General features: G+C 43.3%; 37 protein-coding genes, 2 tRNA genes and 19 pseudogenes (2 of these 58 cut by a window edge). 34 read left to right on the forward strand and 24 right to left on the reverse strand.

The window, feature by feature from the left end; all coding sequences use genetic code 11:
• Positions 1-418: pseudogene (locus JCM14505_RS01160) on the forward strand (Mur ligase family protein) (it extends 918 nt beyond the left edge of the window).
• Positions 418-1,122, forward strand: a complete 705-nt coding sequence (locus JCM14505_RS01165) for a type 1 glutamine amidotransferase (RefSeq protein ID WP_054652287.1) — start codon at positions 418-420, stop codon at positions 1,120-1,122. Before JCM14505_RS01160 ends, JCM14505_RS01165 begins: the two are co-directional and overlap by 1 nt.
• A 35-nt stretch (positions 1,123-1,157) precedes the next feature.
• Here the strand turns inward: JCM14505_RS01165 and JCM14505_RS01170 are convergent.
• The 4 genes and pseudogenes from JCM14505_RS01170 to JCM14505_RS01185 form a co-directional block, all read right to left on the reverse strand.
• Positions 1,158-2,467: pseudogene (locus JCM14505_RS01170) on the reverse strand (NCS2 family permease).
• Positions 2,468-2,613: 146 nt separating this feature from the next.
• A complete protein-coding gene (locus JCM14505_RS01175; RefSeq protein WP_054652289.1) occupies positions 2,614-2,940 on the reverse strand; it encodes a DUF7671 family protein in 327 nt (108 codons plus the stop codon).
• Positions 2,941-2,999: 59 nt separating this feature from the next.
• Complete coding sequence (efp, locus tag JCM14505_RS01180; protein ID WP_054652291.1) at positions 3,000-3,557, reverse strand: elongation factor P; 558 nt, start codon at positions 3,555-3,557, stop codon at positions 3,000-3,002.
• 81 nt (positions 3,558-3,638) lie between these two features.
• Positions 3,639-4,259, reverse strand: a complete 621-nt coding sequence (locus tag JCM14505_RS01185; RefSeq protein WP_054652293.1) for an LVIS_2131 family protein — start codon at positions 4,257-4,259, stop codon at positions 3,639-3,641.
• A 133-nt stretch (positions 4,260-4,392) separates the two neighbouring features.
• Between JCM14505_RS01185 and JCM14505_RS01190 the strand changes: the two genes are divergently transcribed.
• Entirely contained in the window at positions 4,393-4,587 is a 195-nt protein-coding gene (locus JCM14505_RS01190; RefSeq protein WP_054652295.1) for an LBP_cg2779 family protein, read from the forward strand.
• 43 nt (positions 4,588-4,630) lie between these two features.
• Here JCM14505_RS01190 and JCM14505_RS01195 read toward each other — a convergent pair whose 3' ends face one another.
• The 6 genes and pseudogenes from JCM14505_RS01195 to JCM14505_RS01220 form a co-directional block, all read right to left on the reverse strand.
• Complete coding sequence (locus JCM14505_RS01195; protein WP_054652297.1) at positions 4,631-5,560, reverse strand: LacI family DNA-binding transcriptional regulator; 930 nt, start codon at positions 5,558-5,560, stop codon at positions 4,631-4,633.
• Between the two features lie 102 nt (positions 5,561-5,662).
• Positions 5,663-7,119: pseudogene (gtfA, locus tag JCM14505_RS01200) on the reverse strand (sucrose phosphorylase).
• A 23-nt stretch (positions 7,120-7,142) separates the two neighbouring features.
• Positions 7,143-8,347: pseudogene (locus tag JCM14505_RS01205) on the reverse strand (MFS transporter).
• A gap of 37 nt (positions 8,348-8,384) precedes the next feature.
• Positions 8,385-9,395: a zinc-dependent alcohol dehydrogenase family protein gene (locus tag JCM14505_RS01210; protein ID WP_054652299.1), complete on the reverse strand. Its 1,011-nt coding sequence runs from the start codon at positions 9,393-9,395 to the stop codon at positions 8,385-8,387.
• 139 nt (positions 9,396-9,534) lie between these two features.
• Positions 9,535-9,993, reverse strand: coding sequence for an arginine repressor (locus JCM14505_RS01215; RefSeq protein WP_054652301.1), 459 nt, complete (start codon positions 9,991-9,993; stop codon positions 9,535-9,537).
• A 15-nt stretch (positions 9,994-10,008) separates the two neighbouring features.
• Positions 10,009-11,986, reverse strand: a pseudogene (locus JCM14505_RS01220) (ABC transporter ATP-binding protein/permease).
• A gap of 227 nt (positions 11,987-12,213) precedes the next feature.
• Between JCM14505_RS01220 and JCM14505_RS01225 the strand changes: the two are divergent.
• From JCM14505_RS01225 to JCM14505_RS01245, 6 genes and pseudogenes are all read left to right on the forward strand, one after another.
• Positions 12,214-13,776 carry an Nramp family divalent metal transporter gene (locus JCM14505_RS01225; RefSeq protein WP_054652305.1) on the forward strand — a complete coding sequence of 521 codons (1,563 nt, stop codon included), beginning with the start codon at positions 12,214-12,216 and terminating at the stop codon, positions 13,774-13,776.
• Between the two features lie 143 nt (positions 13,777-13,919).
• The gene (locus JCM14505_RS08870; RefSeq protein WP_156249805.1) at positions 13,920-14,057 is read left to right on the forward strand and encodes a hypothetical protein; all 138 of its coding nucleotides are present in this window, start codon (positions 13,920-13,922) and stop codon (positions 14,055-14,057) included.
• Between the two features lie 94 nt (positions 14,058-14,151).
• On the forward strand, positions 14,152-14,604 hold the full coding sequence (locus JCM14505_RS01230) for a hypothetical protein (protein WP_054652307.1): 453 nt from the start codon (positions 14,152-14,154) through the stop codon (positions 14,602-14,604).
• Between the two features lie 337 nt (positions 14,605-14,941).
• A complete protein-coding gene (gene thrS / locus JCM14505_RS01235; protein ID WP_054652309.1) occupies positions 14,942-16,747 on the forward strand; it encodes a threonine--tRNA ligase in 1,806 nt (601 codons plus the stop codon).
• Positions 16,748-16,842: 95 nt separating this feature from the next.
• Complete coding sequence (locus JCM14505_RS01240) at positions 16,843-17,124, forward strand: ACT domain-containing protein (RefSeq protein WP_054652311.1); 282 nt, start codon at positions 16,843-16,845, stop codon at positions 17,122-17,124.
• A pseudogene (locus JCM14505_RS01245) lies at positions 17,124-18,468 on the forward strand (PFL family protein). Before JCM14505_RS01240 ends, JCM14505_RS01245 begins: the two are co-directional and overlap by 1 nt.
• A gap of 243 nt (positions 18,469-18,711) precedes the next feature.
• Here JCM14505_RS01245 and JCM14505_RS01250 read toward each other — a convergent pair.
• From JCM14505_RS01250 to rpmH, 12 genes and pseudogenes are all read right to left on the reverse strand, one after another.
• Complete coding sequence (locus JCM14505_RS01250; protein WP_054652313.1) at positions 18,712-19,371, reverse strand: hypothetical protein; 660 nt, start codon at positions 19,369-19,371, stop codon at positions 18,712-18,714.
• 1 nt (position 19,372) lies between these two features.
• A complete protein-coding gene (locus JCM14505_RS01255) occupies positions 19,373-20,236 on the reverse strand; it encodes an ATP-binding cassette domain-containing protein (protein ID WP_153010946.1) in 864 nt (287 codons plus the stop codon).
• Positions 20,223-20,600, reverse strand: a complete 378-nt coding sequence (locus JCM14505_RS01260) for a GntR family transcriptional regulator (protein ID WP_054652317.1) — start codon at positions 20,598-20,600, stop codon at positions 20,223-20,225. Before JCM14505_RS01260 ends, JCM14505_RS01255 begins: the two co-directional genes overlap by 14 nt.
• Before the next feature lie 139 nt (positions 20,601-20,739).
• Positions 20,740-21,338, reverse strand: a pseudogene (lepB, locus tag JCM14505_RS01265) (signal peptidase I).
• Between the two features lie 281 nt (positions 21,339-21,619).
• On the reverse strand, positions 21,620-23,146 hold the full coding sequence (locus tag JCM14505_RS01270; protein WP_054652319.1) for a Mur ligase family protein: 1,527 nt from the start codon (positions 23,144-23,146) through the stop codon (positions 21,620-21,622).
• 6 nt (positions 23,147-23,152) lie between these two features.
• Positions 23,153-25,063: an asparagine synthase (glutamine-hydrolyzing) gene (asnB, locus tag JCM14505_RS01275; RefSeq protein WP_054652321.1), complete on the reverse strand. Its 1,911-nt coding sequence runs from the start codon at positions 25,061-25,063 to the stop codon at positions 23,153-23,155.
• A 17-nt stretch (positions 25,064-25,080) separates the two neighbouring features.
• A pseudogene (locus tag JCM14505_RS01280) lies at positions 25,081-26,248 on the reverse strand (carboxylate--amine ligase).
• Positions 26,249-26,387: 139 nt separating this feature from the next.
• Positions 26,388-28,291: pseudogene (gene mnmG, locus JCM14505_RS01285) on the reverse strand (tRNA uridine-5-carboxymethylaminomethyl(34) synthesis enzyme MnmG).
• Between the two features lie 9 nt (positions 28,292-28,300).
• Positions 28,301-29,689: a tRNA uridine-5-carboxymethylaminomethyl(34) synthesis GTPase MnmE gene (gene mnmE, locus JCM14505_RS01290; RefSeq protein ID WP_054652322.1), complete on the reverse strand. Its 1,389-nt coding sequence runs from the start codon at positions 29,687-29,689 to the stop codon at positions 28,301-28,303.
• Positions 29,690-29,831: 142 nt separating this feature from the next.
• Positions 29,832-30,611 carry a membrane protein insertase YidC gene (gene yidC / locus JCM14505_RS01295; protein WP_054652324.1) on the reverse strand — a complete coding sequence of 260 codons (780 nt, stop codon included), beginning with the start codon at positions 30,609-30,611 and terminating at the stop codon, positions 29,832-29,834.
• Positions 30,612-30,667: 56 nt separating this feature from the next.
• Positions 30,668-31,024 (reverse strand): ribonuclease P protein component, encoded by a 357-nt coding sequence (gene rnpA, locus JCM14505_RS01300; protein WP_054652325.1) that lies wholly within the window; start codon positions 31,022-31,024, stop codon positions 30,668-30,670.
• A 115-nt stretch (positions 31,025-31,139) separates the two neighbouring features.
• Positions 31,140-31,274 (reverse strand): 50S ribosomal protein L34, encoded by a 135-nt coding sequence (gene rpmH, locus JCM14505_RS08545; protein ID WP_006917488.1) that lies wholly within the window; start codon positions 31,272-31,274, stop codon positions 31,140-31,142.
• A 495-nt stretch (positions 31,275-31,769) separates the two neighbouring features.
• Between rpmH and dnaA the strand changes: the two are divergent.
• The 12 genes and pseudogenes from dnaA to dnaB all read left to right on the forward strand — a co-directional run bounded on the left by dnaA (position 31,770) and on the right by dnaB (position 45,805).
• Positions 31,770-33,106: pseudogene (gene dnaA, locus JCM14505_RS01305) on the forward strand (chromosomal replication initiator protein DnaA).
• A 169-nt stretch (positions 33,107-33,275) separates the two neighbouring features.
• A complete protein-coding gene (gene dnaN / locus JCM14505_RS01310) occupies positions 33,276-34,415 on the forward strand; it encodes a DNA polymerase III subunit beta (RefSeq protein ID WP_054652327.1) in 1,140 nt (379 codons plus the stop codon).
• 212 nt (positions 34,416-34,627) lie between these two features.
• Positions 34,628-34,848, forward strand: a pseudogene (gene yaaA / locus JCM14505_RS01315) (S4 domain-containing protein YaaA).
• Between the two features lie 6 nt (positions 34,849-34,854).
• Positions 34,855-35,970 carry a DNA replication/repair protein RecF gene (gene recF, locus JCM14505_RS01320; protein WP_054652329.1) on the forward strand — a complete coding sequence of 372 codons (1,116 nt, stop codon included), beginning with the start codon at positions 34,855-34,857 and terminating at the stop codon, positions 35,968-35,970.
• 6 nt (positions 35,971-35,976) lie between these two features.
• A pseudogene (gene gyrB, locus JCM14505_RS01325) lies at positions 35,977-37,924 on the forward strand (DNA topoisomerase (ATP-hydrolyzing) subunit B).
• A gap of 83 nt (positions 37,925-38,007) precedes the next feature.
• Positions 38,008-40,440: pseudogene (gyrA, locus tag JCM14505_RS01330) on the forward strand (DNA gyrase subunit A).
• 189 nt (positions 40,441-40,629) lie between these two features.
• A complete protein-coding gene (rpsF, locus tag JCM14505_RS01335) occupies positions 40,630-40,920 on the forward strand; it encodes a 30S ribosomal protein S6 (RefSeq protein WP_054652331.1) in 291 nt (96 codons plus the stop codon).
• 40 nt (positions 40,921-40,960) lie between these two features.
• On the forward strand, positions 40,961-41,599 hold the full coding sequence (gene ssb / locus JCM14505_RS01340) for a single-stranded DNA-binding protein (RefSeq protein ID WP_054652333.1): 639 nt from the start codon (positions 40,961-40,963) through the stop codon (positions 41,597-41,599).
• Between the two features lie 24 nt (positions 41,600-41,623).
• Positions 41,624-41,863: a 30S ribosomal protein S18 gene (gene rpsR / locus JCM14505_RS01345; RefSeq protein ID WP_054652335.1), complete on the forward strand. Its 240-nt coding sequence runs from the start codon at positions 41,624-41,626 to the stop codon at positions 41,861-41,863.
• A 122-nt stretch (positions 41,864-41,985) separates the two neighbouring features.
• Positions 41,986-43,963 (forward strand): annotated as a pseudogene (locus JCM14505_RS01350) (DHH family phosphoesterase).
• Positions 43,963-44,414, forward strand: a pseudogene (gene rplI, locus JCM14505_RS01355) (50S ribosomal protein L9). Before JCM14505_RS01350 ends, rplI begins: the two co-directional pseudogenes overlap by 1 nt.
• A gap of 18 nt (positions 44,415-44,432) precedes the next feature.
• Positions 44,433-45,805 (forward strand): annotated as a pseudogene (gene dnaB, locus JCM14505_RS01360) (replicative DNA helicase).
• 88 nt (positions 45,806-45,893) lie between these two features.
• Here the strand turns inward: dnaB and JCM14505_RS01365 are convergent.
• Positions 45,894-45,966 (reverse strand) — tRNA-Lys (locus JCM14505_RS01365).
• 120 nt (positions 45,967-46,086) lie between these two features.
• Positions 46,087-46,159: transfer RNA gene (locus tag JCM14505_RS01370), tRNA-Lys, on the reverse strand.
• 136 nt (positions 46,160-46,295) lie between these two features.
• Between JCM14505_RS01370 and yycF the strand changes: the two are divergent.
• The 13 genes and pseudogenes from yycF to JCM14505_RS09885 all read left to right on the forward strand — a co-directional run.
• Positions 46,296-47,003 (forward strand): annotated as a pseudogene (gene yycF / locus JCM14505_RS01375) (response regulator YycF).
• A 16-nt stretch (positions 47,004-47,019) separates the two neighbouring features.
• Positions 47,020-48,885: pseudogene (gene walK, locus JCM14505_RS01380) on the forward strand (cell wall metabolism sensor histidine kinase WalK).
• The gene (locus JCM14505_RS01385) at positions 48,863-50,161 is read left to right on the forward strand and encodes a two-component system activity regulator YycH (protein ID WP_054652337.1); all 1,299 of its coding nucleotides are present in this window, start codon (positions 48,863-48,865) and stop codon (positions 50,159-50,161) included. Before walK ends, JCM14505_RS01385 begins: the two are co-directional and overlap by 23 nt.
• A 108-nt stretch (positions 50,162-50,269) precedes the next feature.
• Positions 50,270-50,923, forward strand: coding sequence for a two-component system regulatory protein YycI (gene yycI / locus JCM14505_RS01390; protein ID WP_054652339.1), 654 nt, complete (start codon positions 50,270-50,272; stop codon positions 50,921-50,923).
• Positions 50,924-50,935: 12 nt separating this feature from the next.
• The gene (locus JCM14505_RS01395) at positions 50,936-51,748 is read left to right on the forward strand and encodes an MBL fold metallo-hydrolase (protein ID WP_153010945.1); all 813 of its coding nucleotides are present in this window, start codon (positions 50,936-50,938) and stop codon (positions 51,746-51,748) included.
• A gap of 13 nt (positions 51,749-51,761) precedes the next feature.
• Positions 51,762-51,887: a hypothetical protein gene (locus tag JCM14505_RS09880; protein ID WP_263848925.1), complete on the forward strand. Its 126-nt coding sequence runs from the start codon at positions 51,762-51,764 to the stop codon at positions 51,885-51,887.
• A 173-nt stretch (positions 51,888-52,060) separates the two neighbouring features.
• On the forward strand, positions 52,061-52,540 hold the full coding sequence (gene rlmH / locus JCM14505_RS01400) for a 23S rRNA (pseudouridine(1915)-N(3))-methyltransferase RlmH (RefSeq protein ID WP_054652343.1): 480 nt from the start codon (positions 52,061-52,063) through the stop codon (positions 52,538-52,540).
• 160 nt (positions 52,541-52,700) lie between these two features.
• Positions 52,701-53,021, forward strand: a complete 321-nt coding sequence (locus tag JCM14505_RS01405; RefSeq protein ID WP_054652345.1) for a pyridoxamine 5'-phosphate oxidase family protein — start codon at positions 52,701-52,703, stop codon at positions 53,019-53,021.
• A gap of 139 nt (positions 53,022-53,160) precedes the next feature.
• Positions 53,161-53,391, forward strand: a complete 231-nt coding sequence (locus tag JCM14505_RS01410) for a hypothetical protein (RefSeq protein ID WP_054652347.1) — start codon at positions 53,161-53,163, stop codon at positions 53,389-53,391.
• Between the two features lie 101 nt (positions 53,392-53,492).
• Positions 53,493-55,573: pseudogene (locus tag JCM14505_RS01415) on the forward strand (AAA family ATPase).
• A gap of 84 nt (positions 55,574-55,657) precedes the next feature.
• The gene (locus JCM14505_RS01420) at positions 55,658-56,023 is read left to right on the forward strand and encodes a helicase-exonuclease subunit AddB family protein (protein WP_054652349.1); all 366 of its coding nucleotides are present in this window, start codon (positions 55,658-55,660) and stop codon (positions 56,021-56,023) included.
• The gene (locus JCM14505_RS01425) at positions 55,953-56,639 is read left to right on the forward strand and encodes a helicase-exonuclease subunit AddB family protein (protein WP_156249806.1); all 687 of its coding nucleotides are present in this window, start codon (positions 55,953-55,955) and stop codon (positions 56,637-56,639) included. Before JCM14505_RS01420 ends, JCM14505_RS01425 begins: the two co-directional genes overlap by 71 nt.
• On the forward strand, positions 56,549-57,671 hold the 5' portion of the coding sequence (locus tag JCM14505_RS09885) for a PD-(D/E)XK nuclease family protein (protein ID WP_082405579.1). Its footprint extends 1,559 nt past the window's final position; 1,123 of the gene's 2,682 nt are visible here — the first part of the coding sequence; the start codon lies at positions 56,549-56,551; its stop codon lies off the right edge, out of view. Before JCM14505_RS01425 ends, JCM14505_RS09885 begins: the two co-directional genes overlap by 91 nt.

A 57,671-nucleotide genomic window follows, 5' to 3' on the forward strand; every position in this document is an offset into this window, starting at 1 on the left:
AGTTCAAATCGGCGACAAGGAAATGGTTATTATCATGGTCAAGAACCAAATTGGGGTTGATACCGTCCTGGATATGATTAAGACGGACCCTGAACCATATTCATTTGCTTTCCTATTAACTGCTTTACCAGCCGATGGGGAAGATACTTCCTGGATTTGGGACTGTAATTTTGAAACCTTACAAGACCAAGCTATCCCATATTACCTCGTCGGTGCCGAAAACTATCGCGATGCGGCGACCCGCTTTAAGTTTGGTGGGTTTACCGATGTGAAGGTTGAACCAGATCCCGCTAAATTAATCGATCGAATGCAAGAAATTCCAACCAAGCGGTTATACGCCGTTGTTACGTATACTTCAATGCGGCAATTGCGGAAAGCCTTAGCAGATCGGAAATTAATTGACGGAGGGATGGAATAATGGCGCAATACGAATTAAAACTCGCTCATTTATACGGTAACTTACTCAACACTTACGGTGACCTTGGCAATATCATGGCCCTCAAATACTACGGTCAATTACTTGATATTGAAGTCACGAGTCAAATTATCAGTGTCGGCAATGATTTTAAAACCACCGACTTTGATCTAATCGTCCTCGGGGCTGGTCAAAAATATGAACAATCAATTGTCTTAGAAGATATCCCCACGAAAAAAGACGAACTTCACGCCTTTATCGAAGCTGGGAAACCAATGTTAGCGGTCGGTGAAGGGTTCCAATTGCTCGGCCAATCATATTATGACCAACACCAAACTAAAGTCGCTGGGGCCGGTTTGTTATCACATCACAGTGAACTGCCCGCTAATGGCGAACCAATCCAAGGTGACCTTGTGATCAAAACCGCTGCCGGTCTTGAATTTCATGGTCATGAAAACCATGACTTAGAAACGTTCCTTGGTGCTGATCAAACTGCCTTAGGGACGGTTGTTACTGGAACCGGAAACAACCGCACTGATCAAAGCGAAGGTGCCATTTACAACCATACCTTCTGTACCAACCTCCACACGGTCCTTGACCAAAATGGGGAATTAGCTAAGCAAATGTTACTGATTGCCATAGCTAATAAATATCCTGATGCCGACTTAACACCGCAAGAACAAGTCATTATCGAACCAACTTATTAGCATCAAAAAACCGCGCCTTGGAGCGCGGTTTTTTGTTAGTAATTTAAAATCCAAATAAAGCCAATAAACACAAAGAATAAGCCATACATTAATGGATGAACTTCTTTGCCCCGCTTAGCAAACAACATCGTAATTGGATACATAATAAAGCCTAATGACATTCCATCCGCGATACTGTAAGTTAACGGCATTCCCACCACAACTAAGAAGGCTGGAATCGCAATTTCTAACTTTTCCCAGGCAATCTTGCGTAAGTTTTGGGCCATCAAAACCCCAACAATAATTAAAGCCGGGGCCGTCACTTGACTCGTTACGACCGCTAACAGCGGTGAAAAGAACAAGGCTAATAAAAAACAAATCCCCGTCGTTACCGCCGCAAATCCGGACCGACCGCCAACGGCAATCCCCGCGGACGATTCAACATAAGCACCAACCGGTGAGGTTCCTAATAGCGATCCAACCATCATCCCCGTTGAATCGGCTAATAAGGCCTTCCCAACCCGCGGCATTTGATTATTCTTAATGTAACCTGCTTGTTGAGCTAACCCAACTAAGGTACCGGCAGTATCAAAAAAAACGTCACTAATAAAAAGGTTAACACCACCACCCATAATTGTAAGGTGTTAATTTCAGTCACATGGTGTAACGCCACCCCGAACGTAGGCGCTAAACTCGGCGCCGCACTCACCCAATGTGTTGGAACGGCGATTAGCCCCGTCACCATGCCAAAGATGGTTGCGATGACCATCCCAATAAAAATGGCTCCTGGAACTCGTAAAACCATTAACGCTGCCGTGACAATCAAACCGATAATCGTAATCCATGTACTAGGCGTACTAAATGACCCCAAGGTAACTACCGTTGACTTACTAGCCGCTACTAAGCCCCCTTGGTGTAAACCAATAAAGGCAATAAACATCCCAATCCCAGCGGAAATCGCAAATTTTAAATCCGCTGGAATCGCATTAATAATTGCTTCCCGCAATTTAAAAATCGTAATTAACAAGAAGATAATTGAAGCAACAAACACCCCAGCTAAAGCCGTTTGCCAACTCACCCCCATCCCGACACAGACAGAATAAGCAAAGAAGGCATTAATCCCTAAGGCCGGCGCAGACGCAATTGGATATTTCGCGACAATCCCCATCACAAAACAGGCAAAGGCACTCGCTAAGGCCGAGGCCGTAAATACCGCCCCAGGATTCATCTTAGCGGCACCCAACACACTCGGGTTAACAAATAAAATATACGCCATTGAAATAAACGTCGTAAATCCACCTAAAATTTCTTGGCGCCAGGACGTCTTTAACGTCGTAAATTCAAAATATGCTTGTAGTTGCTTCACAACTCAATCCTCCAACTTCTTTCAAAAAACTACAAGCCATATCTTACCGTGATTTCCGAATAATGTAAAGATAACAATTGGTTATTGTTCGAATTTAAAGCAAACATCTAATTTAAATCAACTTTTTCAGCCCCGTTAATACTGATTTAACCGATTGATTGTAGTTGAGTTTGGGCCTTTGCTAATAATGATGGTGCGACTTGCTGCGTTAAAATCCGTTGTAACGGCGTTTCTTCATGCCGCCGTTTAAATGGCCATTTTTCGGCTTTCACAATCACCACCGCTAGATTATTTTCGGTTAACGCCACTTGGCCAGGTTGCACAAATTTCCCCTTCGTATGCTTACCTTGGCGCCAAGTATGCACTAAAATCTGACCTTTGGGATCGGCTTTTAATTGATATTGACCAGAGTTATCCATTTGTAATGGAATCCCCCAATACTTAAAAACTGGATATTGATCTTTCTTTCCCATTTCGCTACTCCTTAAAAAAACTCCTCAAGCCTTGTGGTTTGAGGAGTTAATGTTAATGATTAAGCCCGTGACTTGTAGCTACCATCCGTCGTGTTGACAATGATTTCGTCACCGTTCTTGATAAATGAAGGCACTTGAACTACCACCCCAGTGTTCATCGTAGCTGGCTTACCACCACCATCGATGGTTGCCCCCTTCACCATTGGTTGCGTATCAGCAACTGTTAACGTAACCGTTACTGGTAATTCAATCCCAACTAATTCAGCACCAACGAAGTGAAGTTGCACTTGCATGTTTTCAACCATGAACTTCTTTTCTTCGCTGATTTGGTTTTCAGAAATTTCGTATTGTTCGTACGTTTCCAAATCCATGAAGACAGAGTTATCGCCTTCATCGTATAAGTATTGTGCGTTCCGCTTGTCAACGTTAACTTGTTCAACCTTTTCAGATGGCCGCATCGTCGTGTGGACGATTGAACCACTCCGTAAGTCTTGAATATCCATTTGCATCAACGTGTTACCCTTACCAGGCTTGTGGTGGTTAATTGAAAGGACCTTTAATAACTTACCATCCTTTTCAAAGACCATCCCTTTTTTCAAATCAATCGTTTGAATCATGTGTCTTCTCCTTTATTCAATTGGACTCTATCGCTGCTGGATAAAGTCGTCAATATACCTTCATATTATACCACAAATTCCTTATTTTTGAATCTCCATCTGATCGCTTGGGATTCGCAACAAGGTATATTGCGCAGCCGTCCGGTGGCTCCGTAAGCCAAGCCCATTTAACCACGTATTACGGTACTTAACTTCCATCGTGGCAACAAAAGCATGCCCCGTTTCTTTATCCATTTGCTTAAGCTTCGTTACTTGCCATGGTAAATCCATGGACCGGGCTGGCAAGATTTCATTTCCATCCGCTAACGTCGTAAAGTACGCACTAGTTGTCCATTGATTTCCTTGCGTTTGATAAGTATATGAAACTACGCCACGATTACCACCCGCACTATGATTAACCTTCACATAATAATAATTATCCCCGGAAGAAGTAATTTGGAGCGGGCGATACTTCGTTGTTACCGTCACTGCACTTGTATCCGTCGCCGCGACATTCCGAAACCACGTTAAGTAACTCATCCCACCAACCAAAACGACGGCAATTAAACCGAGGCCAAGGTATTGAGCGAGTAAGCGATTTGAAAAGCGTCGTTGTTCACGGGCAATCAACATTAATTGGTGGACCCGAATATAGTGAATAACATACCAAACCCAAGCAACGGTGCCGAGCCATGCAACCCAACCTAACCAATTCCAACTCATTAACTTACTCTCCTTACATTCAATTCAATACCTTCATTGTAACATAATCACCACCTACTGAAATTAATTTCCTATATGGATAAAAACTGGTGATAACGCTATAATAGTAATAGTTTTTTTTGGAGGAACTACCATGAACACATTTTCAGAATTAGCTCTCGAATTAATCGAATTCGAAAAGGCCACGCAATTAAACGATAACGAAGTGGCGCTCGGCAGCCAATTATCCGTAGAACGAGTACATGACTTAAAGTCATCGGCTTCTAGCAATCCAACGGATGAAGAAGTCGCCTTATTACGGCGCTTCATGCAAGCTTACCCAGGCTAAAACCATAAAAACGGACTTGGAAAACTTTCCAAGTCCGTTTTATTTATCCATTAGCTAAAGTCACTGGTAATGGCGGAATTTCTAATTCAACCTCTTGATTTTGCATCATTTTCATCAAGGTTTTAACCAAACAATCCGCAATGGCTGCCACCGGTTGGACGACAGTCACTAAATCGGGGGCAATCCGCCGAATTAATTGACTGCCATCGTAACCCGTAATTAACGGTTCCACCCCTTGATCCCGCATAATTTGCCGAATTTCTAAGGCAATCACATCATTCGTCGCTAAGACTGCATCATATTTCCCAGGAAATTCGGTTGTGATGTCGATGTCATTCACATCTAATGGGGTAGCATTGACTGCGTGATGATTTAAGTAATCCAGCGCGCCTTGAACCCGATTAACCGTTGGCGACGCCGAAGTATCTTCATCAATTAAAATCGCAATTTCTTTAGCCCCATGTTCAACTAAATATTGGGCTGCTAAATGACCACCATAATAATTATCACTAGCCACCGTTGGAATATTAACGGATAACCGACGGTCGAACGAGACAATCGGCGCATCAACATGTTGATACTCATCGATATCTAAGTTATGCGAACTCGATATAATTCCATCAACTTGATTAGCCGTCAACATCGCTAAATATTCATGTTCAATTGCTTTATTTTCAGCTGATGACGCAATGATCGTTTTATAGCCTAACTTAAATAATTGTCGTTCAATTTCATTCCCTAACTCGGCATAAAATGGATTCGTTAAATTTGGGAAAATTAACCCCACAAATTTCGATGATTTTCCTTGCATCGCCCGCGCTAAGGCATTGGGACGATAATTTAATTCACGCATGGCTGCGTGAACTTTATTAATTGTCTTTTCGCTTAGTGATCCGTAATTATTAATCACCCGCGATACCGTCGTCACTGAGACGCCCGCTAGCTTGGCAACATCTTGTAATTTTGCAACCATGGCTTTTTCGCTACTCCTTATCAAATTAAGATATATCTATTATGACAAATTTTGACCATAAAAAAGCAACGAGTTAAACTCGTTGCTTTTTTAGCCATTAAATTAAGCTTGCGTCATTACTTCTTCGCCATTAGCCGTAATCGTAAACGTCTTGTTTGCAGCATCGGCTTCTAAGACCGCAACGTTATCACCGTTAGCGTCTTGACGCGTGATCTTAATCGTCGTTTCCGTTGGTGTTTCAACTTCGATGGAACCATCAAGATCAAAGGCTGCAAATTCATTCCGCCATGCTAACATCTTCAAGAGGTTCGCAACAACTGGCCGTTGCACTTCTTCAGCCACTTCTTCCTTGGAGTAGTAGTGACGGTTGATGTTCCGACCTTCCTTCGTGTTTTCCAACAATTCAAGGTCGTTTGAACCTGCTAATAATCCAACGTAGTAAACCATTGGAATCCCAGGCGCAAAGACTTGGATGGCCCGTGAAAGTAAGTATGAACGGTCATCGTCACCTAAGGCTGAGTAGTAAGTTGAGTTAATTTGGTAAATATCAAGGTTGTTGTAAGCAGCTGATGAGTACTTCCGCTTAACGTTAGCCCCAACCTTGTATAATTCGTTTGATGCGTATTCAATTTCGTCATCCGTTAAGATATCCCGCGCATCAACAACCCCGATCCCATCATGCGTATCAAGCGTCGTGAATTGCTTCATTGGTGACATCTTCAACCACTTAGCTAATCGGTTCGTCTTACCTGAGTAAAGCGTGTAAAGCGTCGTCATTGGTAAGGCAAAGTCGTAAACAAAGTAGTCGTGTTGTGAAATCTTTTCTGGAATCGTGTAGTGTTCGTGGATTTCTGGTAAGATTTCGGCCTTGTATGGAGCTAAGATGTCACGAACTTCATTTAAGAGGTCCCAGATTTCTGGTTCAATAAAGAAGTCGTTCGTGTCAGCCTTCTTGATTGCGTAAGCAAAGGCATCCAACCGAATCATATCAGCCCCATGGTTAACCATGTCCGTCAACGTTTGCTTGAAGAATTCGTTAGCCACCTTAGACTTAACGTTGATATCGATTTGTTCTTCACCAAACGTGTTCCAAAGGTGTTCCGTCGTCCCATCAGCAAACGTAATTTCTTGCATTGGGGCCTTGTCTTTCCGCTTGTAGATTAAGTCAACGTCTTCCTTCGTTGGCCGGTTTTCACCAGCAGCTTCCCAGAACTTTTCCCAACGAATAAAGAAGTCCGCATACTTAGAATCGTCATGCTTTTCCTTAAAGTCTTGGTACATTTCTGACTTCCGAGAAATGTGGTTGATCATGAAGTCAAACATTAAGTAGTATTCCTTACCTAAAGCTTCAACATCATCCAGTCCCCAAAGGCAGGGTCAACAACCGTGTAATCGTATGGGGCAAACCCACGGTCACCCGTTGATGGGAAGAATGGTAATAAGTGGACCCCACCGATGGCCTTACCGATGTAGTTGTTTAATACTTCGTGCGTTTCTTTGATGTTCTTACCCATTGAATCAGAGTAAGTAATTAACATCGTCTTGTTTTGAATTGGCATGTTAAATCCTCCAAAAATTTTTATTACTTAGCTGCGCGACGCCGTGAAATCATAATAATTAATGCGATTACGATTAATAATGAACCATAAAGTGGGAATGGAGCTGCTAAGTGTAAGCCTTCTAATGGTTGGCCTAATAACTTGTTCGTCCATTCGGCAATTGTTGGGGAGAAGAACGCCCCAAAGTTAAACCCAATCAAGACTAATGACGTTACCATTGGTTGATTCTTAGCTGGTGCTAACGTTGGTAATAAGTCAAAAATCATTGGTGAAACTAATTGCAATGGGAAACCAACCATTAATAAACCGGCCGTCAAGATGACAAAGTTGTCACCAGCAAACCCAATCATAAAGTTAGCTAACGCCATTAAGCCGAGGCTAAGTAAACCGTCCCAAAGCCTAACTTTTTGTGGATGGCACCGTAGAATAACCCACCCAACGTGGCCCCGATTAACATCAAGGACAAGAAGTTAGAAGCACCCGTGTAGTTTGATCCCTTAATAGCTACCGCTAATCCAGAGAACCGGTTTTCAAGCCCAACATAATCAATACATAACACAAAGGCAAAGAGGGCTAAAACGTAAACTAATGGACTAATCTTTTCGACACCATTATCAGCGACTGCTTCGACTTGTTCACTAGCTTCTGCGGCTACTTCGACCTTTGCATCATCGGGTACCCGAATGGCAAATAAAGCTAAGACCGCAAAGGCTAAGGCGTAAACTAAGAATGGCACGTGCCAGTTCCCCGTCCAAGCTAATAATTGACCAGCCACAAATAACGTGAAGGCTTGTCCAATTTGTTCAGCGGCGGCCCGCCAACCTAACATTTGTGATTGCACGTGGCCTTCGTACCAAACAGAAATCATTGAGATACATTGGGAGTTATATAGTCCAAAACCAGCTCCTAATAACAACCGTGACGCTAAAATCGTGGCATAGTTGTTAACAAAGAAGGGAATAATCCCAGCAATTCCGACTAAGCCAACCCCAATCATAATCATTTTCTTATCAGAAATCTTAAAAATCCGTTGCAAGATTGGTGATAAGACCACGAAGAACATCACCGCAAATGATGGCGTCGTGGCTAAATATTCCGCTTGTGCTTGTGATACTCCTAAGGCGGCCTTCAATTGTGGAATTGCCCCTTGAATGGCATAGGCACTCGTAATCACAAAGGAAACGGATAAGAATGCTAACTTAGTTAACATTGAATCTTTTGAATTCATATTACTTCCTCAACTCGTTTCACGTGAAACGTCTAACTTAGGCGTTTTCGCCACCAACTTCAACAATGGCCTTAGAAACCTTCCCTAAGCGTTCGTCAACAAAGTCAACCACTTGGTCAAATTCCAATTCGTGAGAGAATAATGGTTCTGGGTTTAACTTACCAGAAGCAAGTAAGGCAATGGCGTCTTCAAACGTGTATGGGTTGATGAATGAACCTTGGATTGTTAATTGCTTTTGGAAGACTTCGTACGTGTTTACTTCGAACTTGTCGTCTGGGTTACCAACCCCGAACATCAAGACTTGGCCACCACGAGCAGCTGCCTTGAGGGCTTGTTCTTGCGTAGCTGGGAAACCAACAGCTTCAACTACGACGTCGTAAGCTGCTTCTGGAATTTCTTCCTTCGTGCTGTTCAATGTCTTCACACCGAATAATTCGGCGTTCTTTTCTAAGTTACCGTCCTTACGACCAACTAACGTAACTTCGTGGACCCCTTCAGCCATTAAAGCTTGGGCGAATAATTGACCGGCAAAACCATCACCGATTACTAACGCCTTTTGGTATGGGTGTAATTCTAATAAATCAACCCCGTGAACCACACATGAAAGAGGTTCAACCACGGCCGCAGCCTTTAAGGAAACGTTGTCTGGAATTGGGTAAACAACACTAGCTGGCGCCGTGAAGTATTCTTCAAACCCACCATCACGCGTTACCCCAACGGCATCCAAGTGTTCACATAATTCTTGGCGTTGCGTCCGGCAGTACTTACATTGACCACAGTAAATGTTAGGATCGATAGCCACCCGGTCACCAACCTTCACGTTCGTCACGTCAGCCCCAATTTCATCCACAACCCCTGAGTTTTCGTGACCTAAGACAATTGGTGGTACCGCTGAAGCAGAACCTGGTAAACCAGCGTAAAGTGCCTTATCCGTTCCACAAACCCCCGCAAAAGCCGTGTGAATTACAACTTCATTTGGCTTTGGCGTTGGCATTGGTAAGTCTTGGACTTCTAATTGTTTTGTACCTGTTAAAACTAATGCTTTCATCAAACAAGTCTCCTTAAATGTTTTTCGTTCATTTAAAAGTTTATCAAAAAAATTCAATTGTCAAACGTTTATCAATTTTTAGGAAAACAATTTAAAAACAGCGGTAAATCCCATTTCCTTTAGGATCTACCGCTGTTGACTAAGCTAGGTGTTTTCGAATAAAATCAGCGACCGTTTTAGCAGCGGCAGCATCTGGACTAATAATAATCAGAGTATCATTACCCGCTAACGTTCCGACAATCAAATCGTTCGTTTCCGCATCAAATTCACCGGCCACAATCGTTGCAAAATTTGAATTAGGCGTGGTTTTCACCACGTTCATAAATTCAACCGTTGCCACACTTTCCACCCGTTGCTGAATCATCTTTGCTAAGCGTTCCCGCTCGCCATCCGTTTGTAGTTGTAATTGCGCATAATAACTACCGCCTTTGACGCCCCGCACTTTAACAATGTTTAACGCTTCTAAATCCCGCGAAACAGTTGCTTGCGTCACTTGAAAGCCGTGCTCATTCACCAATTTGATCAATTCTTGTTGGCTCCGAATCGTATGTTCGGCGACTAATTTTTGAATTACCTCACGCCGTACTCGATATTCCATCTTAATTCCTCACTTCTAATCTGCTGACAACGCATCGATTGGATTTAATTTCGCCGCTCGGCGCGCAGGTAACGCTGCTGCAATAAATGAAATTACTAACGCCGCTACTAATGCTGTCACTACATTAGCTCCTGAAATTTGGACAATTTCATACTTAATTAATCCATACACATTGTGATTAATCAGCGCTTGCGCCCCAAAGCCTAAGACAAGCGCTAAGGCGCCGGAAAAGAGTCCAATTAATAAAGCTTCGGCCGTAAATAACCAGCGAATATCCCGTTCGCGTTCCCCCAGCGCCCGTAGGATTCCAATTTCTTTGGTCCGTTCAGAAACTGACATGTACATCGTCACAATAATCATTAACGCTGACACTAAGAGCGAAATTCCCGCAATCGCCGCTAGCACGCCCGTTGCTAATTTAACATACGTATTAACTGTTTTGAGGACTGAACCTACCGTAAAGGTGCCATACGCATATTTACCATTGACTTGAACCCGGTTAATTCGATTGGCAACCTGATCAACTTGACTTAAGTCCTTCACGGCGACTATCACTCCAGTTGGATTAGTTTCAGCCCCGGCTTGTTTATACGCCGCTTGTAAGGTCCCGAAATCAACGGCCGACATTGCCGCCGTCCCATCAGTAATTCCGGCGACCTTAAAACTTTGCTTAATTGGCACTGGCATCCCCGTTTGATTAATCCACGTAAATTCAATCGTAACTGGTTGTCCAATTAATTGACGATACGTTTTTGCTGAGGTTAATTGGACCGCGGCTTGCTTGCTTAGAACCATTTCGCCCTTTCCTGGGGTATGACCAATTTTAACTGTTGATGGTTGGTTCAACGTTGACCACGTCATTAAACTCGTCCCACTTTGGTGCCGATCCGCATAGTTCAATTGATACATTGGAATTAAATATGAGGCTTGCGCTTGCGCCACGCCTTTAACTTGCTTAATTCGCGCCACTTGACTCGGCGTCATAATCATCTTTTGCGGATTGGTAGCTGATTCTTGCATCACATTTTGCGCTTCTAGACTCGACAAGTGTTTCCCGGTCGGATTTTTAACTACCCGAAAAACTTTGGGATTCACTAACGAATTAATTTGATTGTTAATATATCCATTAATACCATTCCCCAGCCCACTGAACAAAATGACCGCAAATAAACCAATTGAGGTCCCTAACATAATTAATGAGTTCCGCCAAAAATTGTACATTAAATGTTTATACGCATTACGGAAAATTGCCATTAACGGCATTGGCTTGGCTTGAAATTCCGGCTTCTGTTGCGTTACTTCCGACCGTGGTCGAATTACTTCATCAGCTACAATTTGCCCTTCTGCTAACCGAACAATTCGCGTCCCATAATCCGCCACTTCTTGTGAGTGAGTCACGGCAATCACTAATTTCCCGCTTTGGGCGATTGATTCTAATAACTCTAAGACTTCTTGAGTGTTTTGTGCGTCTAAGGCTCCCGTGGGTTCGTCCGCAATAATCATTTGGGGATCACTAGCTAACGCCCGCGCAATCGCCACCCGTTGCTTTTGGCCACCGGATAATTGATTGGGGTGCTTATTAACTTGATCAGCTAAGCCGACTTGCTTAAGTAACGCTAACGCCCGTTGTTTTTGTTCCTTGGCCGTTAACGTCGTCATGTCTAATGACATTAATACGTTATCTAAGACCGTTAAATGCGAAATTAAATTATATGCTTGATAAATGTAACCAACCGTTCCACGGCGGTACTCATCTAATTCTTTACTTTTTTGGTGATCTAATTTTTGACCGTTAACAACTACTTCACCAGTAAACGACCGATCGAGTCCCCCAATAATATTCATTAAGGTTGACTTCCCACCACCTGATTCACCTAAAATCGAGACAAATTCGCCCCGGTCAAATTCTAAGTCAATTCCTTTTAAAACTGGAAATTCTTGATTACCCAGGAAATATGATTTTTTTAATCCCCGTTAGTTCTAAAAATGCCATCCGTGTCTCCTCCAGTTTTTCCCACTTGCAACTTACTTTACTATATTATACTAAAACTCGATTCCCATGTTAGTAATTCGTTTTTCAGCTGCAATCGTTTTCAAGCTTTTTAGCTCATTTTTCGTTATGATTTGCCATAATTTAATCATTGCCCCCCTATTTATTTTATGATAATCTTACGAAGGGACTTTGTTCCCGACAATTGAATATAGAAAGGTGGGTTATTCGTGAATAATTCTCAAACCAAGCACCGGTCCTCAAAGTTAATTTCACACGCCAATGGGAAGTCATTGGAAGAAATTAACGGAACCGTTGAAGTTCCACGCGGTAAAGGCTTCTTTCGGACTTTATTAGCGTACTCTGGACCAGGTGCACTTGTCGCAGTTGGGTATATGGATCCTGGTAACTGGTCAACTTCCATTACTGGGGGACAGAACTTCCAATACACCTTAATGACGACCATCCTGATTTCAAGTTTGATTGCGATGCTCTTGCAAAACATGGCTGCCAAACTTGGTATCGTAAGTGAAATGGACCTGGCTCAGGCCATTCGAGCTCGTACAGGGAAGGCGTTAGGGGTTGTCCTTTGGATTATGACTGAGCTGGCCATTATGGCGACCGATATCGCTGAAGTTATCGGAGCCGCCATTGCGCTGAATCTGTTATTCCATATCCCAATTATTGTTGCCGTCTTCATCACCGTCTTAGACGTTATGTTGCTCTTGCTCCTAACCAAAGTCGGTTTTCGGAAGATTGAAGCCCTCGTGGCCTGCTTAATCTTGGTGATTTTATTCGTGTTCTTATACCAAGTAATTCTTTCGAAGCCAGATTGGGGCGCCATGCTCGTCGGGTTAATTCCATCTGCTAAGGCCGTTTCCCAAGGTCCCGTTGTTAACGGAATCTCACCATTAACCGGTTCCTTAGGGATTATCGGGGCAACCGTGATGCCACACAACTTGTACTTACACTCAGCCATTTCGCAAACGCGAAAAATCGACCACACTGATTATGAAGACATCAAGCGGACGGTCCGGTTCTCAACTTGGGATTCCAACATCCAATTAAGTTTAGCCTTTGTCGTCAACTCGCTCCTCTTAATCGTGGGGGTCGCCGTCTTTAAGAATGGCGCGGTCCAAGATTCATCCTTCTTTGGCCTCTACCAAGCCTTAAGTGATACGTCCACGTTAAGCAATCCAATTTTAATTTCGGTTGCTAAATCCGGGGCTTTATCGACCTTGTTTGCCATCGCCTTATTAGCCTCCGGACAAAACTCCACCATCACCGGGACTTTAACCGGTCAAGTGATTATGGAAGGGTTTATCCACTTAAAGATGCCATTGTGGGCCCGGCGGTTAATTACGCGACTCTTGTCAGTTTTACCAGTAGTCCTTTGTGTCATGTTAACTGCTGGTGAATCTGAACTTAAACAACACGAAGCCATCAACATGTTAATGGAAAATTCGCAAGTCTTCTTAGCCTTCGCCTTACCATTCTCAATGTTGCCACTCTTAATCATGACCAACAGTAAAGTTGAAATGGGGGCCTTCCGAAATGCCCTTTGGACTCAAATTTTAGGTTGGATTTCAGTGATTGGCTTAACATTCTTAAATCTATATAATTTACCAAGCACCTTCCGTGGCTTTGGCATTTGGTCAAATCAAACGGCCACTGGTTTAGCCTACGTCACAATTATCGTAATCTTAGCCCTCTTAGGTTGGACGATTATCGATATCATGCGTGGTGATAAACGTCTTGGTGCCCAACAAATTAAACATAAGTGGGAAGCTTAGTCTCATTGTTATTTTTGATCATGCTACACACTAACGCCGGCTGCGATAATTCGTGACCGGCGTTAGTGTTTCTTTTTCCAATCTAAACTTAATTTCATGCTATAATAATTTTCAGACATTTTATAAGAAATGAGGAATATTCGATGGAACCAGAAAAGCGCCGCTCCCGGCTTGATTTATATGATTCCGATCATCAGGACACTTCATCCCGGCCAGCTACCCCCACCCAACCATCACGGGCCAGTCGAGCTAGCCAAACCAAGCCACGCCGGATACATTAACTACCTTAAAGGAATCAACCACCAACTTTTGGAAGCAATTAAAAGCACCTAAAGCTACTAACCAAACCAGTCATCACGCACTTCCCATGGATCAATGGAAAAGGCCGACACCTGGGGTAAAAAGATTTACCAAATCTTATTATCAATTTTACTGGTGGTCTTTTTAATTACGATGATTATTTTCTTTATCAAGCAACAAAGCCCGGTTAAACCAAGTGAACCAACTGAAGAAGTTAGTTTCTCATCATCCAAGCGGACTAAAAAGTCAAGTTCAAGCAGCACCAAACGCCGGTCAACTAAAACGACGAGCTATGATAATTACCAACCAACTCACCAAAATCGAGAAACGACCCGCGAAACGACGATTACCTTCAACACGAACGACGATCATAAGAGTGCTGATAATCAGTCTTCAACGGCTCCTCAAGCGGATAGTAATAACGGTGGTAATAACAACCAACCAGCTCAAAGCGCACCAGCTAACAACGCCCCGGCGGCCCCAAGTACTCCGACACCGGCTGCTCCAGCTGGGACTAAGACTAATTAATTTTAAATTCATCCCTTGACTAACGAACTCAAAATGCTATAATCACACGTATTAAGAGACATACTTGTTTTGTTTGAACCTAAGCCAGGGAGTGGTGCCAGTGGCTGGAAGCACCATTAGGTTCCTCAACTTGGACCACTCTTAATTTACCTAGCGCTGACTAGGATTTTTCGTTGGTTCGTGCCCACTATCGCACGATGAAAGGGAAAGATTATATCTTTCTAAAGTTGGGTGGAACCACGCTAAGTATTGTTAATTGGCGTCCCTAGAGCGGTTTATTTTTAAGCTGCGCTAGGGACGTTTTTTTATATATTTTTTTATTTAAGGAGTGTTACTTATGCCACAAGTTGCTGTAATGTCACCAGATGGATCAGTCAACAAGATTGATCGCGATTCAAATGAAGCTTTAGCTGCCTTACGTCAATTAACGGCCCTCATGTTGAAGGCGGCCTTACATGACCAATTCCCAGGTATCCGCCTCGGGGATGCGGTAGCTGATGATAGTCAATTCTTTGTTGATTCTGACAAAGATGACCAACAAGTTTCCGCTGACGAATTGGAAGCCTTAGAAGTTGCCATTAAGGGCCTCGCTAAAAACGATACCAAGGTTGACTTCGTGAAGATGAGTGTTGAAGACGCCGTCAAGGAAGTGGCGGCCGATCCATTTTCTAAGGAATTAATCGAAGAACACGCCGAAGACGGCCAAGTTGCGATGTACCAATTAGGGAACATTAAAGCCGTCGCCGTGGCCCCAGTAATGGTTTACGGTAACGTCGTGAAGAACTACCGCTTACTTTCCGTTGCCGGTGCTTACTGGAAGGGCATGTCTTCCAACCCAATGTTACAACGGATTTACGGAACGAGCTTCTTTAAGAAAGAAGACTTAGAAGCGGACTTACAAGCTCGCCAAGAAGCTAAGGAACGTGATCACCGGGTTATCGGGAACCAACTTGACTTATTCTTCGTTGATCCTAAAGTTGGGGCTGGGTTACCATACTGGTTACCAAAAGGGGCCACGATTCGCCGGGTCATCGAACGTTACATCATCGACAAAGAAGTTGGTGATGATTACGAACACGTTTACACGCCAGTCTTAATGAACTTAGACGCTTACAAGACGTCTGGTCACTGGGACCACTACCGTGAAGATATGTTCCCACCAATGGACATGGGTGATGGCGAAATGTTAGAATTGCGGCCAATGAACTGTCCTTCTCACATCCAAGTCTTCAAGCACCACATCCGCTCTTACCGGGACTTACCATTACGGATTGCCGAACTCGGGATGATGCACCGTTACGAAAAGTCTGGGGCTCTCTCTGGTTTACAACGGGTACGGGAAATGACGTTAAACGACGGTCACACGTTCGTAACGTTAGACCAAATCCAAGCGGAATTCTCCAAGATTTTGAAGTTAATCATGGACGTCTACAAGGACTTTAACATTAACGATTACACGTTCCGGCTTTCCTACCGTGACCCTAAGAACACGGAAAAGTACTTTGCCAACGATGAAATGTGGGAACAAGCCCAACGGATGTTAAAGGGGGCCATGGATGACTTAGGCCTTGATTACTACGAAGCCGAAGGGGAAGCTGCCTTCTACGGACCTAAGCTTGATATCCAAACCAAGACGGCCCTTGGTAATGAAGAAACGATGTCAACAATTCAATTAGACTTCATGTTACCTGAAAAGTTTGACCTCCATTACATCGGGGAAGACGGTCAACAACACCGGCCAGTGATGATTCACCGGGGGGTTGTCGGCACGATGGAACGGTTCATGGCTTACTTAACGGAAATTTACAAGGGTGCCTTCCCTACTTGGTTGGCCCCACAACAAGTTAACATCATTCCAGTTAGCGAAGACAAGCATGGCGAATACGCCGATGCCGTTGCCAAGGCCTTGAAGCACCTTAACATCCGCGCTAAGGTTGACCACCGCAACGAAAAGATGGGTTACAAGATTCGGGAATCACAAACGCAAAAGACGCCATACACGTTAGTTGTTGGTGATGACGAATTAGCTAACCAAGCCGTCTCAGTCCGGAAATACGGTGAAAAGGAACAAACGAGCATGAGTCAAGCCGACTTTACGGCCATGATTCAAGCTGATATTGCTACTTACTCCCGTGAAAACTAATTAATTTAACCTCAACCACGTCAGATTAGCCATTTCCTTTGGCTAACTGGCGTGGTTTGCTATAATAACTACAATATTTCTTTTGGAGGTGCTTTATGAAAGCCATTTTAACGACGGTTGGACAAGATAAGGCTGGCATTGTGGCCGGTGTTAGTACGTACTTATCCCACCACGACATTAATATTTTAGATATCTCGCAAACCATTATGAACGAATTTTTCACCATGATGATGGTCGTTGACGTGCCCGATAATCTTGATTTTAACGCTACCACAGCTGATTTAACTAATCTTGGATCGCAATTGGGCGTTGAAATTCAACTCCGCAACGAAAAGGTCTACACGGCCATGCACGAATTGGCTGGAGGAACAAACTAATGGATACCAAGCGAATTTTTGAAACCGTTGATATGATTAATCACGAAAACCTCGACTTACGAACCATTACGATGGGGATTTCGTTATTAGATTGTATTGACCAAGACAGTGACGTTGCCTGCCAAAAAAATTTACGATAAAATCACGACCAAGGCAGCCCACTTAGTCGAAGTCGGGCAAGCGATTGAAGCTGAATTTGGGATTCCGATTGCGAATAAGCGAATTACGGTTACGCCAATTGCTTTGATTGCTGGGGCCTCTGGAGACGCTGATTACGTCAAGTATGCCTTGACCCTCGAACGGGCTGCTGAAGCCGTGGGCGTAGATTTAATTGGGGGTTTTTCAGCCCTCGTCCAAAAAGGCATGACCCCCGCCGATGAAACGTTAATTAATTCCATTCCGGCAGCCTTCAAGCCACCACCCGGGTTTGTGCGAGCGTTAACGTTGGTTCAACTCGTACGGGGATTAATTTCGATGCCGTCAAGAAAATGGGTGAAATCGTGGTTGAACTCGAAGGCCGTGATCCCCTCTTAAATGGACGCCTCGTGGTCTTCTGTAATGCAGTTGAAGATAATCCGTTCATGGCCGGTGGTTTCCATGGCGTTGGTGAAGCCGATACAGTCATCAACGTTGGGGTATCTGGCCCAGGGGTGGTATTAAATGCCGTCAAACAAGTACCGAATGAACCACTTGATGTCGTTGCCGAAACCATCAAACAAACCGCCTTTAAAGTGACGCGGATGGGCCAATTAGTCGGGACTGAGGCGTCCAACCGGCTCGGCGTTGACCTCGGGATTGTTGATCTATCCTTAGCGCCAACCCCATCTGAAGGTGATTCAGTGGCTAACATTTTAGAAGCCATCGGACTCGAAACCGTTGGTACGCACGGAACCACAGCTGCCCTCGCCATGCTTAACGATGCCGTTAAAAAAAGGTGGGATTATGGCCTGCAGTCATGTGGGAGGCTTATCCGGTGCCTTCATTCCTGAATCAGAAGATGCCGGCATGATCCGCGCGGCAGAACAAGGCACGTTAACCTTCGACAAACTAGAAGCCATGACGGCCGTTTGCTCCGTTGGGCTGGATATGATTGCCATTCCAGGGGACACGCCAGCGACCACAATTAGTGCTATGATTGCCGATGAAGCCGCCATTGGAATGATTAATAATAAAACAACCGCCGTCCGGGTCATTCCAGTCCCCGGTAAAACCGTCGGTGAAGATATCGAATTTGGGGGGCTCTTCGGCCGGGCGCCAATTATGGCTGTTCATCCCGAAAGCTCCGCCCAAATGATCAATCGTGGGGGACGCTTACCGGCTCCAGTTCATAGCTTTAAAAACTAGGTCGTAAATTCCAGGTCGCGAACCGAGCGTCAAAAGCGACGATAGGATAACTTGGAAACGAGCGTTGACGTGGCAACACGTCGGCGCTCGTTTTCAGTTAGTCCTAGTCGCTTGCTCGGTGAGCGTAGTTAATAATCAGGTCGTGAGCTCAGCTAGCAAAGCGCCGGTTGGGATTTATTTTTAACTAAAATAAACGAGGCCGGAGAAGTTTTTCTCCGACCTCGTTTTGATTTCCCAGGTAATTTAATCGCGCCGTAATTGCATCCGCATCATAAACCCATAACTAATTAAGAGCATGATCAAAATCCAAATCACACTATAAATTACCAACGAAACTGACGAACCATGCATTGTTAATACATCCGCTAAATGTTGCATGCTAGCTTCACTTGGATGCCAGTACTTAACCATCCACGTAATTACCCGTACTAATAAAGCAATTAATGCAATTGGTCCCCCAATTCCAACGATCAGTTTCCACTTGCGGGATAGTAACGCAAAGCCATTCCCAATCGCCAGCATGGTGCTAATTCCGCTTAACTGACCTAAAAAGGCCATGCCAACTTGGGCCCAGTTGCCATCGCGAGTCAACCACAACAGACACGTAATGAGAGATAATGTGATGACCCCCATGAATTGGCTCAGCCAAATTTGGCGCCGCGTTTGCCCATTTTGCATCCCCAATTTAAATTCACTATATGGAACAATTAAGTAACCAAACACGGTTAGTGCCCCCAAAGAAGTTGTTAAAGTAACATATAATTGTTTAACAATATCATCCCAAGACATGGAGCTCGCAAATAGTAAACTAAATAATTGTAATCCAATCATGACGACTACCATGATGACAACTGCAAACCCAAAGCGTCGCATGGTATCCCGATAAACTAATGGTAATTTCATGTTAAAGCTCCTTTCCATCCGTCAACGCAATAAAGGTCGTTTGTAAATCAAGATGCTTCACCGTCACACTAGAAGTTGCGAGTTGCATTGCATCAATTGGTTGTACCACATAAACGGTTTTAATATGTCCAATTTCGTGGCTCCCTAAAATTGGCAATTCTTTCGTAATCGCGTCCACTTCTGCTGTTGGTCCACTAATTGCAAAGGCTTGGGCTAATAACTCTTCACTTGGTTGATCAACTTTAAATTCACGGTTATCTAAAATAATAACGTGTTCAATTAAATTTTGGACTTCACTAATTAAGTGCGTCGATAACACAAACGTCCGTGGGCGTCGTTCGTATGTTTTCAATAATTCGCGGTAGAACATTTCCCGGTGACTGGCATCCAATCCTAACGTTGGTTCATCTAAGAAAATAAAGTCCGCCTTCACACACAACGCCGTAATCAATTTCGCAATCGTCGTCAACCCCGTTGAAAGATTATCAACCATGCTATTTTCATCAATTCCAAATTCATTGGTTAACCGATGTGCTAAGGTAAAATCAAAGTCACCATACCCGCGGTCAGCCGCTTTAAATAACTCTTTAACTCGCGTCCGTTTTGGATACATATTAGTTTCGCTCATCAAATACATTTGTTGCCGGGCCGCAGGATTATTATTAATTGGTTCTCCATCGAATAAAATTTCCCCACTCGTGGCAAAATTTCGATCGTTAATTAAATTCAATAACGTACTTTTACCGGCACCGTTCCGGCCCAATAAGCCATAGATTTTTCCTGCTTCTAAGGTTGTGGTCACATTATCTAAAATTACATGTCGACCAAACCGCTTGGTGACTTGCTTAATCTTAATTGTTGCCATGGTCATACCCCCGTTCAATTAAACTCATTAACTCCGTTTGGCTGATGCCGAGTCGCTTAGCTTCCGCAATTACCTTTACCACATACTCATCAAAGAATTCATCTTGGTGTTGCTTTACAATCATGGCTTGCGATTGGTCCGTCACAAACATCCCAATCCCGCGTTGCTTTACTAACAATCCTTGATCAACTAAAATATTCATCGCTTTGCGAACCGTCGCTGGATTAATATGCAATTCTTGTGATAACTGAGTCGTGGAAGGAATTCGTTCCCCAGCTTGATAGACCCCCGTTAACATCAACTCACTTAGTTGCGTAACTAATTGTTGATAAATCGGGGTCGTTTGATCAAATTCAAAATTCACCTTAACTCCCTTCTTTCCTTGCATTAGTTAGTTAGTTGGTTAATTACTTGTGTAACTAACTATATAACCAGCCATCCCAAAATGCAACCCGCAAAATAAAAAACTGGTGAAATTTTACTTTCACCAGTTTTTATCATCATTATTCAAAATAATGTTGCCAAAATTTATTGATATTATATCGAGTTGTCGCATTGCCCGTCCATGGCATCAATTTGACGACCCCCATAATTTTTTGGCGGGGAACAAAGCCCCAGTAACGACTGTCATTTGACACACTCCGATGGTCCCCCATGACAAAATATTGGCCTGCGGGAACTTTCGTGGCGCCATTATTAACCGTCCAACCATTCTTAACCGAGATACTTGCTAAATCCCAATTTCCCGTCCCAGTTGTCCGTTGATATTTACTAATATAACTTTGCTTGACCCGCTTATTATTAACGTATAATTGGCCATCTTTAACCCTTACTGTATCACCAGGTACTCCAATCACCCGCTTCACATAATTCGTCTTAGTGGTAGCTTGGGGATCGACCCCTTGGGCATCAAAAACCACTACGCTTCCCCGGTGGATTTTAGCGTGTTTTAATACCCAGACCCGTTCATTATTTTGTAAATTTGGTTGCATCGATGGTCCATCAACCGAACCCGTTGCACAACCAACATCATGCCACCAGCCACTGCTAGTCCTAACACAATTGGCCACAACCAACTTAAAAATTCCCGTAATAATTTCATTTGATTTCTCTCCAATAATCCTTATTAGCTCTATCATACACCGAATTTCACATTACTGCATTATAAAACCCGCCGCCGATGGAACTATAAACCATCAACGCCGGGTTAACCGGTATGATACGGAGATTTTTACGTCCGCCTCACGACCTGCTTATTAACTACGTTCGCTCAGCATCGCCTTAGAGCCTAACTCAAAATGACGCCGAACCTGGTTTTTACAAGTTCCGACGCCATTTATATCGTTAGGCCACGGCTTCCCTGATGCGTGGCTCACGACCTAATTAATATTCACGCATCAACTGACTCGCCAATTGATAATCACCTACGTATGGAACATTATGGTCACCTTCACGCATGAAGTCTTCCCGTCCCTTAGCGGCCATAAAGATGACATCGCCAGGTTGTGCTAACTCAAACGCAGCTTTAATTGTCGCTGCCCGATCGAGATTTTCATGAACTTCAAGCGTTGGATTCGTTAAATTAGCCTTGATTTCCGCTAAAATGTGGTTGGGATCTTCACCATTATTATCTTCGCTTGTTAACATGGCTACATCCGCATATTCAGATAATGCGCGCCCCACATCTTGGCGCCGCGATTGCGCTTTACTCCCAATCGCACCAATCACTACAATTAAGCGACCATTTGGATACTCATGTTTCAAGAATTTAAAACTTTCCGTCAAACTTAAATAATTGTGCGCATAATCCGCCACTGCAATATAACCATGATCATTGGTTAAGATTTCCATCCGTCCCGGAACGACCGTTTGCGCTAATCCATGCGCCAATTGATCAACGTCATCACTTAAATGCCGGGCCACAATTAAGGCCGCTAACGCATTCTCATAGTTGAAAAAGCCCGGAATCATGACTCGGAACCGTCCGCTTAACACTGGACTCCCTGCCGTCTGCGTGGCGACATCAAAATAGCCATGCGGTTGTGGCAGATATTGATAATCAGCATCTAAGTCCTGGGAACCAAATGATAAGACTGGCGTCCCATAAGTATCCGCTAATTCTATTAAGTAATCATATTCCGGAATTGCCCGGGAAATAATCATTTGGCGACTATTCTTAATTAATTGACTCTTACAAGTTAAGTAATCATCAAAATCTGGGTGTTCAATTGGACTAATATGATCCGGGGAAATATTCAAAAAGACCCCATAATCAAATTCCAGTCCATAAACCCGATTCTTTTTGTACGCCTGACTGGAAACTTCCATTACCAACGTTGTCATTCCATGGTCAACTGCTGCCCGTAATAGCCGGTATAAGTCCAATGATTCCGGCGTCGTTAAATGAGCTTCCTCAAAGGTATGCCCATCAATACAGTTCGCTAATGATGATAACTGAGCAACTTTGGGTCCCAAAACTGCTTGTAACATATGCCGTAAGAAATAAACGGACGTCGTTTTCCCCTTTGTCCCAGTAAAGCCAATCATCGTTAGCGCTTGGTCGGGATTTCCATAAAATTCCCGTGTCAACACTGCCATCGCCTTTTGGACGTTGGTCACTAACAGTTGAACAGCCGGTGTATTTGGTAAATCAGCCACTAAATTGTGTTCCGTAACTAACGCACTGGCCCCCGCCGTGATTGCATCAGCCGCATAGCGCGGATTAAAGGTCGCTCCTTTACAGAAGAATAAGGTTTGGGGTTCCACTTGCCGTGAATCATAGGCAACATGCTCATATTGCGTCGTCACTAAGGCCGCCGGAACGTAATAATGCCGTTGGTCACCAACAATTAAGCTCGTTAACAATTGGTGTTGTTTTAAAATTTCAACTGCTTTTACTAACGTCAGCATTTCCTATTACCCCGCTTGTTGCGTCCGGTCAATTTCTGATTCGTCTAAGTTAAAGTGATCAATAAAGTACAGCTTGTACCAAACTAAGAACGTGTACACCGTCCATAACTTCCGCCGCCCATCGACTTTGCCGTTGTAATTATCATCGGCTAATTGCAATAGCTTGTCTTGATCAAAGAATTCCTTTACGAAATCTTCGGCGAATAACGCCCGCACTTCTTGATAATACTTATCTTGCCGGAGCCATTCCCGAATTGGCACTGGGAAGCCCATCTTAGGCCGGGTTGCCCATTCTTCTGGTAAATGCCGGTTCGCTGCCATCCGAAAGGCCCACTTAGTTCCCTTGTAGTTAAAGAGGTGCTTACTTGGCGTCTTCCGTGCCACATCCATCACTTTCCGGTCTAATAATGGCACCCGTAATTCCAGGGAGTTCGCCATACTCATCTTATCGGCCTTCAGTAAGATATCACCTGGCATCCATTGATGAACGTCCATGTATTGCTTCTTAGTAACTTCTTGTAAGTCCTTGTCAGCCACTTTCGCATAGATTGGATCCATAATATCACTGATACTTGGGCCTTGATCATAAGTTGGTGTTAATAAGTCAGCGGCTTCGGCTGGTGAGAAGATGTACGCTTGGCCAATGAAGTCTTCATTGGCTGGGGCTAACGCATGATACAAATGGAGCCGTCCAGGGAAGTTTGGCGCATGCTTAAAGACCTTACTTAACGCATGCCGTTGCTTCATCGGGAGCTTCTTTAATTGATCAGCGACCCACCGGATTGCTTTGGACTTCGTATTAAAGCCGTAGTCCGTGTAACCGGCAAATAATTCATCGGCCCCTTCTCCAGATAACATGGCCTTATAGCCGTTGTCACGGGCTAACTTAGACAAGAAGTATAGTGGCACCACCGATGGATTCGAATCAGGTTCATCCAAGTAGTATTGAATCAATGGAAAGGCATTAAAGGCTTCTTCATTCGTTAACTTCTTATCGGTATTCTTAATCCCTAATTTAGCTGCTAATTCCCGCGCTTCCTTGGTTTCATCGTAACCACTATCAAAACCAATTGAGAAGGTATTATCAGGCTTCATCATTGCTGCCACATAACTTGAGTCCACCCCAGCTGACAAGAATGATCCGACCTTAATTCCATCATCGGCAAAGGAGTGCGCCTTGACCGATTCATCAACGGCGGCTTCGATTTTATCGACCGCTTCACTGAAACTTTCGGCTTCCGGTTCAAAATCAACGTCCCAGTATTGGGTTAACTTCAAATCCCCATCATGGTATTCAAAGTAATGACCTTCTGGCACCTTAAAGACGCCCTTAAAGAACGTTTCGCGGGTCGCTGGGTATTGGAACGTCATGTATGGCTTTAAGGCCGCTTTATTTAATTCCAACTTAAAGGCCGGGTGATCTAAGAACGCTTTAACTTCCGAGCCAATTAAGAACGTGTCGCCCATTTGGGCATAGTAAAGTGGCTTAATCCCAAAGTGATCACGCGCCCCAAACATCGTTTGTTCCTTAAAGTCCCAAATAATAAAGGCAAACATCCCGCGCAAGCGCTTAGCAATGTCGTTTCCCCATTCTTCGTAACCATGTAAGATTACTTCCGTGTCAGCACCAGTCTTAAACGTGTGACCAGCTTCAACTAACTTTTCGCGAAGCGCCTTAAAGTTATACACTTCTCCATTAAACATAATGGCTTTTGTGTCATCTTCGTTAAAAATTGGTTGGCGCCCACTCTTAACGTCGATAAAACTTAAGCGCCGAAAACCGAGCGCCACATGTTCATCAGTCACATAATTAGCGTCATCTGGTCCCCGGTGAATAATCCGTTTCATCATCGTTTGGATTTGGCTATCTTTTAACCGCACCGGATCATCATTTACAAATGATACAAATCCACACATTATTGTTTCTCCTTTGCTTAACGTTGGACAAAGAATTGTTTGTACTTAGCGTTCATTAAATGGAAAGCATAATGCATTAAAGCCCGTTGCTTCCAACTATCCTGCTTATCAAAGGCCGTCGTGCCATACTGACCAGCCTTTAATAACTTAATTGCCCGCTGCTTGTATTCGTTATCCTTGGCGTACTTGTAGAAAATCTTCTTGGGCACACTTAACCATAATTGGTCCCCATCGGCGTATTCCGTTTCCGTAAATGGACGGTGATAAATTGCATCCTCAACCACGTACTTCGCTAAATTATATCCATTTAACGTACAGTAATAACTGCTCCGACCTTGCCGAAGATTAATTTCAAAGACCTTGTATTGACCGTCACGAACGTCATACTTCAAATCAAAGTCCGCAAAGCCAACATACTTAATGTCTTCTAAGAACTTCTTAATCGTTTGGTAAATTTGGTCATTTTTTTTCCGGTAAAATGACCATGTAATTCCCTACCGCTGATGGTTCCGGATCTTCTAATAACGGGTGGCCTAAACAAATCATCCGCACATTGTGATCACTATCGACATACGCATTCACCACCCGCATGTTGGAGTCATCACCTGGAATGAAATCTTGGCAAATCATATTGCCTTGATACCCCGCCGCATAAATCTTCGGTAATAAGGCATCAAATTCTGCCCGTGTATCTAGAATAAAGGCTTTTTTCCGCCCTTCAAAATGAACATCCAACCAGGCAATACTGTCAGATGCTTTCAACGCCACAGGAAAATCAAACGGTAAGTCAATTGGTTCGCCACTTTCCACCATTTCCCGGGAAATCAGCTTCGTTTTCGGGTATGGTAACCCAAATTCTTCAGCAGCTTCATAAAAGCCTTCTTTGTTGCCGAGCCGTTCGAATAAATCAGCCCCGACGTATGGAACCACAAACCATTGCTTTAATTCATCCAAATGTTCAGAAATTAAATCGGTGTACCCATCCCCACATGAAAGTAATAGATACTTCTTGTTCGGATCCATCGTCTTAGCAAAGGCCGCTAACGTTTCGACAAACCCAGGATTTTCATTAAACCCTGGCACAATCCGCACATCAACTAACTTCGTATAGCGCGTTGAGGCGAGTTTAGTCACCCCAAAGGCAATACTTTTAATGCCGTATGCTTCATAGAATGAGCGGGCCATTCCATAACAGTTAAAATCAGTCCCTAATAATACAGGCTGAAAGTCTACTTGTTCACTCACAATCTTTCTCCTATCTCAAATCATGATTTGAAACATATTCCGTTTAATCATACCATTTTAAGGCTTTAAATACACTTGATTATTTCAGTTTCCCTTGGCGTAAGTAAACACTTAAAATCGCAATATCAGCTGGGTTAACCCCACTAATCCGACTCGCTTGGGCTAAGGTTTCGGGTTGGAACTTCATTAACTTTTGACGCCCTTCCGTTGCTAGGCCATCAATCTTAGTGTAATCAATGTCGGCTGGAATCCGCTTAGCTTCCATCCGCTTAATCCGTTCAATCCGCGCTTGTTCCTTCTTAATGTAACCAGCATATTTAGTTTGAATTTCAACTTGTTCAATTTCATACCGATTTAACGGTTCCTCTAATGCCGGAATAAATTGCAATAAGGATTGGTAATCAACATATGGCCGCCGTAATAGTTCTTCGGCCGAAACCGAATCTTTTAAGGCCTTATCGCCATTGGCTTTCACAAACGTATCAATCGCATTGCCCGGTTTAATGCGAGTATGTTGCAGGCGGTCAATTTCCGCGGCTACTCGAGCAGCTTTGCGTTCAACCTTCGCATACCGCTCATCGCTGACCAAGCCAATCCGGTGTCCATACTGCATTAAGCGTAAGTCCGCATTATCATGCCGCACTAACAACCGGTATTCAGCTCGACTAGTTAAAAGACGGTATGGTTCCTTCGTCCCTTTGGTAACTAAATCGTCAATCATCACCCCAATGTAGGATTCCGAACGCTTCAAAACAAGTGGGTCTTTCCCTTGAATCTTCAACGCGGCATTAATTCCGGCCATCAATCCTTGTCCGGCCGCTTCTTCATAACCAGACGTCCCATTGGTTTGCCCAGCAGTATACAGACCTTGAATTAACTTCGTTTCTAACGTTGGTCGTAATTGATATGGCGCGACCACATCATATTCAATCGCATACCCGGGCCGCATTAATTCAGCGTGTTCTAACCCCTTAACCGAATGAATCATTTGTTGTTGAATTTCTTCTGGCATCGATGTTGATAACCCGTCTAAATAGAATTCATCTGTGTCACGGCCTTCTGGTTCTAGAAAGACTTGGTGACGATCCTTATCGGCAAACCGCACAATCTTATCTTCAATTGATGGACAATACCGTGGCCCAACCCCTTCAATCATTCCGGAGAATAGCGGCGCCCGATCAAGATTATCCCGCAAGATTTGATGCGTGGTTGGGTTCGTGTACGTGAGCCAACTTGAAATTTGGTCGGATAATGGCAAGTAGTCACTATCTGGCGTATCAAAACTAAAGTGGTTTGGTTCCAAATTCCCCGGTTGTTCTTCCGTGACACTGTAATCAATCGTATTTCCATTTACCCGGGGTGGCGTTCCCGTCTTAAACCGTTGAATATCAAACCCATAATCCTTTAACGAGGCGGTTAATTTCATCGCTGCTTGCGAATTGTTAGGCCCCGATTCGTATTGGAGTTCCCCAATAATAATCTTCCCGCGGGCCGCCGTTCCGACCGTTAAAATCACCGCCTTGGCGTGATAACGAGCCCCGGTGCTCGTAATTACCCCTTTTACGACCCCATCTTCAACGATTAATTCATCGACCATTCCTTGGCGCAAAGTTAAGTTTGGTGTTTGTTCAATCGTATACTTCATTTGCCGATGGTACGCATGCTTGTCGCTTGCGCCCGGAGTGCTCGGACCGCGGGACCTTTCCCGGTATTTAACATCCGCATTTGAATGTACGTGGCATCAATATTGTGCCCCATTTGGCCCCCTAAGGCATCGATTTCGCGAACGACGACCCCCTTGGCTGGTCCCCCTAAGGATGGGTTACATGGCATAAAAGCCACCATTTCAAGGTTAATTGTAATTAAAAGCGTCTTTTGGCCCATCCGTGCAGCTGCTAAGGCCGCTTCACTCCCCGCATGGCCGGCACCAACGACAATCACATCATAACTTGGCGCATCGTATTGAATCACTGTTGGTTCCATGGTTTCCTCCTACTTCCCTAAACAGAATTGACTAAATAATTGATCTAATAATTCATCTTGGTAACTATCACCCGTAATTTCACCGAGTAAATTCCAAGCGGTCGTCATATCAATTTGGACTAAATCGACCGGCAAGCCATCATTTAACCCAGCTAACACATCCCCAAGCGCTTGCTCGGCTTGGGTTAATAAACTAATATGCCGGGCATTCGTAATTAACACATCATTATGATGCGCTTCAATCCCTTCGTTAAAGAACCGGTGGCTAATTGCGGCGCCGAGTTCTTGCATCCCCGATTGATTGGCAATTGACGTCTTAATAATTACATCATCACCAACTAGCTGCTTTAATTCCGCTAAATCTAGGGCCGTTGGCAGGTCGGTTTTATTTAAAATTACCATCCGCGCTAAGCCCTTGGTTAACTCAATTAAGTCCTTGTCTTCCGCTGATAAGGGCCGAGATTGATCAATTAACAGTAGAATCAAATCGGCCGTTTTAATGGCCTGGCGACTCCGTTCAACCCCGATTTTTTCCACTTGATCATCCGTATGACGAATTCCGGCGGTATCAATTAATTTTAACGGCACCCCTTCCACATTGACATATTCTTCAATCACATCTCGCGTCGTCCCAGCTACGTTGGTGACAATCGCTTTATCTTCATGTAACAGGGTATTTAACAAACTCGACTTACCAACATTCGGCCGCCCAATGATTGCTGTTGCCAAGCCGTCCCGTAAGACTTTCCCTTGCCGGGCGGTTTTTAACAGGCCTTGAATATGTTGTTGTAAATCCGTCGCTTTTTCGCGTAATAATTGGCTCGTCATTTCTTCGACCGCATCATATTCCGGATAATCAATATTCACTTCGACTTGGGCTAAGACGTCCAAAATATCTTGCCGGAATTGCCGAATTAAGTTTGATAAATCCCCGTTCAATTGATGCATCGCCACATCCATTGATTTATCAGTTTTGGCCCGAATTAAGTCCATCACGGCTTCGGCCTGGGATAAATCAAGGCGCCCATTTAAAAAGGCCCGTTTCGTAAATTCACCCGGTTCCGCTAAGCGCGCCCCATGCGTTAACACTAACTGTAAAATCCGATTCGTGGCCACGAGCCCGCCGTGACAGTTAATTTCCACGACGTCTTCTTTGGTGTAAGTTTTCGGCGCGCGCATCACTGAGACCATCACTTCATCCGCTACTTGGTGATCAGTTGGATTGATAATATGCCCATAATTAATCGTATGGGTAGCAACCTGCGTTAAATCTTTGCCCTTAAATAATGGATTAACGACTGTTAAAGCATCCTCACCACTCACCCGAATGATTGAAATCCCACCTTCGCCAATTGGCGTCGAAATCGCGGCGATTGTATCTTGATCCGTATTAATCATCGTCTGTGCTTCCTTTCAATTGCTATTCAATAAAAAAGCGCAAAGCCACCCTTATCACTTAAAGAATGGTCAAAGCACTTTCACTACTCTAACAACTATGTTTAATTACTTCGTATTTTAAAAGTGGGAACCCACTTGTCAATTATTTCCGCTTGCCCCGGTAAGCTTGGCGTTTAGCCTTGGCTAATTTCCGTTGCCGGGCCTTTTCAGCGCGTTGCTTTGCTTCCCGTTCCTTCCGTAGTTTAAATGGATTTTGTAACAGCAAGACTTGCCCCACTTGGAAGGCATTGGAAACAACCCAATATAACGTAATGGCGGATGTAAATTGCAACGCCATAATAAAGATAAAAATCGGCATAATATACGTCATCGAAGTCGACATTGGGTTCTTTTCCGGCATTGATGCCATGGCGAGCCATGAACTAATAAACGTAAAGAGCGCCGCCAAAATTGGCAAAATTAAGTACGGATCAGTTGACCCTAATTGAACCCATAAAAATGACCCTGACCGTAAGACATTCGTCCGCCAAATAGCTTGATACAACGCCCACATAACTGGCAATTGCACTAACAATGGCAACAAGGATGCAAATGGATTGACCCCTGCTTCTTTATAGAGGCGTTGTTGTTCCATTTGTAACTTTTGCATCGTTTCGCGATCACGCGTGGAATACTTTTGTTGTAATTCCTTTAGCTTTGGGGCTAATTCTTGCGTCTTTAGCATTGACTTCGTTTGGTAATACATCAATGGCAAGATGATAATCCGAATCAAAATCGTAAAGATAATGATCCCCATTCCGTAACCACCAAAATGCTTAGAGAGCCAAATAATAAATTGCGAACAATTATAAACAATATAATGATCCCAAATCCCGGTACTATGACTATTAATTGGTTGATTTGAACACGCGGCTAAAATCATTACCAAACCGAAGACGCTGACTAAACTCGTAATTTTTTTTCAATTGCTTGCTCACGTTAATCCTCACTTTGTTTCTCTTCAATTAGTTCCGCTAATTTTAAAACATGAACCAAATTGCGCCGAATTTCAGCCATCGATAACCCCTTGGCACTTGGCCGGGCAATCACTAAAAAGTCGACGTCCGCTTTTAATTGGGGTTTTAATTCTAATAAGGTTTGCCGGATTCGGCGTTTCACCCAGCCCCGTTCAACGGCATTCCCAATCTTTTTTCCCACCGAAATCCCAACACGAAAATGGGCTTGGCCGGGTTTGGCTAATTGATACACCACAAACTTGTGATTAGCAACCGATTGATGTTGCTCGAAGACACGTTGGAATTCCTGTTCTTTTTTTACTCGAAATGATTTTCGCATGAACGACTCCGCTCCTTAAAACTAAAAAAAGGGCGAGCAACGACAACTACATCAAATGCAGTGGACGGTTGCCCTGCCCCTTTTAACCATTAAATATGGATCGCTTTAACTTATCTTATGCAGATAATACCTTACGACCCTTTTGACGACGACGAGCTAATACCTTACGGCCATTGCTAGTGCTCATCCGTGCGCGGAAACCGTGAACACGTGCACGGTGACGCTTCTTTGGTTGAAATGTGCGCTTCATTTACTTGCACCTCCTTAGCAATTCAGTTTTGATTTCATGGTCTAAAAAGACGATCTCTTTAAACATACTTCGGTAGTATACCATACTTTTTATGCTTTTGACCAATTGATTTCAAATTTATCAAATTTTAAATTTTTAGTTTTCCACATTTTTATACACAGCGTTGTGTATAGTTTACTTCTCCAAAAGAGCGTCCACAGCTTGTCCCAGTAGCTATCCACAAATACACACCCCAGGGATAAAGTTATCCACAAGCTTGTTAATAATTATTCAAAAGCCTTAATATATCAGCATTCTAAGCCTGTGGATATTCACAGTTCTTTTGTGGATAACTAGAGATATGCTTAATTTTTGTCGTTTTTACACATCCCTGGGGATAAATTACACACTATGTGGTGGATAATTATTTTTTATTTTTGCTTTGCTGTGGAAAACTTCAAAAACTAATGATAAACTTATAGTCTGAAATCTACAAGTGACAAGGAGGAAACCATTTTGACTGAGCTCGATTCTCTCTGGGAAACGATCCAAAATCAATTGCGTGCATCCACTCAAGAGCGGACTTACACCAATTTAATTGCTCCGGCAAAAGCTGTTTCGCTTGCCAATAACCGATTGGTTATCGAATTCCCCTTCGAAAATCAAATTGATTTTTGGCAATCTAATTCCCAAATTACAGAACAAATTCGCCAAATTTGTTTTACCCAAACTGGCCAACATGTGGAACCAATCTATGTTTTGGCAAATTCAACTAGTGGTCTAACACCAACGATGACCCCACCACCAACGTTAGCTGGCAGTGGGATGAGTCCGGAAACCCCATTAAATCCTGAATATACCTTCGCCAACTTTATCCAAGGTCGTAGTAATCAAATGGCCTACGCTCGGCATTCGGGGCCTCGGAACAACCGGGGGTTTTATACAATCCCTTACTAATTTATGGTGGCGTAGGACTAGGAAAAACCCACTTGATGCAAGCAATTGCCAATAAAATGTTAGAACGTAATCCGAACGCACGGATTAAATATGTGACCAGTGAAACGTTCGTGAATGACTACGTTAATTCCATTCGGCGGGGGAGTCAGGAACAATTCCGGAATGAATACCGGAATCTCGATGCCTTACTCGTTGATGATATTCAATTCTTTGCGTCCAAGGACGAAACGCAATTAGAATTCTTCAATACTTTTAATGCTTTACATGACAACAATAAGCAAATTGTCTTAACTGCTGATCAAAATCCGAAACAAATTCCCAATTTAACGGAACGGCTGGTGTCACGCTTCGTTTGGGGGGTTCCAGTTGAAATTACCTCCCCCGGTACCGAAACGCGAATTGCCATTTTACAAAGTAAAGCCGAGGAAGAACACATGGAAGTTCCCAATGAGGTTCTCGAATTAATTGCTTCCAAGGTTAATACCAACGTCCGGGAACTTGAAGGCGCCTTGATGCGGGTGCGGGTCTTTGCCGACTTAAATCACCAACCAATGACGCCGCAAATTGCGGCCGAAGCCTTACAAGGCATGGGATTTGCTGATAATACGCCCGCCTTGACGATTGACTTAATCCAAAAGGAAGTTGCCCAATTCTTTAACATTAATCAAAGTGACATCTTAGGCAAGAAGCGGTCCAAGAATATTGTGGTGCCACGCCAAATTGCGATGTTCTTATCCCGTGAATTAACTGATAATTCCTTACCAAAAATTGGGAGTGAGTTTGGGGGCAAGGATCATACCACGGTCATGCATGCGATTGAAAAAATTGAGGCCAATTTAAAAACGGACGAAAAATTAAATCGTGATTTACAACAATTACGGCAACGAATGCAATAAACCTCCTTGTGGAAAAATGTTAATTATGCCCAACTTTATCCACAACGTTATCCACATTGTGCAAAACTTGAATTAACAACTCTAATTTCAGTTATCCACAATGTCCACATGGCCTACTACTACTACTAACTTTTTATAATATATTTATATAAACAAGGAGACTCCAAAGATGAAATTTACAATTAATCGACTAAATTTTATTAATGAATTAAATAATGTTTTACGTGCGGTATCATCTAAAACCACCATTCCAATTCTGACCGGGTTAAAATTAGTTGTTACTAATGATGAACTTGTTTTAACAGGTAGTAATGCGGATATCTCGATTGAAAGCACGGTTACTCAACAAATGGGGGCCTTTGAATTAGTCATTGATGAACCAGGAGAAATTGTCTTACCAGCCCGGTTCTTTAGTGAAATTGTTAAAAAATTACCTGATGAAATGGTTACATTAGAAGTCAACCAAGGTTTCCAAGCCGTGATTAAGTCAGGAGCGGCAGAATTTACGGTTAATGGTCAAGATGCCAATAACTTCCCTCATTTACCAGAAGTTGGGGCTGATCGCCAAATTACAGTAGCAGCCGATGTCTTACGAGAAGTCGTTGATCAAACTCGGATTGCCGTTTCTAAGCAAGAAAGCCGGCCAATCTTAACGGGGATTCACTTAACGTTAGTGGATGGGAAATTAACGGCGGTAGCGACAGATAGTCACCGGTTAGCCCAACGGAGCGTGGCGGTGCCAAATGCTCCAGCGCAACCATATGACGTAGTGATTCCAGGGAATAGTTTGACGGAACTTTCACGGATGATTACAGATGTTAGTGATGGAATTGTGATGAGTTTTGCTGATAGTCAAGTCCTGTTCACGTTTGGTCATACTAACTTTTACTCACGATTGCTGGAAGGAAACTATCCCGAAACGGATCGGTTGATTCCAACGACTTCGGAAACGAAGTTAACCTTAGCGGCCGACCAATTCTTAGCAGCGATTGAACGGGCGTCCTTGTTGTCACACCAAAGTCGGAATAATGTCGTTAAATTAACGGTGAAGCCAGCGGCCGGGGTGGCCATGATTAGTGGTAATTCTTCGGATGTTGGGAACGTGGAAGAAGCAATTGCGGCCTCAGCGATGACGGGCAATGAGCTTGAAATTTCTTTCAATCCAGATTATATGCGAGATGCCCTTAAATCATTCGGGACAATGCAGGTGGTAATGGCCTTTACTTCGGCATTGCGACCATTTACGTTAGTGCCGGCGGATGATGAAACTAACTTTATTCAATTGATTACGCCAGTGCGGACGTACTAAAAATTAAAAGTCAGCCCTTTCCTTTGGTAGGGCTGACTTTTTGTTTGGGCTTATTTGGCGTTTTATACGCCGTTTACCTGACCTGAGCCATTTTTGCCATTTTGAGGTTGAAATGCAATGAACGCTTAACTAACCGCAAATTCATTTATTTTCCAGTCTAATTAAGGTATAATTGAACATGTATGTAGTTTGCAAAAGAAAGGGTGGCAACCATGAATGAAGTGGTGATTGCAACGGAATATATCACGATTGGGCAACTGTTAAAAGAAGAAGGGCTTATTCCAACGGGAGGAGCTGCGAAGTGGTTTTTAGCAGAGACGCCAGTTGGGTGAATGATGAACAAGATCAACGGCGAGGCCGGAAACTTTATCCGGGTGATGAAATTCAAATTGATGATCAAGTTCGGTTGGTAATTAAAGCACAAGAAGGTTAGGTAACCATGCAGTTAACGCATTTATCATTACGGAATTTTCGTAATTATGCAGCGCTTGAGTTGGATTTTAAACCCGGCGTGAATGTGTTAATCGGGGAGAACGCCCAAGGCAAAACGAATTTATTAGAGGCAATTCATGTTTTAGCGTTAACCCGGAGCCATCGGACGAGTCGTGATCGAGACTTAATTGGCTGGGGAGGAAAAACCGCGTTGATTCAAGGTGTAGTAACCCGCCAGGCTGGTAAGTTACCATTGGAATTACAAATTAATTCCAAAGGGAAACGCGTTAAAGTTAATCACTTGTTTCAACCACGGTTATCGACATATGTGGGCTATTTGAATGTAGTGTTGTTTGCGCCGGAGGATTTGGAGTTAGTTAAAGGGGCACCACAAGTGCGGCGGCAATTTATGGATACCGAATTTGGTCAAATGAGTAGTGGATATTTGTATCATTTGACGCAGTATCATCATCAATTGCAGCAACGGAATCAATATCTCAAACAAGTTAAGTTGGGTGGTAAATTTGATGACGTGTTATGGCAGGTTTTAACGGAACAATTGGTGGCCTCTGGCGCCGCAATTATTGTTAAACGTGGCCAGTTATTACAGCAACTGGAGAAATGGGCGCAAGTGTTACACGAGCATATTTCAGTACAACGCGAACAATTGACTTTACGGTACATAACCCAAGTCGAATTAACCGCTGAGAGTAACGAAACAACGGTGGCAGCATCCTTAATGGCCCGGTATAACGAAGTGAAAACCCGGGAAATCAAACTTGGGACGAGCTTAGTGGGACCGCATCGTGATGATGTCCAATTTTTGGTCAATGAGCAAAATGTGCAAAAATTTGGTTCACAAGGTCAGCAACGGACCACAGCCTTAGCAGTAAAGTTGGCAGAAATTGATTTGATGCATGAACAAACAGGGGAGTACCCATTATTATTGCTTGATGATGTGTTGTCTGAGTTAGATGATAATCGCCAAACCCATTTATTGACGGCGATTCAAGATAAGGTGCAAACATTTTTGACGACGACGAGTTTAAATGGCGTCGCCCAGCAATTAATTCATGATCCGGCGATTTTTGAAATCGAAGCGGGAACAATTAGGAAGGAGTAATTAATCGTGAGTGAAGAAAGTAACGAAACGAAAGCAGAACAAGCACGTGAATACGATGCGAGTCAAATTCAAGTCTTAGAAGGACTGGAAGCGGTTCGGAAACGGCCCGGGATGTATATTGGTTCAACCACGGTGCAAGGGCTACATCACTTAGTGTGGGAAATCGTTGACAACGGGATTGACGAAGCGTTAGCTGGGTTTGCCACAGAAATTAACGTGACGGTTGAAGCTGATAATAGTATTACGGTTACTGATAACGGGCGGGGGATTCCGGTTGATATTCAACAAAAAAACGGGGAAACCAGCCTTAGAAACCGTCTTTACCATTTTGCATGCCGGTGGTAAATTCGGCGGTGGCGGATATAAAGTCTCTGGGGGGCTCCACGGGGTGGGGGCGTCCGTTGTGAATGCATTATCAACTTCATTGGACGTCAAGGTAATCCGTGAAGGCAAGGAATACTACATGGACTTTGATCATGGGCATGTGAAGACGCCAATGCAAGTGATTGATGACCAACGCCCAATGGATGAACATGGAACGATTGTTCACTTCACGCCGGATCCGGAGATTTTCCGGGAAACGACGGTTTACAACATTAAGACGTTGACGGAACGAATTCGGGAATTGGCGTTCTTAAATAAAGGGCTTAAGATTACGATTAGTGATTTACGTCCCGATGAACCAACTAAGGAAGAATTCCATTATGAAGGTGGGATTCGGCACTATGTCGAATACTTGAATGAAGGTCATGAAGTCTTATTTGATCCACCGATTTATGTTGAAGGTGAACACAACGGGATTGAAGTTGAAGTTTCCTTACAATATTCTGATGATTACCGGAGTAACTTATTAACGTTTACGAACAATATCCATACGTACGAAGGTGGGAGTCATGAAACTGGGTTTAAGACGGCCTTAACCCGGGTAATCAATGATTATGGTCGGAAGAGTGATCAAATCAAAGGGAACATGACTTTGTCTGGGGACGATGTGCGGGAAGGCTTAACGGCCGTGATTTCCATCAAACACCCGAACCCACAATTTGAAGGGCAAACGAAGACGAAGTTAAGTAATTCGGATGCGCGGACCGCAACGGACCGAATTTTTGCGGAAACGATGTCGCGATTCATGATGGAAAATCCGGAGGTTGCCCACAAGATTGTTGAAAAGGGGCTCTTAGCTTCTAAGGCGCGGGAAGCAGCCAAGCGAGCGCGGGAAGTTACGCGGAAAAAGAGCGGATTAGAAATCAGTAATTTACCCGGGAAATTAGCGGATAATACGTCCAAGGATCCAGCTATTTCGGAATTATTTATCGTCGAAGGGGACTCCGCTGGGGGGTCAGCTAAGCAAGGGCGGTCGCGGTTAACGCAAGCGATCTTGCCAATTCGGGGGAAGATTTTAAACGTTGAAAAAGCAACCTTGAACCGAATTTTAGCGAATGATGAAATCCGTTCGCTCTTTACGGCGTTAGGAACTGGCTTTGGCGAAGACTTTGATATTAGCAAGGTTAATTACCACAAGTTAATTATTATGACGGATGCCGATGTCGATGGGGCGCACATTCGGACGCTGTTATTAACGTTGATTTACCGCTTTATGCGCCCAATGTTAGAAGCGGGGTATGTCTACATTGCCCAACCACCACTGTATCAAGTACGGCAAGGAAAGTTTGTGCAATATATTGATGATGATGCCGAACTTGAACGGGTCGTAAATTCCTTGCAACCAACGCCGAAACCAGTGATTCAACGGTATAAGGGGCTAGGGGAAATGGACGCAGAACAATTATGGGAAACGACCATGGATCCGGAAAATCGGCGGCTCTTACGGGTGCAACTTGATGATGCCAAGCAAGCGGATGAAATTTTTGAAATGCTGATGGGAACCAAAGTTGGTCCACGGCGTGAATTTATTGAAACCAACGCGAAGTTCGTTGAAAACTTAGACTTGTAATGATTAGTTAGCGAAAGGAGGATTAAATCGTGGCAGAAGAAGCATTTAATAATCGAATTACCGATGTTAATTTAACGAGCCAAATGCGGAATTCATTCTTAGACTATGCGATGAGTGTGATTGTCTCCCGGGCGCTTCCCGATGTCCGGGATGGATTAAAGCCAGTGCAACGCCGGATTTTGTATGGGATGAATGAATTAGGGGTGACGCCTGATAAGCCATATAAGAAGTCAGCCCGGATTGTTGGGGACGTCATGGGGAAATATCACCCGCATGGGGACTCATCAATTTATGAAGGGTTAGTGCGAATGGCACAAGACTTTTCTTACCGGTACATGCTAGTTGATGGGCATGGTAATTTTGGGTCGGTCGATGGCGATGGGGCCGCCGCCATGCGGTATACTGAAGCCAAGATGAGTAAGATTGCCGTTGAAATGCTCCGGGATATCAACAAGGATACGGTTGATTTTCAAGATAATTACGATGGCACAGAAAAAGAACCTCAAGTCTTACCATCGCGGATTCCCAATCTGTTAGTCAATGGGGCGACTGGGATTGCCGTAGGGATGGCGACGAATATTCCGACCCATAACCTGGGGGAAGTGATTAGTGCGATTCATTTGTTAATGGATAATCCAGCGGCAACAACGGAAGAATTGATGAAAGTCTTACCTGGTCCTGATTTCCCAACCGGGGCTGTCGTAATGGGAAAATCGGGTATTCGGAAAGCGTATGAAACGGGGCAAGGCTCAATTGTTGTCCGGGCCAAAACTGAGATTGAAGAATTAAAAAATGGTAAGCAACGCATCGTTGTGCATGAAATTCCTTACATGGTCAACAAGGCCAAGTTAATTGAACGGATTGCGGAATTAGCCCGGGAAAAAGAAATTGATGGGATTACGGATGTCAACGACGAAACTGACCGTGAAGGGATGCGGATTGTCGTTGATGTGCGCCGGGATGCGAGTGCCGAGGTCATCTTAAATAATCTTTACAAGTTGACGTTGATGCAAACGACATTTAACTTCAATATGTTAGCGATTGTCGATGGTGCGCCTAAGATTTTAAGCTTAAAAGAAATCTTGCAACATTATCTCGACCATCAAGAAATTGTGATTCGGCGGCGGACCGAATTTGATTTGAAGAAGGCCGAAAATCGGGCTCATATTGTAGCTGGATTACGGATTGCCCTTGATCACATTGATGAAATTATTAATATCATTCGTGGTTCCCAAACGAGTGACATTGCTAAGACCGAATTGATGAGTAAATTTGGTTTATCTGATCGCCAAGCCCAAGCCATCTTAGACTTACGGTTAGTTCGGTTAACTGGCTTAGAACGCGAAAAGATTGAAGCGGAATACCAACGGTTATTAGCAGCGATTGCCGATTTCAAGGATATTTTGGCGCATCGGGAACGGATTCAAAAAAATCATTTATGATGAATTACTTGAAATCCAAGCCAAATTCGGTGATGACCGGCGGACGGAATTACAAGTCGGCGATTTAACCAGTATCGAAGACGAAGACTTGATTGAAGAAGAAGAGATTATCGTCACGTTGACCCATAATGGGTACGTGAAGCGCTTGCCAGTCGATGAATTTAAGTCCCAAAACCGGGGTGGTCGTGGGGTTAAAGGCATGGGTGTGCATAATGATGACTTTATTGAGCACTTAATTGCTAGTTCAACGCATGATCGGCTGCTCTTCTTTACCAACTCGGGGAAAGTCTTTACGATGAAGGGCTATGAAATTCCAGAATATGGTCGGGCAGCGCAAGGAATTCCAATTATTAATTTATTAGGGATTAATGCGGACGAACAAATTAGTGCCGTCATTAATGTTTCACGTGAACGACGGCGGATGATCTTGATTTATTCTTTGCTACGAAACAAGGAACGGTTAAGCGAACGGCAGTTAGTGAGTTTAATAACATTCGGAGTAATGGATTAAAGGCGATTAACTTACATGACGGTGATGAATTAATTCACGTGGACTTAATTCGTCCGAGCGATAACTTAATTTTGGGAACGCACTTAGGTTATTCAGTCAGCTTTAATGCGCAAGAAATTCGCCAAATGGGCCGGGCCGCTGCTGGGGTTCGTGGTGCTCGCTTACGGGAAAACGACTATCTAATTGGGGCCGCAAAGTTAACCCCAAATAGTAAGGTCGTGGTGATTAGTGAACGAGGTTACGGGAAGCAAACTCCAGCGAGTGAATACCCAATTAAAGGCCGTGGTGGTAAAGGAATTAAGACTGCTAACATCACGGAAAAGAATGGTCCGTTAGTTGGTTTAACGACGGTTAACGGCGATGAAGACCTAATGGTTGTAACAAATAATGGGGTCATCATCCGGTTCGGGGTTGAAAATGTTTCAACCACGAGTCGGGCCACAATTGGGGTGCATTTAATTAAAATGAATGATGATTCTGTGGTGGCTACGATGGCAAAGGTAGCTAAGGAAACAACGACTGATGGGGAAGCCGTTGATACGGAAGTAGAAGTAACAGATTAAAAAAATTGGTTTAAATCCTGAATGACCGTGTATTTATTAAATGTAGCGGGAATTCAGGATTTTGTAGAAAGTATTGTTTTTTTTAATAAAATGTGCTAATATTTTGTTCTGTGAGTATACGTTTAAACGTTGCTCTCCTTGCTCTTGCTAATGGGCAAGGGCCAGAGTCCAAAAGGAGGTGTAATATACATGGAAACACGTAAATATGAAATTACATACATCATTCGTCCTGATTTAGACGAAGCTGCTAAGAGCACTTTAGTAGCCAACTTCGACAAGATCTTGTCAGACAATGGTGCTACGGTTGTTGATTCAGCTGACTGGGATACGCGTCGTTTTGCTTACCCAATTGAAAAGTTCACTGAAGGTACTTACCACATCGTGAACATCACGGCTGAAAACGATGAAGCCTTAAACGAATTTGATCGTTTAGCTAAGATCAACGACGGTATCTTACGTCACATGATCGTTAAGCGTTAATTTGTTTAACCAATCATAAAAACGAGAGGAGTGTTTGCCAATGTTAAATCGTGCTACCTTAACTGGTCGTTTAACGCGGGATCCTGAGTTACGCTACACGAACAGCGGGACCGCAGTTGTTCGGTTTTCATTAGCAGTTGATCGGCAATTCCGGAACCAACAAACGGGGGAACGGGAAGCTGATTTCATCAACTGCGTTATTTGGCGTAAGTCAGCGGAAAACTTTGCTAACTTCACTCATAAAGGAGCGCTAGTTGGAATTGATGGTCGGATTACAACAAGTAATTACCAAAACCAACAAGGTCAACGCGTTTACCGGACTGAAGTGACGGTTGATAATTTTGCCTTGTTAGAACCACGGTCGGCACGACCAGGGAATAACGCCAATGGTAATAATGGCTTTGGTGGTGGCTTTAATGCCCCTGACAATGCGTTTAATGCCAACCAAGGGCAAAGTGCTTTCGGAGCAGCGCCAACGAACAACTTTGGAGCTCCTCAAGGATCAAATGATGCCACACAAGGTATTTTTGGTCAAAATCCGGTTCCAGTAGATACGGATAGCTTACCATTTGGGAATGCTAATCCGACTACGGATCCAGTAAATATTAATGATGAAAGTGCATTGAAGAGTGATGGATCAGATGATGATCAAAATTCACTTAGTGATGTACCGTTCTAACCATTACGAAAGGGAGATTAAGTCATGGCTCAACAACGTCGTGGCGGAATGCGTCGTCGTCGTAAGGTCGACTACATTGCCGCTAACCACATCGAATACATCGATTACAAAGACACTGAATTATTACAACGCTTCATCTCAGAACGGGGTAAGATTTTACCACGCCGGGTTACTGGGACGAGCGCTAAGAACCAACGTCGTTTGACGATTGCAATCAAGCGGGCGCGGGTTATGGGTCTCTTGCCATTCGTTGCAGAAGACTAATAATTATAAACGAGTTTCGGAATTCATTCCGGAGCTCGTTTTTTTGGTATAATAGGCAGTAAGATTATTGGAGAGGAGGAGCAAATGTGAAACCTGCACAGCAAACGGTTGAACGACCGTTAATGCGCGCAACCATCAGTCTGATTGTGTTACTAGCCGGTCTTGCAACGGGAATGGGCTTCTTAGTTCATTGGTTAGTCGGAGTAATAATTTTAGTAATCGTCATTTTAGGTGGGTTGATTATTGGCTGGTATTTACGACAAAGTAATCGTGGGATACGAAAGTTTTTTAACTAAATTATCCCAGGAAGTTGAACAAACCCAACAAGAAGCCTTGCTCGAGATGCCGATTGGGGTAATTTTACTTGATGATCAAAATATTATTAAGTGGATTAATCCATATATGTCGCAATACTTCCCGGTGGATGGAATTTTAGTCGGGCGCAAGTTGGCGATGGTGGATAGTGAATTAGCCAAATTGGTAGCCAAGTATCGGCATGATGACACGACGAAAGTTGTTAGTTGGCAAGCGCGGAAATTTGAATTTTTAGTTCAAGATCGGGTGAATGCGGTTTACTTAACCGATATTACGGACTATGAAGCAATTAATGAGCGTTACCAACGGGAACAACTTTTCCTGGGAAATATTTACCTCGATAATTATGCGGAAATTATTCAAGGAATGTCGGATTCAGCGGTTTCTAATTTACATAATTATGTCACGTCTGAATTAATGCAATGGGCAAAGCAACATGAATTGTTACTAAAGGTAGTCGATGATGATAATTTCTTATTAATCGGTCATGACTATTCGTTAAAGCAGTTAGAAAGTGAAAACTTTAATGTCCTCGATACAATTCGGAAAAATACGTCGCAACAAAACTCACCAGTAACTATTAGTATGGGGATTTCGTACGGCCAAAGTGATTTGATGAAACTAGCAGCCATGGCGCAAAAGAATCTTGACTTAGCGTTAGGCCGGGGTGGTGATCAAGTCGTAGTACGGTCCGAAAGCGGTCAAGCACAGTTCTATGGTGGGAAGACTAACCCGATGGAAAAGCGGACCCGGGTGCGCTCGCGCATGATTAGTCAAGCCTTGCAAGATTTAATGACCCAAGCTGATCAAATCTTTATCATGGGACATACAGCTCCAGATTTAGATTCAGTTGGGGCAACGTTAGGAATTCGTCGGTTAGCTGAAATGAATCAACACGAAAGTTGGATTGTGATGAATCAAGCGGGTTATCATTCCGACATTCAGCGGTTAATGGGGGAACTCGATAACTATCAAGAATTGAAATCACGAATTATTACTCCTGAAGAAGCCCTAAAGCGAGCGACGGATGATAGTTTGTTAGTCATGGTTGACCATTCGAAACCATCATTATCAATTTCGCCCGCCTTAACGGAGCGTTTAGCTAATCGGTTGGTGATTATTGATCATCACCGGCGGGGCGAAGAATTCCCGGCGAATCCGTTGCTAGTTTATATTGAAGCCTATGCCTCATCAACGTGTGAATTGATTACGGAAATGTTTGAATATCAACCACGTGAAAGTCGCGGGTTGGCTAAAATTGAGGCAACGGTAATGTTAGCCGGGATTCGGATTGATACGAAGTCATTTAGCCAAAATGCGGGGACTAGAACCTTTGATGCGGCGAGTTATTTACGGTCAGCCGGGGCGGATGGTGAATTGATTCAGCGCTTAATTAAAGAATCCCCAACTAATTTCATGCAACGAAATCACTTAATTGATACGGTTGAATTCTGGGGTGATCGGTTTGCGGTTTGCGTTGGCCAGGATGATGAATTATATGATCCGGTATTGGCTGCTCAAGCGGCAGATATGTTATTGCAAGTGACGGGGATTGAAGCTTCCTTTGTCATTGTAAGAATTGATAATGAGACCATTGCGATGTCAGCGCGAGCATTAGGTGAATTTAATGTTCAAGTCGTCATGGAAAAGCTTGGTGGTGGGGGTCACCATTCGAAAGCGGCTGCTCAGATTAAGGATCAGTCAGTAGCTGAGGTTAAACAAGCCTTACAAGCAATTTTAATGACCCCAACAGAAACAACAGATGAAGTGGAGGAAACAGAGTAATGAAAGTTATTTTTACACAAGATGTTAAAGGTCGTGGGAAGCGCGGCGAAGTGAAAGAAGTCCCAGATGGATACGCACAAAACTTCTTAATTCCACGTTCAATGGCCAAACCAGCTAACAAGGCTGCGATGAGTGAATTGGCGGGGCAAAAACGGTCAGAAGCTAAGCATGCGGCCGAAGAATTAGCAGAAGCCAAGCGCTTGAAAGAAGTATTGGAAGCCGATGAAACGGTTGTTGAATTGACGGGGAAAGCTGGATCCGATGGGCGGATGTTTGGTTCAATTTCAACGAAGCAAATTGCCAGTGCCTTGAATAAGCAATACAACATTAAGTTGGATAAGCGGAAAATGGAATTAGCTGCTCCAATTAAGGCCTTAGGCTACGTAACGTGCCCGTTAAGTTACATCATGAGGTAACAGCAACGTTGCGGGTTCACATTGCGGAAAAATAAGCTAACGGGGAACTTTGCATGGATAATGAACTAGAAGTTACCCGCACCCCCCCACGTAATTTAGCGGCGGAACAAGCCGTCTTAGGGGCAGCGTTATTGGCGTCAGATGCGATTGTTGAGGCAATGGAATATTTGACGCCGGATGATTTTTATACGCGGGCACATCAAATCCTCTTTGAGGCGATGTTAACGTTAAATGAACATGATCGTCCGATTGACGTGGTTAATTTGCAAAATGAACTGGAACGGACGAAACAGCTTGATAATGTTGGTGGAGTTCAATATTTAGCTGAATTAGCCGGTGCGGTGCCAACGGCAGCTAATGTGGCGTATTACGCTAAAATTGTTAGTGATAAGGCCACCGCGCGGCGGTTAATTGAAACGGCTACTAAGATCGCGAGCCAAGGGTATGAAGATACTGATGATGTCACAGATATGCTGGATGAGGCGGAACGGTCAATTCTAAACGTAGCTGAGAGTAATAATCAAACTGATTTACAAAGTATTGGGGATTTATTACACACCTCATCTGACCATTTGTTGGAATTATCCCAACAAAAATCAGACGTTACGGGATTGCCAATGGGGTATCCGTTACTAGATAAAATGACCACGGGACTTCATGAAGATGAATTAATCATTTTAGCGGCCCGGCCAGCGATGGGGAAAACGGCCTTTGTGTTAAACATTGCGCAAAATATTGCGGCCCATAGTAATGAACGGCCCGCCGTGGCGATGTTTAGTCTTGAAATGGGGGCCGAATCATTAGTTAACCGGATGTTATGTGCTGAAGGCAATATTAATGCCAACCATTTACGGACAGGGAATATGAATGAAGACGAGTGGCAACAATACTGGGTAGCTAGTCAAACCTTGAGTGAGGCGCAAATTTATATTGATGATACTCCCGGTATTAAAGTCGCTGAAATTCGGGCTAAATGTCGGCGGTTAGCGAAACGAACTGGGCAACTGGGTTGATAGTGATTGATTATTTACAATTGATTGAAGGGTCCAATTCGGAAAGTCGGCAACAAGAAGTATCAGAAATCTCACGACAACTAAAGAAGTTGGCAAAGGAATTAAGTGTGCCGGTGATTGCCTTATCCCAATTATCGCGGGGCGTTGAGCAACGTCAAGATAAGCGACCGGTGTTATCAGATATTCGGGAATCAGGATCGATTGAACAAGATGCTGATATTGTTGGCTTTTTGTATCGTGATGATTATTACCAACGGGAAACTGGGGATCAAGCGCAAGATGAAACAAATAGCTTGAGCGAAGTTGAAGTGATTATTGAAAAGAATCGGTCTGGTCCACGGGGAACCGTTAAATTATTGTTTAATAAAGCTTATAATAAGTTCGCCTCCATTGATTATGAAGGTGGTGCATAGTAAAAAGGGCAGCTCCATTCCAGGAACTGCCCTTTTACTATGTTGATAGTAATAAAAAAACCCGCCTCACGATTGAGGCGGGAAATGATGGGCAGTCAGGGGATCGAACCCTGGACACCCGGATTAAGAGTCCGGTGCTCTGCCAGCTGAGCTAACTGCCCATAAGTTATCAACAAATAATATATTACCAGTTATAAATGGATTATGCAACCCTAAATTTAAAAATAAATGGTGATAAATAATTAATAAAAAACCCGCCTCACGATTGAGGCGGGAAATGATGGGCAGTCAGGGGATCGAACCCTGGACACCCGGATTAAGAGTCCGGTGCTCTGCCAGCTGAGCTAACTGCCCATAAGTTATCAACAAATAATATATTACCAGTCGGAAAGTTATTATGCAACCTTTTTTTAGAAAAGATAAAATATTTTTTCTTATGCTATAATAGAGCTAATTTTAAGTTCTTATGACTGGAAATGAGGAGATACGAATGGCAAAGCAGATTTTAGTTGTCGATGATGAAAAGCCAATTTCAGACATCATTAAGTTTAATCTGGAAAAAGAAGGTTATGAAGTCTTAACTGCCTTTGATGGGGAAGAAGCGGTCGCATGGTGGAAGCTCATCAACCAGATTTAATTGTGTTAGATTTAATGTTACCAAAATTAGATGGGTTAGAAGTCGCGAAACAAGTTCGAATGAAATATACGATGCCAATTATTATGGCCACGGCTAAAGACTCAGAATTAGATAAAGTGCTCGGTTTGGAATTAGGGGCCGATGATTATGTGACGAAACCATTTTCAAACCGCGAATTAGTGGCACGGGTGAAGGCGAACCTGCGACGGCAAGAAACAGCTGCGGTCGCCACTGAAGATGCCCCGGAAGCTGACATTCAAATCGGTGATTTAACGATTCATCCGGAAGCATACACGGTTTCAAAGCGGGGCGAAAATATTAATTTAACGCACCGGGAATTTGAACTATTACATTACTTAGCGCAACACTTGGGCCAAGTAATCAATCGGGAAACCTTATTACAAACGGTTTGGGGCTATGACTATTTTGGTGATGTTCGGACCGTGGATGTAACAGTTCGACGGTTACGAGAAAAAAATTGAAGATAATCCAAGTCACCCTCAATGGTTGGTTACCCGGCGAGGGGTTGGTTACTTCTTAGCAGATCCAAATCAAAATTAGGGAGTCACACGGTTGAATCAAAAAAATTAAATTTTATCAATCGTTGCAATTTAAAATCGCGCTGGTCTTTATTCTAATGTTAGTGTTAACGTTAGAAATTGTCGGGGCGGTTTTTGTTCGTCAATTGGAACGAGCCAATTTAAATACTTTTAAGCAACAGATTGAATTACCAGTTTCAGTTACGAATTCATTAGCCCGGAGTTTGAGTATTGATAACGCTAATGAAGCTAATCAACAAATTAAAACGACGATTCAACAACTTAGTAATCCTAATCTGACCGAATTAAACGTCGTGGATGCAAAGGGGATTACGCGGGGAACGAATCAAAAAAGTCAACGAATGGTAGGGGAGACGAATAATTCGAAGTTAATTCGGAATACCCTAGTCAATAATCGGACGCATTCAGAAACGATTTATGATCGCAACCAGAAAAAACATTATTATGTGATGACAGTGCCATTAGTTAGTGGAAATGATAATAATGTCGTCGGGGCGGTTTATTTACGGGCCAATTTAGAAAGTGTGTATAGTACAGTTAATAGTATTTCCTTAATTTACTTATCGGCAACGGTGATTACCATTGTAATTGGACTGATTTTTTTTCAGTAATTATTTCTCGGGAAATTACCCGGCCAATTGAAAAAAATTCGGGGGCAAACGTTAAAAATTGCGCAAGGAGATTTTACTGGGCGGATTAAGGTTCGTGCTAACGATGAATTAGGTCAGTTAGCCGGAGCGATTAATAACCTTTCAATTCGGGTGGAGGAATCGCAAGAATCAATCGATTCTGAACGGCGCCGGTTAGATAGCGTGCTTTCGCATATGACGGATGGTGTCTTAGCCACTGATCGGCGGGGAAATATTATTATTGCGAATAACTTGGCATTAGAAATGTTGGGAGTTAGTGCTGAGGCGGAATTAATTGGAAAATCAATTCTGGATATGTTAGATATTCGGAATAAATATACCTTCCGTGATTTAATGGAAAGTGAACAAGACTACAATGAAGTGATCTTAGATAATTTATCGGATGAAATTATTGTTAGTGCTACTTTTTCTCCAATTCAACGCGAATCAGGTTTCGTGAGTGGGATGGTTTGTGTGCTACATGATATTACTGACCAAGTTCAAGAAGAAGAAGAGCGGAAACAATTCGTATCGAATGTTTCCCATGAACTGCGGACGCCATTAACCAGTGTGCGGAGTTACGTTGAGGCTTTAGGGGATGGGGCCATTAATGATCCAGAACTGGGGCCGAAGTTCTTGCAAGTAGTTGAAGATGAAACGGATCGGATGATTCGGATGATTAATGATCTGTTGAGTTTATCGCGGATGGATGCCGGGACAACGAAGTTAGATCTTGAATATGTCAACATTAGTGAGTTGTTTAATTATATTTTGGATCGCTTTGATATGATTATTCAAAATGATGAAGTAACAGGGACTGACAAACAGTACTCAATTGATCGTCATATTACCAATAAGAGTTTATGGGTTGAAATTGACCCTGATAAATTTACGCAAGTAATCGATAATATTATGAACAATGCTGTGAAGTATTCACCAGATGGGGGAATTATCACGGCCCGTTTAACGGATACTCATAATCACGTTATTTTAAGTATTGCTGACCAAGGATTGGGGATTCCACGCAAAGACTTGCGGCATGTCTTTGATCGGTTCTTCCGGGTTGATAAAGCCCGCTCCCGTAAACAAGGGGGAACTGGGCTTGGACTAGCTATCTCTAAAGAGGTAGTGAATCTACTAGGTGGTCAGATTTGGGTGAATAGTACGGAAGGTAAAGGCTCGACGTTCTATATTGCGTTGCCATACGTCCAATTCGAGGAGGATGATTGGGATGATCAAGTGGATGAAGGATAAGTGGTTGCCCAGTGCACTGTGGCTAGCAGTGGGCTTGAGTGTAATCTTTTCCATTAGCGTGTGGCTAAATCCTTACCGTCTTGAGCCCACTGGGTTAAATGAAGGGACAACTTCCAATGTCGACCAAAATGTGATTCAAACTGTTTATCAAGCTAATCAAGTGATTTGGAATCAAGCTGATGGGAGTCAAAAGTTATTATTTGGACAACCAGCGAATGTCGCCTTAACGTTGCAACAATCCTTACCAAAATGGAAATTTGGATCTGTTAAACAAGTTAGTGACCATAATCGTGAACGATATTTAGCTCGTTTACGTCAATCAAATGCAATTGTAATTAGTTTTCCGGGTGAATTAGCTAGTAATATTTTGAAGCAAAGTTACCATTTAACCAGTGATGATTTCCTGGGAAAAGTTGATCGGTTAGTAATTCCACTTCAAAATCCACGCGAAATTTATTTATTGCAAGATCGTGGCTTAGTAGTTAGACGTTTGCGAGTTAAACAAAGTCAACTTGCGGGGGTTCGGCAAGCACTCGGTGGGGGTAAGAAAATTGATGTTGAAGCGAAAGTTATCAATCAACAACCAGTGATGACCTTTCCGCATGCTTTTGAACTCCCAAATTATCAATTCCAATTAACCACAGATGAAGGCTCAACCCTCGCAACAGCATTGTTAACGACGAAGGCAACTAGTAATGTTCATCGTCAACATAGTAATGGTCAAACTACGTATTGGGTTGGGAAAAATCGCCGGGTGATTGTGGATGATCAAACGGGAAAAATTCAATATGAACAATATGTTGGAACTTCGCAAGTGCGGTCATTAGGAGCTTTGCAGACTTGGGGCTTGCGGCAGTTAACGCAGGCTAATTTAGGAACGAATAGTTTTCGGTATGCAGCCATCAGTACCTCAGGGCAGACGATTACTTATCGGAATAGTGTGCAAGGATTATTGGTTTTTAGTGATCAGGGTGATGGTAGCATTACCTTGAAAGCTAATAATGACGGCTTAATTCGGTGGCAATTTTCGCGATATCGGCTGGGAACGCCGGTCGCAACGGCAACGAACGCTGGCACGCGTTTACCAGCGACCGGGGTGGTAATGAATCAGCTAAAAGAGGCCGGTAAATTATCAGAAATTGCTGGGCTTCAGTTAGGTTATCGGTGGACTCAAGTTAATGGAAATCAAGTTAATGTGCAGCCTAGTTATTTTGTGTATTATCACGGAAATTGGGTTGATTATAAGACGATACTATCCCTAGGAGGTCAGCGATGAATTTTCGGCGCATCCAAAGAATCTTTTTATGTGGGTTCATTATTGTAGATTTACTAATTGTAGGGGTCTTTTTTTCAAGGAATTTTTCGGCGATGGCACCAAGCTTCAGTGACGCCGGAACAGGCGCAAGCTGTGACGTTAAGAGAAATGCGAGCACATGGAATTAAAGTTCCCCACCTGTCAACGCAACCCCAAAAAGGTAGTTATGTTACTGTCCAAGCCGATGAATTTAATACGATGCCAACCATAAAAAGGGCCAGTGTTAGTATTGTTGATCAACAACTTAATGTGACTTATGATCAACCAGTTAAGCGGTCATTGGCAACGTTGAAACATCAGGTGCTGGCCGGGAATCAGTATCATTACGATCAAAAACTATCGACTAACAATCGCGATGTTTTTACGCAATTAATTAATGGTCAACCGGTTTTAACGTCCGCTGGGCAATTACAATTTCATCGGAATCAGGCGAGTGTGACAGGCTATTCACAAGGCCACTTATTGAAAGTGACCCAATTACAACAAGCGGCGCCGACCATTAGCCAACAACAAGCGGTGATTAATTTATATCGGCATAATGATTTAAATGATAATGCTCAAATTAAGGATGTTCGGCTGGGGTATGCACCGTTGAATGCAATCGATGATCCGACCCTTTATGGACCAGTTTGGCAAGTAAAGGTATGGGATAAAACGGCTAATCATCTTCAAACTTTGATGGTGAGTGCATTGACGGGAACGATATTACAAAATGATGATTAGAGGATGACTGACTTGGAAACACAAGATCAAATTAAATATAGTATTTTAGCAAGTGGTAGTACGGGCAATGCAACTTATATTGAGACGCCCCACCGACGAATTTTAGTTGATGCTGGGTTAAGTGGCAAAAAAATAGAAGAACGGATGGCCCAAATTAATCGTTCGTTAGCAGATGTTGATGGCATTTTTGTGACCCATGAACATAGTGACCATATTCAAGGGGTTGGTGTGTTAGCGCGCCGGTATAATTTACCAATTTATGCTAACGCGGGAACCTGGGCGGCAATGCGCGATAAAATTGGGAAAATTAATCCGGAGCAACAATTTGAATTACCACCAGCTTCAGTGCTTGATTTGGGTGATTTACAAGTTGAAAGTTTTGCGGTCTCTCATGATGCTGCGCAACCACAGTTTTATCAACTCCATCATGACCAACAAGCTTTATGTATTATTACCGATACCGGCTATGTATCAGAGCAAGTGGCAGGAACGATTCGCAATGCGGATGCTTATTTAATGGAATGTAATCATGATCCAGAGATGCTCCGTAATGGTCCGTATACTTGGAGTTTAAAGCAACGAATTTTAGGTGACGAAGGCCACTTATCAAACGAAGAAGGAGCCGAAGCCTTAATGGATGTGATTGGTCCTCAAACCAAGCAAGTGGTGTTAGGCCATCGAAGTCAGCATAATAATTATCGTGAATTAGCTCATTTAACCGTTCAAGGGATTTTACAAGCCCAAGGATTAGGGGTTGATCATGATTTTCAGTTGTGGGATGCGGAGCCGGATCAACCATTACCATTACGAAGTGTGAATAGCTAATTGTGGATAATAGTTGTCCACAATTTATCCACAGCCAATGAAAAATGCTAGTAAGACGGGGATGAACAAGGTAATTGAAAGTTATCCACAACGATTGTTGATAGTTGGGGATAAGTGGAAAAAGAAGCGTCTTAATTAGGTGGAAACCTTGATATTATGCGGGTTGGCGTTGTTGATAATGGGAGAGTGGTCGCTGTGGAAAACTGTGGAAAAGTACGAAACAACTTATCCACAATGCTTCGGGGATAACTTGGGTAAAACCCAGCTTAACTTGTGGATAAACTGGGGATAACGCTAAAAAGTGAGGAAATTATGACAATTAAAATTATTGGGGTTGGTAAATTAAAGGAAAAGTATTTCAAGGCCGGGATTGCAGAATATGCGAAACGGCTCAGTCGGTATACGAAGTTTGAAATTGTTGAAGTACCAGATGAAAAAGCGCCAGAATCGTTAAGCGAGGCGGAAATGATGACGGTTAAAATTAAGGAAGGGGAGCGGATTTTAGCCAAAGTTAAAGATCGCGAGCATGTGATTGCCTTAGCAATTGAGGGAAAAGAACGCTCCTCGGAACAGTTAGCCGCCGAACTTAATCGGTTGGCATTATATGGTAAAAGTGATATTACGTTTATCATCGGCGGATCGTTAGGCTTAAGTCCGGCCGTTATGCAACGAGCAGATGATACGATTTCATTTGGACGCATGACGTTACCCCACCAATTAATGCGGCTTGTGTTAACGGAGCAAATTTATCGGGCGTTTACGATTAATCAAGGGTTACCGTATCATAAGTAAGGTGGAGTAGGAGCAAATTAGTTGTTAGTAGGTAGTGAGCATGGTAAATTATGGCTATGGATAGTCACTAGTTGCGACAGCAGCTGAATGAATGGAGAAATACTAATGGCAACTTTATTACCAAATCAAAGTTTAACAACGGAACAATCCGCTTTTTTTAATGACACGATGCTTTTTTTTAGCTACGAATGGAGCAGATGGGCAACCACAAGTTGGGCCTAAGGGTTCATTACGAGTGTTAGACGATCAACACTTGGTTTACTTGGAATATACTTATGGGCAAGCCTTTGAAAATGTGCAAGCTAATCCAAAGGTGGCAGTGACCGGTTGGGATGTGAAAAACCATGTCTCACTCCGGGTGAATGGAACGGTGACCTTGCATAAAGATGACGACTTAGCGAAGCGTTTATTGGCGGATAGTGCCCACCCAGAAGCTACCGTAGCCGTAATTGAAATTGACGCAATTTATGCGTTGAATTAAAGCGAATAAGATGATGATTGATAAACTGTCACCTATGTGGCGGTTTATTTTTTTGATTAAAATTTTAAAAATTTGTATATCACACTTGTGTTATACCACAAAAGTGATATACTAAGAATTGTAAAGGAAGTGATCAGCGATGCGGATTGATATTAAAGCGTATCTCGATCAAAATGGGTTAACCATTTACCGAGTTGCGAAAGAATCCGGGTATGGCTACACCACTTTACATAAATCGTTTAATAAGCAGCAGACCAGCGCAACTTCCATCAACTTGCGGGATCTTGATGCCTTAGCTCAAGCTCAACATAAGCAAATGTGGGAAATTTTACGTGAATTGGAACAACGCTATTTGTTAAATGATGAATAACAATTGCAGTGTAGTCACGTAAAGGGTCGGATGTTTAACTCGTATAGTTACATTGGGCCTTTTATAACACACAAAATCAGGAATTTAAGGGGGATTTGACAATGTTTAACAACGACATGGATGACTTATTTAACCAATTGATGGGGAACATGAATGGCTTTAACTCCGAACAACGCCGCTACCTGATTAATGGACGTGAAGTGACGCCAGCTGAATTTATGCAATATCGGCAAACGGGGCAATTACCAAGTCAGCATCAGCAATCAGTTACCCCAGCAGGTCAATTAAAACAAGATGGGATTTTGGCTAAATTGGGTCGGAATTTAACGCAAGAAGCGCGGGATGGCAAGTTAGACCCCGTGATTGGCCGGAATCAAGAAATTCAGGAAACGGCGGAAATTTTAGCGCGCCGGACGAAGAATAATCCAGTCTTAGTTGGTGATGCGGGGGTTGGGAAGACCGCCGTGGTTGAAGGCTTAGCCCAAGCAATTGTGAACGGCGATGTGCCAGCGGCCATTAAGGATAAGCAAATTATTAGTATTGATGTGTCAGCCTTAGAAGCTGGTACCAATATCGGGGCAGTTTTGAGGAAAACATGCAAAAGTTAGTCCAAGAAGTCAAATCGGCTGGGAATGTAATCTTGTTCTTTGACGAAATTCATCAAATTATCGGGGCCGGTAATGCGGGTGATGCCAGCGGTTCAAAGGGAATGGCTGATATTTTAAAGCCTGCGCTTTCCCGGGGTGAAATCACCGTTATTGGAGCGACAACGCAAGATGAATTCCGGAATACCATTATGAAGGATGCGGCGTTGTCACGGCGGTTTAACCAAGTGACGGTCAATGCCCCAAGTAAAGAAGATACATTTAAGATTTTACAAGGGGTTCGGGACTTGTACGAACAACACCATAACGTGGACTTGCCAGATGATGTTTTGCAAGCCACCATTGATTACTCGGTTCAATATATGCCACAACGGAAATTACCTGATAAGGCCTTAGACTTATTGGATATGACGGCCACGCACTTAGCGGCCCAACATCCGGTGAAGGACGAACAAGCAATTGAGCAAGAGATTAAGGATTTGACCGAACAACAACAAGCAGCGGCGGACAAAGAAGATTATCAAGCCGCTTTAAAGGCTAAGGATCAAATTGAAGCTTTACAAAAGCAATTAGCCGATCACTCCACGGCGCAACGGGTCAGTGCGACGCCAAACGATGTAGCGAAAGCGGTCGAACGGATGACGGGCATTCCGGTTTCGAAGATGGGCGCGAGTGATATTGAACGCTTGAAAGGCTTGAATGATCGGTTAGCTGGCAAAGTAATTGGTCAGGATGAAGCGGTCGCTGCCGTGGCGCGGGCGATTCGGCGGAACCGGGCCGGCTTTGATGAAGGTAACCGGCCAATCGGAAGTTTCTTATTCGTGGGGCCAACGGGAGTCGGGAAGACTGAACTGGCTAAGCAATTATCCTTAGATATGTTTGGGAGCACGGATGACATTATCCGCCTTGATATGTCAGAATATGCTGACCGGACGGCTGTTTCGAAGTTAATTGGGACGACGGCTGGTTATGTTGGCTACGATGATAACTCCCACACGTTAACCGAAAAAGTTCGGCGTCACCCATATTCAATTGTCTTGTTAGATGAAATTGAAAAAGCGGACCCCCAAGTTATTACCTTGTTGCTACAAGTTTTAGACGATGGGCGGTTAACGGATGGTCAAGGGAACACGGTTGACTTTAAGAATACGATTGTAATTGCCACGTCGAATGCGGGTTACAGTAATGATGCTGTGGTGACGGAAGATCAACCAACTTTAATTAAGCGCTTAACACCATACTTCCGGCCGGAATTCTTAAATCGGTTTAATGCGATTGTTGAATTTAAGGCTTTGACGAAGGATGATTTAAAGCAAATAGTTGACTTGATGTTACAAGGAGTTAACCAAACCTTAGCGAAGAAGCAAATGGATGTCGAAGTAACCGATGCAGCCAAGGATTTAATGATTGAAGAAGGTTACGATGAAACGATGGGAGCACGGCCACTTCGGCGGGTCGTTGAACAACAAATTCGGGACAAAGTAACCGACTTTTATCTTGATCATCTCGAGGAAAAGCATCTCTTAGCCGACGTAGTTGATGGCGAAATTAAGATTACAGCTAAAGAGGACAAGTAGAAAACAAAGCCGGGATCGACGGTTAGTCGCTCCCGGTTTTTTGTTATAATCAAAGGCAGAATTAATCAGTTGGAGGAACAATCGATGGGGACATTACAATTCGTAGTTGGGAAGGCGTCACAGAATCATGAAGCGGTGATTGTCCAAGATATTAAGACACGGTTGCAGACGGCAACGGCGAACGACCGGTTCTTTGTGGTGGTTCCCAATCACGTTAAGTTTGAAACCGAAGTGCGGATTTTAAACCAGTTGCAAGGTGATTTGCCACTTTATGCGCAATCACAAGTCCAAATTCTATCGTTAAGTCGGTTAGCGTGGTATTTATTAAAAAAACAATCCACAATATCATCAAGAACGATTGTCAAAAGTTGGCCAATTAATGATTGTGACGAAAGTCTTGCAGGATTTCCAAACGAACCACCCAAGTGCGTTGCAAGCTTTCCAAGGTGAAGCTCAACGTCCTGGCTTTGTCCAAGCAGTGGTTGATCAATTGAATTTGTTTCAAAATGCGAACCTGTTACCAACGGATTTAACGATTAATGATGCTGAATTGACAGGGATGACGGCGGAAAAATTAACCGTATTACAAACGCTTTATGAGCAATATTTAACGCAAGTTGAAGGTTGGTTGACGACGCCAGATACGTATGATTTGCTCGTGGAGGCCTTACAATCCTCAAAATTTAATGATTATTTTTATTTAGATCGATTTATGAACCAATTTACTGGCCAAGAGGCGAAAGTTGTGGAAGCCATGATTGAACATGGGCAAGCCACGCTGATGAGCATTTTAGCGGATCGGATTTACCCGGATGACCAATTACCAGCGCCGTTTAATTTATATTACCAATCGGTGCAACAATATCAACGGCTGGTTCGGTTTGCTAAGCAACAAGCCGGGATCGAATTATTAGCGCCAGTGATGCCGCAACAAGTGCCAATGCGAGTCAGCGAATCGCTGCAAGCTGTTGAAACATGGATGCAAGCCAATGCCAAGTTCCAAACGTTAGCGCCATTAAGTACCCCCCAGCTGGCGTTGAATTTATGGTGGCGGCGAATCGGTTGAATGAAGTTGATCAAATTGCCCGGGAAATCCGGCAGTTAGTGGCCCAAGGGAAATACCGTTACCGTGATTTTCTCTTGTTAACCCGTCACCTAAAGGATTATGAAACGGTCTTGAGTCCAGTCTTTTCCCGCTATGACTTACCATTATTTATTGATCATCAGCGGTCGATGGCGGATGCCCCGTTGGTAACGATGCTAGATGCGTTGTTTAAAGTTTTGCAAAATCATTACCAATTACCAGATGTGATGCAGTTATTGAAGACGGGCTTATTACGTCCTTTAGATGATGATGGAACGTTTTTAGATGCGGTATATCAAACGGAAAACTGGTTTTTAAAATATGGGATGACGAATCGAGCTTGGTTAAAGTCAACCTGGACTAGTTTAGGTGATGAGGATGATGAGCTAATGGCCCAATTAAATCAGGTTCGTAAATTTATTGCCCAGGAAATCATGCCGGCGCTTGCCAAGTGGCAAACAGCAACGACTGGTAAGGAATTAGCAACGCGCGTGTATGAATTTTTAATCACCTTTCAAGTTGATCAACACATGTTGACGTGGGCCAATGAAGCGAGTGAGCGGGGCGATTTAACAGTTGCGCAACAACATCATCAAGTTTGGCAAACCTTAACCCAATTGTTAGATGAATATGTCAATATCTTTGGAGAAACCTCAATTGAAGCCGCGACCGTAGAACAATTTGGCCAAATCCTGATGACGGGGTTAACGAATGCGGAATATTCCCAAATTCCTTCGACCATGGACCAAATTATGGCGTCAGAAATTGGGATGATTCAGTCCAATCATCGGCGGGTGGTGATTGTCTTTGGGGCTAATGACGAAGTGATGCCGGAAGTTAAAGCGAGTCAGGGATTACTAACTGATCATGATTTAGCATGGTTACGCCCTAACTTAAGGTCGGAACAATTCTTACCGTTGCCAGATCAAGAACGGATTAATAATGAGCCATTTATTAACCATTTGGCAATGTTAAGTGCGACGGAGAAGTTAATTCTTTCAGTGGCCACGATGG

Origin of the sequence: Limosilactobacillus equigenerosi DSM 18793 = JCM 14505, assembly GCF_001311375.1 — a bacterium.
In the GTDB taxonomy this organism is placed as follows: domain Bacteria; phylum Bacillota; class Bacilli; order Lactobacillales; family Lactobacillaceae; genus Limosilactobacillus; species Limosilactobacillus equigenerosi.

Bases quoted from the DNA above. Each gene is read 5' to 3' on its own strand.
- rpmH (WP_006917488.1), bottom strand. From the start codon at position 31,274: ATGAAGCGCACATTTCAACCAAAGAAGCGTCACCGTGCACGTGTTCAC.
- rpsF (WP_054652331.1), top strand. From the start codon at position 40,630: ATGGAAACACGTAAATATGAAATTACATACATCATTCGTCCTGATTTA.
- ssb (WP_054652333.1), top strand. From the start codon at position 40,961: ATGTTAAATCGTGCTACCTTAACTGGTCGTTTAACGCGGGATCCTGAG.
- asnB (WP_054652321.1), bottom strand. From the start codon at position 25,063: ATGTGTGGATTTGTATCATTTGTAAATGATGATCCGGTGCGGTTAAAA.
- JCM14505_RS01195 (WP_054652297.1), bottom strand. From the start codon at position 5,560: ATGGTTGCAAAATTACAAGATGTTGCCAAGCTAGCGGGCGTCTCAGTG.
- dnaN (WP_054652327.1), top strand. From the start codon at position 33,276: ATGAAATTTACAATTAATCGACTAAATTTTATTAATGAATTAAATAAT.
- rpsR (WP_054652335.1), top strand. From the start codon at position 41,624: ATGGCTCAACAACGTCGTGGCGGAATGCGTCGTCGTCGTAAGGTCGAC.
- JCM14505_RS01185 (WP_054652293.1), bottom strand. From the start codon at position 4,259: ATGAGTTGGAATTGGTTAGGTTGGGTTGCATGGCTCGGCACCGTTGCT.
- JCM14505_RS01230 (WP_054652307.1), top strand. From the start codon at position 14,152: ATGGAAAAGGCCGACACCTGGGGTAAAAAGATTTACCAAATCTTATTA.
- JCM14505_RS01175 (WP_054652289.1), bottom strand. From the start codon at position 2,940: ATGGGAAAGAAAGATCAATATCCAGTTTTTAAGTATTGGGGGATTCCA.
- JCM14505_RS08870 (WP_156249805.1), top strand. From the start codon at position 13,920: ATGGAACCAGAAAAGCGCCGCTCCCGGCTTGATTTATATGATTCCGAT.
- JCM14505_RS01250 (WP_054652313.1), bottom strand. From the start codon at position 19,371: ATGAAATTACCATTAGTTTATCGGGATACCATGCGACGCTTTGGGTTT.
- JCM14505_RS01385 (WP_054652337.1), top strand. From the start codon at position 48,863: ATGATCAAGTGGATGAAGGATAAGTGGTTGCCCAGTGCACTGTGGCTA.
- JCM14505_RS01210 (WP_054652299.1), bottom strand. From the start codon at position 9,395: ATGAAAGCATTAGTTTTAACAGGTACAAAACAATTAGAAGTCCAAGAC.
- thrS (WP_054652309.1), top strand. From the start codon at position 14,942: ATGCCACAAGTTGCTGTAATGTCACCAGATGGATCAGTCAACAAGATT.
- efp (WP_054652291.1), bottom strand. From the start codon at position 3,557: ATGATTCAAACGATTGATTTGAAAAAAGGGATGGTCTTTGAAAAGGAT.
- JCM14505_RS01240 (WP_054652311.1), top strand. From the start codon at position 16,843: ATGAAAGCCATTTTAACGACGGTTGGACAAGATAAGGCTGGCATTGTG.
- mnmE (WP_054652322.1), bottom strand. From the start codon at position 29,689: ATGATTAATACGGATCAAGATACAATCGCCGCGATTTCGACGCCAATT.
- JCM14505_RS01420 (WP_054652349.1), top strand. From the start codon at position 55,658: ATGGGGACATTACAATTCGTAGTTGGGAAGGCGTCACAGAATCATGAA.
- JCM14505_RS01270 (WP_054652319.1), bottom strand. From the start codon at position 23,146: ATGCTGACGTTAGTAAAAGCAGTTGAAATTTTAAAACAACACCAATTG.
- JCM14505_RS01410 (WP_054652347.1), top strand. From the start codon at position 53,161: ATGCGGATTGATATTAAAGCGTATCTCGATCAAAATGGGTTAACCATT.
- JCM14505_RS01405 (WP_054652345.1), top strand. From the start codon at position 52,701: ATGACACGATGCTTTTTTTTAGCTACGAATGGAGCAGATGGGCAACCA.
- JCM14505_RS01190 (WP_054652295.1), top strand. From the start codon at position 4,393: ATGAACACATTTTCAGAATTAGCTCTCGAATTAATCGAATTCGAAAAG.
- recF (WP_054652329.1), top strand. From the start codon at position 34,855: ATGCAGTTAACGCATTTATCATTACGGAATTTTCGTAATTATGCAGCG.
- rnpA (WP_054652325.1), bottom strand. From the start codon at position 31,024: ATGCGAAAATCATTTCGAGTAAAAAAAGAACAGGAATTCCAACGTGTC.
- JCM14505_RS01255 (WP_153010946.1), bottom strand. From the start codon at position 20,236: ATGGCAACAATTAAGATTAAGCAAGTCACCAAGCGGTTTGGTCGACAT.
- rlmH (WP_054652343.1), top strand. From the start codon at position 52,061: ATGACAATTAAAATTATTGGGGTTGGTAAATTAAAGGAAAAGTATTTC.
- JCM14505_RS01165 (WP_054652287.1), top strand. From the start codon at position 418: ATGGCGCAATACGAATTAAAACTCGCTCATTTATACGGTAACTTACTC.
- yidC (WP_054652324.1), bottom strand. From the start codon at position 30,611: ATGATTTTAGCCGCGTGTTCAAATCAACCAATTAATAGTCATAGTACC.
- JCM14505_RS01215 (WP_054652301.1), bottom strand. From the start codon at position 9,993: ATGGAATATCGAGTACGGCGTGAGGTAATTCAAAAATTAGTCGCCGAA.
- JCM14505_RS01425 (WP_156249806.1), top strand. From the start codon at position 55,953: ATGATTGTGACGAAAGTCTTGCAGGATTTCCAAACGAACCACCCAAGT.